This window comes from Luteococcus japonicus (assembly GCF_003752415.1).
GTDB lineage: Bacteria > Actinomycetota > Actinomycetes > Propionibacteriales > Propionibacteriaceae > Luteococcus > Luteococcus japonicus.
Genome location: NZ_RKHG01000001.1, coordinates 168,659 through 226,329 on the forward strand (window position 1 = coordinate 168,659; position 57,671 = coordinate 226,329).

The following is a 57,671-nucleotide window of genomic DNA, read 5'->3' on the forward strand; positions in this document are numbered from 1 at the left end:
GCCGTCGACCGGATCGAGGGGATCCGGCCCACCTGGACCGAAGCCCGCGTGAGTGGTCCGTGGCGTGGGCTGGCCCAGGTGCGTGCGCACGGCGAGGCGATGCCCGCCACCATCACCAGCACCGATGAGGAGAGCCTCCTGGTGGAGCTGGACTCCCCGGCCACCGGCATCGCGCCGGGCCAGGCCGTCGTCGTCTATGACGCAGACCGGGTGGTCGGCAGCGCCACCATCAGCGCCGCACGATCCACCGATCGGGGGGTCGCCTGATGTACGCGACGGGGATCGGGTCCCTGCCCGGGCCGGACATGCCGGGCGCACTGCGCCATGTCCTGGGCTCCTTCGAGCAGGCCTGGCTGCCGGAGCTACCGGGGCGCGGCGTCGGCGCGGACATGGTGGGCCGCACGCTGGCGATGACCGAGGGGCTGGGCTTCGACCTGCAACCGCAGGGCTGGCGCCTCCTGGAGCGTTCCGGCGTCGACCATGGCCGCGCGCGAGGCCTGCTGCGTCGGGACCTCGACGAGCTGGAGGAGGCTGCCCAAGGATTCACCGGGACGGTGACCCTGACCATGGCCGGGCCCTGGACGCTGGCCGCCCTGGTGGAGCGGAGTCGCGGTGACAAGGTGCTGGCCGACCACGGTGCCCGTCGTGAGCTGGCCGAGAGCCTCGCCGCCGGTGCCTCCGCGCTGCTGGCTGAGATGGGCCGTCGGCTCCCCGAGGTGCGCTGGCGGGTCCGTCTGGACGAGCCGCTGCTGCCCGCCGTGGTCTCCGGGGGCGTGGCGACGGCGTCGGGCTTCTCCCGGCTGCGCGCCGTCGACCGTCCCCAGGCCAGCGCCTTGCTGTCCGTGCTCTCCGAGGCCCTGGGAGAGCAGGTCGTCCGGGTGGGTGTGCACTGTTGTGCGCCCGGGCTGGACCTGGACCTGTTGGCTCGCAGTGGCATCGCGCAGGCGGCCCTGGACGTCGGGACGCTGGGCCTGCGTGACCTGGACGCAGTCGCCTCTTGGCTCGAGGCGGGGCACGAGCTCCTGATCGGGCTGGCTCCCACCCAGCGGCCCGACGTGGTCAGCACGCCCGACGAGATCGTGCGGCGCGGGCTGGACCTGTTGCGGCCCCTCGCACTGGATCCTGACCTGTTGCAGCGATCGCTGGCCGTCTCGACGGGCTGTGGCCTTGCGGGGTGGACTTTGCGTCCGGCGATGCGCCAGTTGGATGCCCTGCTGGAGGCAGTCCCGCTGCTGGCGGAACAGCTGGCTCGGTAGGGCCGGCGTGTCGGCGGCCGCGGGTAGGGTGGGCGCATGCGTGGCTTCTCCGACCTCAACCTCAACGGTGACGCGCCTGCCCGGGTCCAGCCCAAGGTGGGTGAGTGGGGCCCCGAGCGTGTCCCGACCACGCAGGCCAAGAAGCGGCTACGGATCTGGGTGAGCCTGGCCTTCATCGCGGCACTGACCGCCCTGTGCCTGCTGGGCTGGTTCTTCTACAAGAAGATGAATCCGGGGGCCTGAACCCCTCGACAGGCTCGGCTTCAGGCGAGGGCTGCCAGGTGCGAGAGGCGTCGCAGCTCGGAGTCCAGGAAGTCCGGGCCGCCGGCTCGCCCGAGGACCAGGGCCTGGTTCTCGTCGACGGGGCAGATGGCCACCGTCGTGTCCGACCAGTGGGGCAACCAGCCCGCCGCGAGGTCCAGCCGCGTCAGCTCGTCCAGCGGGCCAAGACCGTCGGCCTGACCTGGGGTGAAGTCCGGGGCCAGCTCGGTTCCCACCAGACGGCTCCCGTCGCGGCGGTCCAGCAGTGCCGCCCATTGGCAGTGGAAGACCTGCGGGGCCGCGAGGGTGAGGATCTCGACGGCGCGTTCCCGCTCGGCGACCATGCGTTCCAGCACGGCGATATCGGCCTCCAGGCCCCAGCCCTCCGGGTGGCGCGAGATCCACAGGACCCGCACCCCGTCAAGGGCATTGCACGTGCTCACCAGGTCATCGATCCAGACTCCCTCGCGCTTGGGCATGGTGAGCATGAAGTCGTCGATGACCCAGCCGTCGCCCTTCTCGACGATCTCCATCGCGGTGATGTCGGCGCCGCACAGGCCCATGGCACTGGCCACCACGCCCAGGGAACCGGGGCGGTCGGGGAGCTGGACGCGGAGCAGGTGCACGGCGCAAGTCTTGCAAACCCAGCCGGTCAGCCTCAACACCTTCCACAGGGCGGGAGCGCCGCGCCATGGTCCGGGCCTGCGGTGGGGCCACTAGAGTGGTCGCCCGTAGGACCCATCCGAACAGGAGAAAACGTGGCACTCACCAAGGACGACGTGGCGCGCCTCGCGGCGCTGGCACGCATCGACCTCACCGACACGGAGCTCGAGCACCTGGCACCGCAGATCGACCTGATCCTCGAATCGGTGGCAAGCGTCACCGAGGCGGCGGGCGACGATGTGCCGGCCACCAGCCATCCCATCCCGCTGAGCAATGTCTTTCGTGCCGACGAGGCGCGTCCCAGCTTCCCCGCAGAGGCGATGCTGGCCGGCGCCCCGGCCGTCGAGGACGACAAGTTCCGCGTGCCCCGCATCCTGGACGAGGAGTGAGCGCCATGAGTGAGACCACGGATCTGATCCTGCACGCCACGGCCCGCCAGCTCGCCGCATGGGTCCGCAGCGGTGAACACACCTCGGTGGAGGTCACCGAGGCCTTCCTGGACCGCATCGACGAGGTGGACTCCACCGTCAATGCCTTCATCAGCACGAACAGGGAAGCCGCCCTGGCCGCTGCCCGGCGCGTGGACGAGCGCGTGGCGGCAGGCGAGGAGCTGGGCCCCCTGGCCGGCGTCCCGATTGCCGTGAAGGACCTGCTGTGCTGGAACGAATCGCCCACCACGGCGGGTTCCCGGATCCTTGAAGGCTGGGTGCCCCCCTACGACGCGACCATCGTGCAGCGGCTGCTGGATGCCGGGCTGGTGATCATCGGCAAGACCAATCTTGACGAGTTCGCGATGGGGTCGACCGGTGAGAACTCCGCCTATGGCGCCACCCGCAACCCGTGGGACAGCTCCCGCATCCCCGGCGGTTCCGGGTCCGGCTCGGCAGCCGCCCTGGCAGCCTTCGAGGCACCCCTGACCATCGGCACCGACACCGGCGGATCCATCCGGCAGCCCGCTGCCCTCACCGGCACGGTGGGCGTGAAGCCCACCTATGGCGGGACCAGCCGCTTCGGGGTCATCGCCATGGCCTCCTCGTTGGACCAGCCCGGACCCTGTGCCCGCAATGTGGGGGATGCCGCGCTGCTGCACGAGGTCATCTGCGGACACGACCCAGCCGACTCCACCTCCCTCGACGCGCCCGTCCCGGCGGTCGTGGAGGCGGCAGAGCTTGCCGACGTCGCGGGCATGCGTATCGGTATCGTGCGCGAGCTCAGCGGTGAGGGCTTCAGCGCCGATGTGCGCCAGCGCTTCGAGGAGTCCGTCGAGCTGCTGAAGGCCGCCGGTGCCGAGGTGGTCGAGGTCAGCTGCCCGAACTTCGGCTACGCACTGGGCGCCTACTACCTGATCATGCCCGCTGAGGTCAGCTCCAACCTGTCCCGCTATGACGCGATGCGTTACGGCCTGCGCGTTGGGGACGACGGCAGCAATGGTGTCGAGCAGGTGATGCGGGCGAGCCGCGCCGCCGGCTTCGGCGACGAGGTCAAGCGTCGCATCATCCTGGGCACCTACGCCCTGTCCTCGGGCTACTACGACGCCTACTACGGTTCCGCGCAGAAGGTCCGCACGCTGGTGCAACGCGACTTCGAGGCGGCCTTTGCCGAGTGCGACGTGCTCGTCTCACCCGTCACCACGACCACCGCCTACCCGCTGGGGGAGAAGGTGGACGATCCGGTGGCGATGTATGCCGGGGACCTGGCCACCATCCCCAGCAACCTGGCCGGCATCCCTGCCGGCAGCGTGCCCTGCGGCCTGGGCGCCTCGGACGGCCTGCCCGTCGGCTTCCACATCATGGCCCCGGCCATGGCCGATGATCGCGTCTACCGCGTCGGTGCCGCCCTGGAGAAGGCACTCGAGGCGCGGTGGGGCATGCCCCTGCTCGCCATGATCCACGATTCCGACGCCGCCCAGGAGGCCCGCGCATGAGCGACGAACTGCTCGACTACGACGACGTGATGGACCGTTATGACTCGGTTCTGGGCCTGGAGGTCCACGTCGAGCTCAACACCGCCTCCAAGATGTGGTGCGGTTGCGCGACCACGCCCGGTGCCGCACCCAATACACAGACCTGTCCGGTCTGCCTCGGCCTGCCGGGATCACTGCCCGTGGTCAACGGCAAGGCCGTCGAGTCCGCCATCCGCATCGGTCTGGCCCTGAACTGCCAGATTGCCGAATGGTGCCGTTTTGCGCGCAAGAACTACTTCTACCCGGACATGGCCAAGGACTACCAGATCAGCCAGTCCGACGAGCCGATCTGCTTCGACGGCCACGTCGACCTCGAGGTGGAGGGCAAGACCTACCGCATCGAGATCGAGCGCGTGCACATGGAGGAGGATGCCGGCAAGCTCACCCACCAGGGCGGAGCCGGACGCATCCAGGGTGCCGACTACTCCTTGGTCGACTACAACCGTGCCGGGATGCCGTTGATGGAGATCGTCACCAGGCCCATCCAGGGCCTGGGCGACAAGGCGCCCGAGGTGGGACGCGCCTACATGTCCCATCTGCGTGACCTGATGCGGGCCCTGGGTGTCTCCGAGGCCAAGATGGAGCAGGGCAACATGCGCTGCGACGCGAATGTCTCGCTGATGCCCAAGGGTTCCACGGAACTGGGCACCCGCACCGAGACCAAGAATGTGAACTCGCTCAAGTCGGTGGAGGGTGCACTGCGCTTCGAGATCCGCCGCCAGGGAGCAGTCCTGGAGGCCGGGGGCAAGGTCAAGCAGGAGACGCGCCACTGGCGGGAGACGGACCAGACCACCTCGAGCGGACGCTCCAAGGAGCAGGCCGAGGACTACCGCTACTTCCCCGAGCCGGACCTGGTGCCGGTGGCCCCGAGCCGCGAGTGGGTGGAGGAATTGCGGGCCACCTTGCCCGAGCCGCCGGCCGAGCGTCGAGCACGGCTGCAGCAGGCCTGGGGCTTCACCGGCCTGGAGATGCGCGACATCTTCGGCAGCGAGGGAGCCCTGGACCTGATCGACGCCACGGTGGCCGCCGGCAGCAGTGCCGCCGCCGCCAAGAAGTGGTGGATCGGTGAGCTGGCCCGCCGCGCCAACGAGGCCGGGGTGGCACTGGATGAATTGTCCATCACCCCCGCGCAGGTGGCCGCCGTGCAGCAGCTCGTCGAGGCGAAGACCATCACGGACAAGCTGGCCCGCGAGGTCTTCGAGGGGGTGCTCGCCGGAGAAGGTGAGCCCGCCGAGGTCGTCGAGAAGCGCGGTCTGGCCATGGTGCAGGACGACGGCGCGCTGTCCACCGCCGTCGATGCGGTGATCGAGGCCAATCCAGACGTGGCGCAGAAGATCCGCGACGGCAAGGTGCAGGCCGCCGGTGCGCTGATCGGCCAGGTCATGAAGGCCATGAAGGGCAAGGCCGACGCAGCCCGGGTGCGCGAGCTGCTGCTGGAGAAGCTCTCCTGAGTTGGTTCAGTGACTGACAGGGGGTACCCCGCGGTGGCGCGGGGTACCCCCTGCTTGGTTGGATGGTCCGCTGTGGGTTTTGTTGGCCCACCCGAGTTCTCCCACACCTCGTCAAAAGGAATCCAGTGAGCAGCGCGCCCGTGACCATCCCGTCGATCCGACCCGAGGACGAGCGGCTGCCCGTCGGCAAGGCCTTCCTGTACGGCTTCCAGCACATCCTGAGCATGTACGGGGGCGTGATCGCGGTGCCCCCGATCCTGGGCACCGCCGCCAAGCTGCCGCCCGACCAGGTGGGGATGCTGGTGGCCTCCGCGCTGTTCGTCTCCGGCCTCGCCACGCTGCTGCAGTCCTTGGGGCTGCCCTTCCTGGGCTCCAAGCTGCCCTTGGTCAACGGCACCACCTTCGGCGCCGTCTCCACGATGTTGGCCATCCTGGCCAGCGGCGGTGGGATGCCCGTCATCTTTGGCTCGGTGATCGTGGCCGGCGTGATCGGCTTCCTGCTGGCCCCGCTGTTCAGCAAGATCCAGCGATTCTTCCCGCCTGTGGTCACCGGCACCATCATCACGGCCATGGGCATCTCCCTGTTGCCCGTCGCAGCCGGCTGGATCACCGGGCAGGACCCGCAGGGAGCATCCCTGAGCAACCTCGGCCTGGCCGGATTCACACTGGCGGTCGTGCTGGTGTGTACCCGCATCCCGCAGCTGGCCAGGGTGGCGATCCTGGTGGGCATCCTGGTGGGCACCGTTCTGGCGGCCGTGCTGGGTCAGGCCGACTTCAGCCATGTGCTGGAAGGATCCGTCTTCGCCTTCCCAAAGCCCTTCTTCTTCGGCGCCCCGCGGTTCGAGACCGGCGCGATCATCTCCATGACCATCGTGATCATCGTGACGCTGATGGAGATCATGGCGGACCTGTTCGCCGTCGCGAAGGTGGTGGGCACCGACGTGGACGAGAGGCGGATTGCCGACGGCCTGCGGGCAGACATGCTGGCCACCATCGTCGCGCCCGTCTTCAACTCCACCCCGCCCACCGCCTTTGCCCAGAATGTCGGCCTGGTGGCCGTCACGAAGGTGAAGTCCCGCTACACGGTGGCCGCTGGCGCACTGCTGCTGATCCTGCTGGGCATGTTCCCCCTGCTGGGCCGTGTGGTGGCCTGTGTGCCCTCGGCGGTGCTGGGCGGTGCCGGTGTGGTGCTCTTCGGTTCTGTGGCGGCGGCCGGCATCCAGACCCTGCAACAGGCGGACTTCGAACGAGGCAACAACATCTTCGTCGTGGCCACCTCGCTGGCACTGGTGATGTTCCCGATCGCGGCGCCCACCTTCTACGACAACGTGCCGACCTGGCTCGGCATGATCCTGGGCTCCGGCATCTCTGCCGCCGCCCTGTCCGCGGTGCTGCTGAACCTGCTCCTCAACGGGCGCCACGCCACCCGGGGCAACCTGGGCGACGAGATGGAGGCTGTTCCGGCCCCGGAACCCTTCGAGGGGTGAGCCGGTCACCCGTCGATCGGGACTTGCCAGTTCTCCAGGGCCGTGAGCGCCCGGAGGTAGGCGTCCCGGTCGATCGTGAACTCCAGGCACAGGTCTTCCGGCGGGTTGACCGCACCATTGCCCACCGCCAGACCGGTCCACTGCACCCGATGTTCGGTCAGCTCGATCCGGGCCAGCAGGGGATTGCAGCCGGAGCAGGTGCAGGAGCACACCGAGACCTCGGTCCGGCCGTCGTACTCGGGCTGCTCACCCCGGAGCAGATCCGGAAGGCCGTCGCCGTCGTGGAGTCCGTACCAGGTGCCAGCGGAGTGGCCGGTGAGGAATTCCACCCAGTCCTCCAGCCGGCGGCCGTCCAGGAAGACCCGGACCAGAGTCTCCTTCACCGACGGACTGTGGGGAAGGGCGACCAGTTCACGGCGTAGATCCACCCGGCTGATGCCGACGGTGGTCATCAGATGCCGAAACTGGCATCGCGGAGTTGCTGGACGGCAGCCTCGTCACCACGGAGTTCCACCTGGGCATGGGCGCCCCGGCCGAAGGCGAACAGCAGGAGCTCCGACGGCTTGCCGTGCAGTTCGACGACGGGTGTTCCGGCCTTGAGCAGCAGGGACTCCGAAGGGCCGTCGGTGCGTTCCGCCCTGACACCCACGGGAGCCTTGCGGAGCATGGCCCGCCCCATCGATGCGAGCCGCTTGGCGCACAGCGCCTCCACATCGTCGCCCAGATCACGGGGGAGTGCGCCGCCGGACTGCGCACGGCGCACGTCCTCGTGGTGCACGAAGTACTCGGCGGCATTGGCCGCCTCGTCCATCCCGGGCAGCGCGAAGAGCGAGACGCGGGCGGGTCCCTTGCGCACCCGTGCCACCAGTTCTCGGTAGGTCAGGCGCTCCTTGGCCTGCGTCATCCGACGCTCCGTGAGCCCGGCCAGCGGCTCGACCAGGATGCCCGGGGCTGCCAGCGGATCCGCCTCGCGCACCCACAGGTGGGCGGCCAGATCATGCGTGGTCCATCCCTCGCACAGGGTGGGGGCATCGGGTCCGAGGTCGTCGAACAGCTCGCACAGCGCCAGGCGCTCACTTCGGGAGAAGGACATGCATTGATGTTAGGCGGCGGTGCCGCACCGTCAAGGGGTGCGGCACCACCGTGCGCTGTGTGACATTGTCAGGCGAAACGCGACAGCAGGTCCGTCGCAGCCGCCATGGCCTGTTCCGTGGCACGAGCCGTCAGGTCGTCCCAGGCTGAAGCACCGGCGCCGTCGGCAAGGAGAATGTCGACCTCCTCGAGCCAGCCGGCCTGCAGCGAATCCAGCACCTCACGCACGGGCTGGCGCTCGGCGTACATGGTGCCCAACTCGTCCCCAGTAGGGCCGTCGAGGATCGGAGACCGCCAACACCGAAGAGGCGGTGTTGCCCCAGGTGAAGCGTCCCGGGCCCAGGTGCATGCACAGGGACAGGAAGTCCGGGCGAGCAGCATTGAGGCCGGACCGTCGATGAATGTTCCCTCGTAGTGATCGGCCAGCACGGCACGCGCCTGACGCCAGGAGACAGGGCCGACGTCGATGGCTTCACGCAGCAGTTGCCGGGAGCGCATCAGGCGCAGGTGCGACAGCTGGTAGGGGGTTGCCGGGTCCACGAGGGCCTGGGCGTAGTCCGGTTCGGTCACCGGCGCCCCAACCTCCCGCATGTGTTCCACCAAGCCCTCGGATGCGCGGGTCCATTCAGTGCGGATCGTGGGTTCGTTGGATATGGATGCGGAGGCCTCTGTCACCCGTCGGGCGGCCCAGTGTCGCCCCGAGGTCTCAAGCACCCACATCTCGTGACGGTCCGTGATGAAGAAGGAGTTGTCGTAGCCGCCGTGGCAAGCGGCTTTACCCACGCCGCCGGAGGAGTACTGGCCGTGTCGTACGATCAGCTGGGTGATGACGTCGACGGCTCGCTCTGCGGTGGCGCCTCGTTCGAGACCCAGACGCAATAGCTCCATGCCCTCCAGTCCCGGTGTGGGACCGTTGCCCGCGCGGTCGTCCGCCGCGGCCCGCATGAAGTCCCGGGTGAACTGCGCCTCGTTGCCGATGGCCACGACTGCCTCGTTGATGCCCTCCTCATGGCCCCAGCACCAGTAGGGGGACGATCCCAAGTGGGCCAGCGACGGGGCGTCATCGATCTCGAGGTAGGCGAGGCGCAGGGTGCCGCCCCGTCACGGGAAGCAATCCGGTGAATCGGTTGGCATTCCCGCGCGGGGCGGTCGCTGTTCTTGCCCAGCACCGGACTTCCCGTCCAGGTGTGGTTTGCGTTGATGCCGTAGCTGTCACAACTCCATGAATGTTGGAACATGGTCCTGACTCCACCTGAAGTCCGGCACGCCGACGCCTCTGTCGGGTGCTTGAGGTCCACGCTAGGCGGGGTGGCGCGTGTTGGTATGTGGTCCGCGTGGACGTGATGGATTCCTCTACCCGGAGCTTGGACAGATGCACGAATGGTCGGCGTCGAGAACTGTCAGTGGGATCCGCCACAATGGGGCGCATGGCTCTCACCCCCGAACTCACCGCCCGTCTCAAGCGAAATCCCGACGGCCTGGTACCCGCAGTCGTCGCCGACGCGACGAGCGGTGCCGTGCTGATGATGGCCTGGATGGACGACGAGGCCTTGGACCGCACGCTGACCACGCGCAAGGCGACCTACTGGTCTCGCAGCCGCAATGAGTACTGGGTCAAGGGCGAGACCTCCGGCCACACCCAGCATGTGCGAGAGGTGCGCCTGGACTGCGACGGCGACACCCTGTTGCTGAAGGTGGACCAGACCGGCGGCGCCTGCCACACCGGCGACGCGACCTGCTTCGACGCCGACCTGCTCCTGGGCGAGGAGGATGCGTGATCACCCCGGACCTCGAGGGATTCCGCGCCCAGGCCGAGGCCGGGCGCCGGGTGATCAGCGTGCACACCCGCCTGCTGGCCGACGACCTCACCCCGATCGGGCTGTACCAGCAACTGTGCGAAGGCCGCGAGCTGACCTACCTCTTCGAGTCCGCCGATGCCGGGGTCTGGTCGCGGTGGAGCTTCGTCGGGGTCAATGCCGCCGCCACCCTGACCGAGACCGACGGCAAGGCCGAGTGGTTGGGCCGTGAGCTGGCCGGCCTGTCCACCGACGCCGACCCGTTGACGGCGCTGCGGCAGACCCTCGACGTGCTGCACACGGACCGCGATCCCGAGCTGCCGCCCTTCAGCTCCGGGATGGTGGGTTACCTCGGCTACGACGTGGTCCGACGCCTCGAGAGCCTGCCGGACACCTGCGTCGATGACCTGGAGCTACCGGAACTGGTGATGATGCTGGCCAGTGACGTGGCCGTGCTCGACCACCACAAGGGCGAGGTGTGGCTGATCGCCAATGCCGTGAACTTCGACGACTCCCCGGACGGCCTGGAGAGTGCGCACGCAGATGCCGTGGCCCGGGTGACGGCCATGGCGGAGCAGCTGGCGCGGCCTCGTCCGTCGCTTGTCTCCCGCCAGGCACCCTCCACCACCCCGGTGCCGGTGCGCCAGCGCAGCGACGAGGAGTTCTGTGCCATGGTCGAGGCCGCCAAGGAGCACGTGCGGGCCGGTGACATCTTCCAGGTGGTCCCCAGCCAGCGCTTCGACCTGACCACGAGCGCCGACGACCTGTCCATCTACCGGGAGCTGCGCAACACCAACCCCAGCCCCTACCTGTACCTGATGCGCCTGCCCGGATTCAGCATCATCGGCTCCAGCCCGGAGGCCCTGGTCACGGTCTCCGACGGCACCGCCACCACTCATCCGATCGCCGGCACCCGGCCGCGCGGCGCCACGCCCGCCGAGGACCGTCAGCACGAACTGGACCTGCTCGCCGACGATAAGGAACGGGCCGAGCACCTGATGCTGGTGGACCTGGGCCGCAATGACCTGGGGCGCGTCTGTGAGCCCGGCAGCATCGAGGTGACCGAGTTCATGCAGGTGCGCCGCTACAGCCACGTGATGCACCTGGAGGCTTCGGTCGTCGGAAGGGTGGCACAGGGTCGCACCGGTCTGGACGTCATGTTGGCCTGCTTCCCGGCCGGGACCCTGTCCGGAGCGCCCAAGGTCCGTGCGATGCAGATCATCGACGAACTGGAAGCCACTCGACGGGGTACCTATGGGGGCGTGGTGGGCTACTTCGACTTCGCCGGCAATGCCGATGCCGCCATCGCCATCCGCACGGCGCTGCTCAAGGACGGCGTCGCCCATGTGCAGGCCGGCGCAGGGATCGTCGACGACTCCGTGCCGTCCAGCGAGAACGTCGAATGCCAGAACAAGGCCCGCGCGGTGCTCAATGCCGTGGCCCGTGCCGAGGCGCTGCACCGGATGGGGAAGGACGCATGACCCCGGCACGCACGCGGCTGACGAGCTGGTTGGCACTGCTGGCGGGCGCGGTGCTCGCGCTGGTCTTCGCCAAGGACTCCGGAGAACACGCCGATGCCGCGAGGGCTATTGGCTGGGCCCTGCTGGCGGCGCTGGGGGTGAGTCTCCTGCTGGCAGTCTGGGGGCGGCGCCTGGTGGCCGTCCTCGAGCTTGCCCTGGCCGTCGGTCTGGGCCTGCTGGTGCTGTTCGGCGAAGGGGACCGCAAGCTCCTGCTGGGTGTCGCGCTGGCGATTGTCGGCGCCGTGCTGCAGCTCGTCATGGCCCATCGGTGGCCCACGCGAGCGGACCGTTTCCAACGCCAAGGTTCCGCAGTGCAGCACCCCACCAGCGATCTCGACGTCTGGAAGGCGCTCGACGCCGGACTTGACCCCACCAGCGATGACTTTGACGGTAGTCTCGCTGGGCGAGAGACTTCTCCCAACAAGACTCAGCCGCGCCCCGTCGTAGGGGCCGACCAGGAGGATCAGCAATGAGCTACGCGGGCATGCAGACCGTGAAGAATGTCAAGCGCGAGCAGCAGCTCCGTTACGAGGAGGGCAAGTCGCCTGCCGCGTGGGCCGGATCCTGGATCGCGCTGATCGGCTTCGTCATCCTCACCTACACCACCACCTTCGGCTTCGAGAAGTTCGGTTGGATGGGCGTCTACATCTCGGGAGCGATGGTGCTGATTGGTGGGCTCGTCACCCTCGTGATGAAGGTCCAGGGCTACGGCACCCCGCCCAGGAACCTGTGAGCGGCAGCCACATGGAGGCCACGGTCCTCGACCAGATCATTGTCGGGGTCCGTGCCGACCTCGCAGAGCGCAAGGCTGTCCACAGCCTGGCGGACCTCGAGGCCCGGATCGCGACGCGTCAGGCACCGCTGGACGTCCTGACTCGTCTTCGCACGCCCGGGCTGAGCGTGATCAGCGAGGTCAAGCGGTCCAGCCCCAGCAAGGGAGCCTTGGCCACCATCGAGGACCCGGCCGCCCTGGCCACACGCTATGAGTTGGGTGGAGCACATGCCATCAGCGTCCTGACGGAGAAGCACCGCTTCAACGGCAGCCTTGCCGACCTCGACGCGGTGCGAGTCGCCGTCCAGATCCCCGTGCTGCGCAAGGACTTCGTCGTCGACGACTACCAGGTCTGGGAGGCCCGTGCCCATGGGGCCGATCTGGTCCTGCTGATCGTCGCCGCCCTGGACGACGCGGACCTGCAGCGGCTGCACCAGCTGGTGCTGGACTTGGGCATGACCCCCCTGGTGGAGGTCCATACCCCGGACGAGACCCGCCGCGCCGTGGACCTGGGAGCACGCCTGATCGGCGTCAACAACCGCAATCTCAAGACGCTGGACGTGGACCTGGCACAGTTCGGCCGTCTGGTAGACCTGATTGACAACGACGCGGTGAAGGTGGCCGAGTCCGGCATCCTCACTCCCGACGATGCCGCGCTGGTGCACCGCCAAGGAGCCGACGTCGTGCTCGTCGGCGAGGCACTGGTGCGCCACGGCGATCCGACCTCGGCGATCCGCGCCATGGTCGAGGCCGCCGGCACCCGCTGATCCCGTCGCCGGGAAGCCCCCCCGTTCCACCACTGTCTGGAGACACGATGAGCCTGCCCGACGCACACGGACATTTCGACGACTTCGGGGGTCGTTTCGTCCCCGAGGCCCTGCAGGCGGCGCTGGACGAGCTCCAGGCCGCCTTCGCCGTGGCCCAGGACGATCCGGACTTCCACGCCGAGCTGACACGCCTGCGCCGTGACTACGCCGGCCGCCCCACGCCGATCTGGCAGGCCGACCGCTTCGCCGAGCACTGCGCCGCGGAGGGTTCGCAGGGCGCCACCATCGTGCTGAAGCGCGAGGACCTCAACCACACCGGCAGCCACAAGGTGAACAATGTGCTCGGCCAGGCGCTGCTCACCAAGCGGATGGGCAAGACCCGCGTCATCGCGGAGACCGGCGCTGGCCAGCACGGCGTCGCCACAGCCACCGCCGCCGCCCTGATGGGGCTGGAGTGCCGGATCTACATGGGCAAGGTGGACACCGAACGTCAGGCGCTGAATGTGGCGCGGATGCAGATGCTGGGTGCCGAGGTGGTCGCCGTCGAGGCCGGTTCGATGACCCTCAAGGACGCCATGAACGAGGCGATGCGGGACTGGGTCACCAATGTGGACCGCACGCACTACCTGATCGGCACCGTCGCTGGTCCCGCTCCCTTCCCGCAGTTGGTGCGCGAGTACCAGCGGATCATCTCCACTGAAACTCGCGCGCAGGTGCTGGAGCGTTATGGCCGCCTGCCCGATGCCGTCACGGCCTGCGTGGGTGGTGGTTCGAATGCGATGGGCATCTTCGCGGACTTCATCCCCGACGAGGAAGTCGGTCTCTACGGTTTCGAGGCGGCCGGCGACGGCGTCGAGACCGGCCGTCATGCCGCCACCATCACTGCTGGCCGGATGGGCGTGCTGCACGGCATGCGCACCTATGTCCTGATGGACGAGGACGGCCAGACCATCGAGTCCCATTCCATCTCCGCAGGCCTCGACTACCCGGGCGTCGGGCCGGAACACGCATGGTTGGCCAAGACCGGCCGCGCCAGCTACCTGCCCGTCACCGACGAGGAGGCGATGCAGGCGCTGAAGCTGCTCACCCAGACCGAGGGCATCATGCCGGCCATCGAGAGCGCGCATGCCGTCGCGGGCGCCCGTCGGCTGGCCCTCGAACTCACCGCGAAGAATCCCGACGTGAAGCCGCTGATCGTGATCAACATCTCGGGCCGTGGTGACAAGGACGTGGACACCGCGATCAAGTACTTCGGCATCGACGGCAGCGTCGACGACGTGGCCGGACGAATGGAGCGGAGCGACGTGGCCGACAAGATGGAGCGGAGCGACGTGGCCGACAAGATGGAGCAGAAGTGACCAGCTACCCCAACACCCCCTTCGGAGACGAGGCTCGCCTGGGTCGCTCCGGGCATGCCTATGCCGCCGCCCGCAACGAGGGGCGCGCGGCGCTGGTCGGTTACCTTCCCGTCGGCTACCCGGATGTGCCCGGTTCCATCGAGGCCATGACGGCGCTGTGCGAGGGAAGCGACGGAGTGGGCGTCGACATCGTCGAGGTAGGCATGCCCTATTCGGACCCGGTGATGGACGGTCTGGTCATCCAGCACGCCACCACCAAGGCGCTCGCCAATGGCGTGCGGACCCGCGACGTCCTCACCGCCGTCGAGGCCGTCGCGAAGGCCGGCAAGCAGGCCACTGCGATGATCTACTGGAACCTGGTGGAGACCTACGGCGTCGACGCCTTTGCCCGCGACTTCGCCGCTGCCGGTGGTGCCGGCCTGATCACCCCGGACCTCACCCCGGACGAGGCCGATGCCTGGCTGGCGGCCTCCGACGAGCATGGGCTGGACCGGATCTTCCTGGTGGCGCCATCGTCCACCCACGAGCGGCTCCGCTCCACCCTGGAGGCCTGCCGGGGCTGGGTCTACGCAACCAGTGTGATGGGCGTGACCGGAACCCGCACCAGCACCAGCTCCGCGGCTCCCGCCCTGGTGGCCAGGGTTCGCGAGGCTCAGCCCGCACTGCCTGTCGGCGTCGGGCTGGGCGTCTCCAATGGTGCCCAGGCGAAGGAACTCGCACAGGTGTCCGATGGCGTGATCGTCGGATCGGCGCTGGTCAAGCACCTGATGGCGAACGAGGAGTCCGGCTCCCGGGATCTGTCCGCCTTGCGCCACCTGGTCGACGACCTGGCCCGCGGCGTGCGTGGCGAGGCCTGAGGTCCACGACGTGTTGCTGCTTCCCCAGTCGATCCCCAGCCCTGGTTGGTCCGCCTTCCACTTGGGACCGCTGACCATCCATGCCTACGCCCTGTGCATCCTGGCCGGCATCGTCGCCGGCTGGTCGTTGGCGGTGCGACGTTTCACGGCCCGTGGGGGAGACCGCGACCACTTCGAGGAGATCATCGGGGCCTCGGTGCTGGCCGGTATCGTCGGAGCACGCCTGTACCACGTCATCACCGATCACCAGCTTTACTTCGGCGCGGGTCGACGGCCCATCGAGGCGCTCTACATCTGGAATGGCGGGTTGGGCATCTGGGGCGGCGTCGCGCTCGGCGGCATCACGGCATGGCTGCTGTGCCGCCGCAAGGGCGTCGACTTCTCCGTGCTGGCCGATGCCGGTGCTCCCGGTCTGATCCTGGCCCAGGCCATCGGGCGGCTGGGCAACTGGTTCAACCAGGAGCTCTTCGGCCGCCCCACCACCCGTCCTTGGGGCCTGGAGATCGACGCGGTGCACCGCCCCGACGGCTTCGAGCAGTTCGCCACCTTCCATCCAACCTTCGCCTACGAGATGCTGTGGAACCTGGCCGGGGTCGCCTTCCTGCTCTGGGCCGAGCGCCGTTTCCGCCTCGCCCACGGACGCGTCTTCGCCCTCTACGTGGCCTACTACTGCGCAGGGCGGTTGTGGATCGAGCACCTGCGGATCGATCCGGTCAATACCGCGGCGGGCTTCCGGCTGAACGAGTACACCTCGGTGATCGTCCTGCTGTGTGCGGTGATCGTCTTCATGCTGTTGTCCCGACGGCATGAGAACGACGAGGCCAGCGGCTTGCCACAGGCGTGAGCGTCACTGGCCGTAGGAGAAGCGCCGGTCCGCGAACAGCAGGTGGTTGAGCCGCTTTCGCATGTGTCCCAGCCTGCTTGCGTCGGGGCTTTCGTCCGGTGTGGAGAGGATGAAGCGGAGGATGCTGCCACCGTCCTTGGGGCTGATCTCGAAGTCGAGGACATCGTTCGGTCTGGAGGGCCACAGCGAACTCCACCGGACGTGATGGCTCTCCTCGGCCTGCAGCACGATGGGTGGCCTCTCGTCCTCCAAGAGCACCAACCAAGGACTGGTCCCGGGCGCCTTTGGTTCGGCGAGGGACTGGAACACGATGCGCGGCGGCGCCGGCAATGGCCGTGCTCGATATCCCAGGATCTCCAGGCACCGGAAGTATAGGGAGGTGGAGCGCCCGTAGGGCCCGCGCGGACGCACCAGACACGTCCACGAATTGGACCCGAAACATTCCCGAAACACAGCGGCCCTAGCGTTTTGCCACGATCGGTGCCATGAGGCCTGCTGTGGTCAGGGTGCCGATCTCCCTGTCGGGCAACCGGCACTGTCAGATCGGAGAATCGCATGGCTCGTGAAGTCTTCACGCACCGTCCCCAGCAGGGTCTCTATGACCCATCCTTCGAGCACGATGCCTGTGGCGTCGCCTTCGTCGCACGCCTGACCGGCGTCGCCGACCACGACATCGTCGAACAGGGCCTGGAGGCCCTGCGCAATCTTGACCACCGCGGTGCCACCGGTGCCGACGAGGCCGCCGGTGACGGGGCGGGCATCCTGATCCAGGTGCCCGACGCCTTCCTGCGCGAGGCCTGCGACTTCGACTTGCCCGAGGCCGGCGCCTACGCCGTGGGCTTGGCCTTCCTGCCCGTCGACGAGGCCGACCGCGACATGGCCCGCATCACCATCGAGAAGATCGCCGTCGAGGAGCGCCTCGAGGTGCTCGGCTGGCGCGAGGTCCCCGTCCGGACCGATTCGCTGAGCCCCATCTCGCTGGGGGCCATGCCGCACATGGCCCAGCTGCTGGTCTCCAGCCGCGGTGGCGAGACCGGTCTGGACCTGGACCGCCTGGTCTACGTGCTGCGCAAGCGCGCCCAGAACGAGGCGGGCGTCTACTTCTCCTCGCTGAGCGCACGGACCCTTGTCTACAAGGGCATGCTGACCACCGACCAGCTGGAGGAGGTCTACCCCGAGCTGCACGACGAGCGGATGACCTCGGCGCTGGCGCTGGTGCACTCCCGCTTCAGCACCAACACCTTCCCCGCCTGGGAGCTCAGCCACCCCTTCCGGATGATCGCCCACAACGGCGAGATCAACACCGTCAAGGGAAACCGCAACTGGATGCGCGCCCGTGAGGCCCTGTTGCGCTCCGACGTGATCCCCGGAGACCTGGAGCGACTGTTCCCGATCTGCACGCCGTCGGGCTCCGACTCGGCCAGCTTCGACGAGGTGCTCGAACTGCTGCACCTGGGTGGCCGCAAGCTGCCGCAGGCTGTGCTGATGATGATTCCCGAGGCCTGGCAGAACAACACCGAGATGAGTCCGGCCCGCCGCGCCTTCTACGAATTCCATTCCAATGTGATGGAGCCCTGGGACGGCCCCGCCTGCGTGACCTTCACCGATGGCACCCAGATCGGCGGCGTGCTGGACCGCAATGGTCTGCGCCCCGCCCGCTACTGGGTGACCACCGACGACCGCGTGATCTTCGCCTCCGAGGCGGGTGTGCTGCCCGTCGCGCCTGCCGACGTCATCCAGAAGGGTCGTCTGCAGCCGGGCCGGATGTTCCTGGTGGACCTCGATGAGCACCGCATCGTGGAGGACGACGAGATCAAGGACGCCCTGGCCGCAGAGCACCCCTACGCCGAGTGGCTGGAAGAGGGCCAGCTGAACCTCGACGAGCTGCCGGAGCGCACCCACATCGTGCACTCGCACGCGTCGGTCACCCGCCGCCAGCAGCTCTTCGGCTACACCCATGAGGAGCTGCGCCTGGTCGTCGCCCCAATGGCCAACACCGGCGCGGAGACCATCGGCTCGATGGGCACCGACACGCCGCTGGCCGCGCTGAGCGACCGGCCGAAGATGATCTTCGACTACTTCACCCAGCTCTTCGCGCAGGTCACCAACCCGCCGCTGGACGCCATTCGGGAGGAGCTGGTCACCAGCCTGGCCGGATCCATCGGCCCCGAGGCGAACCTGCTGACCCCTGGCCCGGAGTCCTGCCGCCAGATGGTGATCCCGTACCCGATCCTGGACTCCGACCAGCTGGCCAAGATCATCCGGATCAACTCCGACGGCGAGCACCCGGACTACCAGACGCACGTCGTGCGTGGCCTCTACGAGGTCGACGGCGGGGGAGAGGCCCTGCGCGCCAAGCTCGACGAGATCCGTGCCGAGGTCAGCCAGGCCATCGCCGACGGCGCCCGCACCATCGTGCTCAGCGACCGGCACGCCAACCGTGAACTGGCGCCGATCCCGTCGCTCTTGCTCACCAGCGCCATCCACCACCACCTGGTCCGGGAGAAGACCCGCACCCAGGTGGGGCTGGTCGTCGAGGCCGGCGACGTGCGCGAGGTGCACCACGTGGCCCTGCTGGTCGGCTTCGGTGCTGCCGCCGTGAACCCATACCTGGTCTTCGAGTCCGCCGAGGACATGGCCCGCCATGAGCTCTACGTGCAGACCGAGCCCGAGAAGGCCATCAAGAACGTCTACAAGTCCCTCGGCAAGGGCGTGCTCAAGGTGATGAGCAAGATGGGCGTCTCCACCATCCAGAGCTACACCGGTGCCCAGATCTTCGAGGCCATCGGACTGAAGAGCGACTTCGTGGAGGAGTTCTTCACCGGCACCCCGAGCCGGATCGAGGGCATTGGTCTGGACGAGGTGGCCCGCGAGGTGCAGCTGCGTCACGAGCGCGCCTACCCGATCACCTCGGTCACCCCGCACCGCACCCTCGACGTCGGCGGCGAGTACCAGTGGCGACGTGAGGGAGAGGAGCACCTGTTCAACCCCGAGACGGTCTTCCGCCTGCAGCACGCCACCCAGACGGGACGCTATGACGTCTTCAAGCGGTACACGGACCTGGTCAACGAGAACTCCCGCCGCCTGATGACGCTGCGTTCCCTGTTGGAGTTCAACTCTGACCATGAGGCGGTCAGCGTCGACGAGGTGGAGCCGGTCAGCGAGATCGTCAAGCGTTTCTCCACCGGCGCGATGAGTTACGGCTCGATCAGCAAGGAGGCGCACGAGACGCTGGCGATCGCCATGAACCGGATCGGCGGCAAGTCCAACACCGGTGAGGGCGGCGAGGACTCCGAACGCCTGCACGACCCGGCGCGCTGCTCCGCGATCAAGCAGGTGGCCTCCGGCCGCTTCGGTGTCACCAGCGAGTACCTGTCCTACGCCACCGACATCCAGATCAAGATGGCCCAGGGCGCCAAGCCCGGCGAGGGCGGTCAGCTGCCCGGCCCGAAGGTCTACCCGTGGGTGGCCAGCACCCGTCACTCCACGCCCGGCGTCGGGCTCATCTCCCCGCCACCGCACCACGACATCTACTCGATCGAGGACCTCAAGCAGTTGATCCACGACCTCAAGTGCGCGAACCCGAAGGCACGGGTGCATGTGAAGCTGGTGGCCGAGGTCGGCGTCGGCACGGTTGCGGCCGGTGTGGCCAAGGCGAAGGCCGACGTGGTCCTGATCAGTGGCCACGACGGCGGCACCGGTGCGGCGCCGCTCACGTCGCTGAAGCACGCCGGCGGGCCCTGGGAGCTCGGCCTGGCCGAGGCCCAGCAGACCCTGCTTGTCAACGGCCTGCGTGACCGGGTGGTGGTGCAGTGCGACGGCCAGCTCAAGACCGGCCGCGACGTCGTGATTGCCGCCCTGCTGGGAGCCGAGGAGTTCGGCTTCGCCACCACCGCCCTGGTGGTCAGCGGCTGCATCATGATGCGCGTCTGCCACAAGGACACCTGCCCGGTGGGCATCGCCACCCAGAACCCGGCGCTGCGCGAGCACTACCACGGGCAGGCCGAGCACGTCGTGAACTTCATGGAGTTCATCGCGCAGGAGGTGCGGGAGATCCTGGCCCAGCTGGGCTTCCGCAGCATCCAGGAGGCCGTCGGCCACGTCGAGGTGCTCAATGCGCGCACCGCGGTGGACCACTGGAAGGCGCAGGGGCTGGACCTGTCCCCGGTGCTGCAGCAGATCGAGGTGCCCGAAGGCACCGCGCTGCACTCCACCACCAGCCAGGACCACGGCCTGCAGGCCAAGCTCGACGCGGAACTGGTCACCCTGGCCCGTCCGGCGCTGGAGCACGGCGAGAAGGTGGCGCACAGCCTGGCCATCCGCAATGTGGACCGCACGGTGGGCACCATCCTGGGTCACGAGGTCACCATGGCCACCACCGGCAAGGGGCTGGACGATGACACCATCGCGTTCACCTTCACCGGAACCGCCGGCCAGTCCTTCGGCGCCTTCGTGCCGCGCGGCATCACGCTGCGTCTGGTGGGCGACTCGAACGACTACGTCGGCAAGGGACTGTGCGGCGGCAGGATCGTCGTGACTCCGGGTGAGGACGTGACCTTCGACCCGGCGACGCAGATCGTGGCCGGCAATGTGATCGGCTACGGCGCCACCAGTGGACAGATCTTCCTGCGAGGCATCGTCGGCGAGCGCTTCTGCGTCCGCAATTCCGGGGCCACCGCGGTGGTCGAGGGCGTGGGAGACCATGCGCTGGAGTACATGACCGGTGGCGAGGCCCTGATCCTGGGCGTCACGGGCCGCAATGTGGCCGCGGGCATGAGCGGCGGTTCCGCGTGGGTGCTGGACCTCGACGAGGCCCGACTCAACACCGAGTTGGTCGATGCGCACCGCCCTTCCCAGAAGGACATCGCCCGGATCCGGGAACTGCTCCAGATGCACCGCAGCCAGACGGGTTCCACCGTCGCCGACGCCCTGCTGGGCCACGACGATTCCTGGCTGGGTGAGCACTTCACCAGCATCGTCCCGCGCGACTACGCCCGGGTGATCAAGGCCCGCGAGGACGCCATCCTCGCCGGCATCAAGGAAGACGAAATGACCGATCTCATGATGGAGGCAGCTCATGGCTGATCCGCGCGGATTCATCACCAAGCAGCGCCAGCTGGCCGAGCGTCGTCCCGTCGACGAGCGCCTGACCGACTGGCAGGAGGTCTACCCGGGCACGCCCGGCCGCTCGCTGCTGCCGATCATCACCGAGCAGGCAAGCCGGTGCATGGACTGCGGCATTCCCTTCTGCCACACCGGATGCCCGCTGGGAAACCTGATCCCGGAGTGGAATGACCTGATCTGGCGCGACGAGTGGACCAGTGCGCTGGAGCGGCTGCACGCCACCAACAACTTCCCGGAGTTCACCGGGCGGTTGTGCCCGGCGCCGTGCGAGACGGCCTGCGTGGTGGGCATCAGCCGCGAGCCGGTGACCATCAAGAACATCGAGGTCTCCATCATCGACAAGGCCTGGGATGACCGACGGGTGGTGCCGCAGCAGCCGCAGTGGCACTCGCTGAAGACCGTCGCTGTCGTCGGGTCCGGGCCGGCCGGCCTGGCCGTCGCCCAGCAGCTCACCCGGGCCGGGCACACGGTGGTCGTCTACGAGCGGGCCGACGCGATCGGTGGTCTGCTGCGTTACGGCATCCCCGAGTTCAAGATGGAGAAGGCGGTGGTGGACCGTCGGCTGAAGCAGATGCGGCTGGAGGGGACGGTCTTCAAGACCAATACACCCATCGGTCCCGGTGCGGACAGCGAGGGCGGCATCTCCGGGGAGCAGCTGCGGGAACGTTTCGACGCGGTGGTGCTGACCATCGGTTCCACCGTGCCGCGCGCCCTGCAGGTGCCGGGCAGTGACCTGGACGGTATCCATCAGGCGATGGACTACCTGACCCAGGCGACCCAGCGCCTCGCGACGGCCGAGCCTGTCGAGGCCCGCGAGCCTGCCGAGGGCCAGATCCACGCCAAGGGCAAGCACGTCGTGGTGATCGGCGGTGGCGACACCTCCAATGATTGCCTGGGCACTGCGCTTCGTCAGGGCGCGGCGTCGGTGACGCAGTTGGAGATCATGCCGCAGCCGCCCGAGACCAGGCCGGAGAACCAGCCGTGGCCCACCTACCCGATGATCTACCGGATCGCGTCGGCCAATGAGGAGGGTGGCGAGCGGATGTATGCCGTCAACACCTCCGAGTTCGTCGGGGAAGACGGACACGTCACCGGGCTGCGCCTGTCCGAGGTGACGTTCGAGGGCGGCAAGCTGGTCACCGTCGAGGGCACCGAGCGGGAGCTGAAGGCGGACCTGGTGCTGCAGGCCATGGGCTTCCTGCACCCGGAGGGCGACGGAATCGTCGCGGAACTGGGGCTGGAAGTGGACGAGCGGGGCAACATCCGCCGTGGCGACGACTACCAGACCAATGTTCCCGGTGTCTTCGCCGCGGGTGACTGCGGCCGGGGGCAGTCGCTGATCGTCTGGGCCATCGCGGAGGGACGGGCGTGCGCCAATGGCATCGACGCCTTCCTGGCCGGGGCGCCCAGCAAGCTGCCGCGCCCCATCGGTCCCGAGGTGCGCCAGCTGATGGCCTGAGCCTGAAAGCCCGGCTACGACTCCCATTCGATGGAGTGGTAGCCGGGTGCGGCATCGGTCAGTGCGCAATGGAGCGTGGATTCACCACTCAGCACCGGACGGTCCAGCCGGTGACCAGCGCCGTCGCGCGGGAATGCATGGCATCGGAAGTAGTTGCGGGGGGTCTTGTCGACGAAGTCGACGGTGAGGGAGAAGTACTTGGCCGGCATGCCCAACCCGTAGCCGACGGACGTGACGGGCGCGGTGTCGGCAGCGAAGTTCACTTCGTGTTGCGCCATCACGATCGTGTCCCGCTTGACGGGCTGGTCCAAGCCGAATTCCAGCACCGAGAGATCTGGCGAGACCCGGATCTGTCGGCGTAGGGGAGCAATGCCGTCTCCGCGGGCCTCCACGTCGGCCTCGCCGGCCCTGTCCACTGCAATGGCCCAACCCTGGGCCCCCGAGACGACGGCGCGGAAGCCGATCCGGGTGGTGATCGAGCGTTGCCGTCCAGTGCTGTCCACCGTGGCGTGGTGGAAGACCAGCTCGGGACGCCACATCCCCAAGGGGGGAAGGTCGAAGCGCTGCTGCAGGTCCGCGACGAGCGGGTCCTGTTCCAGTCGTGAGACCAGATCCTGCTGCTCCGGTTGGGTGCGGATGGCGGACGTCAGGTGGTTGCGCGGTACCTGGAGCACCGTCTCCAGCGCGTGGACGACGTCGAGGGAGCGGGCCCGGGTGGGCAGTGAACGCCCTGAGCACCAGTAGCTGAGGGTGGCAATGGAGACGGGCTGGCCCAAAGCTGCCAGATGGGCCTTGACCCGGGCCAGGGAGAGGCCGCGCTCGGTGATGGCATTCGTCAGCAGCGTGCTGAACTGCGCATCTTCCACCGAGCCGTCGGGGATGGGTTCCATGCAGGGATTTCCTTCAGCCGCAGGGTTTGGCACGTCTGCCCGAGGTTACCCGATCCAGTAGGCGCGAGCCCGCGCAGGGCTTGGCCGGGGCCGATGCGGCGGTTCGGCCCCGGCGCTCGGCCTCAGCGGCGCGGCGGCGTGCCCTCGGCATTGGCGACGACGGCGTCCATCATCACCCTGACTCCCTTGGCCAGCGCGGGCACCTGCACCACGCGTCGGGCCGGGACACCACCGGGGAAGTACTCCGCATAGGCGGCCTGCAGCTCGTCGAGCTCGCCCAGGTCTGCCACGAAGACGTTCACCTTGACCACGTCGGCCAGGCTGTGTCCGATGCTCTCCACGATGGCCTTGAGGTTGGCCAGGCACTGGCCAGCCTGCTCCTTGGCGCCACCGGCAACCAGTGCACCGGTGGCGTCGAAGGGCAGGAGTGCGGAGACGTTGTTGTAGTGGGAGAAGGCGACGCTCTGGGTGCTCATGGCATCGCGTGGGGCCTGGTCGGTGTTCGCGGCCCAGATGACCAGCCCGTGGCGGTCCTCGACGGCCTGGGGCGGGGTGCCGTCGCCATGGGAGAGCACGGCCTCCACCTGCACTCGGGCGCCCTCCGGGAGCCCGGTGACGGCAACGATGCTGCGGGCCGGCAGGTATCCCGCCGTGCGCGCGATGGCCGAATCGGGGAAGAAGGTGGAGTACACCTCGTCGACGGCGGGCACATCGGCCAGATCGAGCAGGTGGATGGTGATCTTCACGATGTCGTCGAAGGGGGCGTCGATGCCCTCCATGATCGCCTTGATGTTGGCGAGGCACCGGGTGGTCTGTTCCGCGATGCCGCCGGCGACCAGCGTGCCGGTCTCCGGGTCGATCGGCAGCTGCGCCGAGAGGTTGTTGTAGTGCGAGAAGGCGACGCTCTGGGTGGAGCAGGCGTTGCTGGGGGCCTGCGCCACATTGCGCGCGACCTTGACCAGGTCGCCGGGCTGCGGGGCATCGGGGATGGTGCCCACGCCGTTGGAGACGACGGCCTCGATCTGCACCGCTGCCCCCAGCGGCAGGGCCGTCACGGCCAGGTTGGTGCGGGTGGGCAGGTAGTCGCCGTAGAACTCGCCGCAGACCTCGTCGACCGCAGCCAGGTCGGCAATGTCGGTGAGCATCACGGTGAGGCGGATGACGTCGTCGAGGGTGTGGTCGATTCCCTCGATGACGGTCTTGAGGTTGGTGAGGCACTGCCTGGCCTGCTCGGTGATGCCGCCGGCCACGAGCTCCCCGGTGGCGGCCGCGACGGGCAGCTGGGCAGAAAGGTGGTTGTAGTGCGAGAAGGCGACCGTCTGCGAGGAATGTCCCTCGTCGAGGGGAGCCAGGGAGGTGTTGCGCGCGAGCACTGCATTGCTGGGTGCCATGGTGTGCACTCCTTCTTCGTTGGTGTGACGTCTTGCTCCGGGCTGGAGCCGTCGTCGGCATGTACACACCCAAATTCCGCCGACAACACTGGCCGTACGGCAACGCTGCCGTACGGCTCGGCCCGGGAGATCGGGCCTGTCCCAGAATGATACACGCGTACCAGATGATGTGAAGGGGATGTCCCCATGTTCCTGCACGCACGCCCCCGCCCGCTCGGGGTAGATTGGCTGCTCCGCAACGCTGAGAAAGAGGGCGCACCCACCCCATGGTTGACAACTTCGTCCACCTGCACACGCACACCGAGTACTCGATGCTCGACGGTGCCGCGAAGAACTCCAAGCTCTTCGCCGAGGTTGCCCGTCAGGGCATGCCGGCCATCGCCATGACCGACCACGGCAACATGTTCGGTGCCTACGAGTTCCACAAGCTCGGCAAGGACTACGAGGGCGTCAAGGCGATCATCGGCATCGAGGCCTATGTCGCCCCGTCGTCGCGTCACTCACGGTCGCAGGAGTACTGGGCCACCGGCCGGCATGACAGCGGTGACGCCTCGGTGGAGGGCGGCAAGGACGTTTCCGGCGGTGGCCGCTACACCCACATGACCATGTGGGCGCAGAATGCGACGGGTCTTCGCAACCTCTTCCGGTTGAGCTCGCTGGCCAGCTTCGAGGGCTACTACATGAAGCCCCGCATGGACCGGGAGATCATCAGCGAGTGGTCCGAGGGCATCATCGCCACCACCGGCTGCCCGTCCGGCGAGGTGCAGACGCGGCTGCGGCTGGGGCAGTTCGACGAGGCCGTCGCGGCAGCCGCCGCCTACCAGGAGATCTTCGGGCGTGAGAACTACTTCCTGGAGCTGATGGACCACGGCATCGACATCGAGCGCAATGTGCGAGAAGACCTGCTGCGCGTCGCCAAGAAGCTGAACATCCCGCTGCTGGCCACCAACGACTCCCACTACGTCACCGAGGACCAGGCCGACAGCCACGACGACCTGCTGTGCGTGGGCGTGGGCCGCAACAAGGACGACCCCAACCGCTTCCGCTTCAACGGCTCCGGCTACTACATCAAGAGCTCCGAGGAGATGCGCAAGCTCTTCAGTGAGCTGCCGGAGGCGTGCGACAACACCCTCGCGATCGCCGAGCGGATCGAGAGCTACGACGACGTCTTCAAGCACGTCGACCGGATGCCGCAGTTCGACGTCCCCGAGGGGGAGACCCAGAACTCGTGGCTGCGCAAGAAGGTTGCCGAGGGAATCACCGTGCGTTACGGGGAGAACCCCTCGCAGGAGGTGCTGGAGCGCGTCGAGACGGAGCTCAAGGTCATCGAGCCGCTGGGCTTCAGCTCCTACTTCCTGGTGGTCTCCGACATCTGCAATGCCGCCCGGGACATGGGCGTGGCCGTCGGACCGGGGCGAGGATCCGCCGCCGGCTCGATGATCGCCTACCTGACCGGCATCATCCAGGTGGACCCCCTGGAACACGGCCTGCTCTTCGAGCGCTTCCTCAACCCCGAGCGGATCAGCCCGCCCGACATCGACCTCGACTTCGACGACCGCAAGCGTGACAAGGTCATCGACTACGTCACGAACAAGTACGGCGAGGCCTACACCAGCCAGGTCAACACCTTCGGCACCATCAAGGCGAAGGCCGCCGTCAAGGACGCCAACCGCATCCTGGGCTATCCCTTCGGTCTGGGCGACAAGATCACCAAGGCGATGCCCGCCGACGTGATGGGCAAGGGCGTCCCGCTCAAGGACCTGTTCAACGAGAAGCACCCCCGCTATGCGGAGGGCATGGAGATCCGGGAGCTCTACAACACCCAGGCCGACGTCAAGAAGGTCATCGACACGGGCCTGGGCCTGGAGGGCCTGATCCGTGGCACCGGCGTGCACGCCTGCGCCTTCATCCTGTCCAGCGAGAAGCTGCTCGACGTGATCCCGATGCACAAGCGGGACAAGGACGGCATGATCATCGCCGGCTTCGCCTATCCTCAGCTCGAGGAAATGGGCCTGATGAAGATGGACTTCCTGGGCCTGCGCAACCTGGGCATCATGGACCACGCCGTCAAGATCATCAAGCGCAACCAGGGCGTCGACGTCGACGTCTCCACGCTCGCACTGGACGACGAGAAGACCTACCAGCTGCTGGCTCGTGGTGACACGCTGGGCGTCTTCCAGCTCGACGGTGGCGCGATGCGCTCGCTGCTGCGCCAGATGGGGCCGACCGGCTTCGACGACATCACCGCCGTGCTGGCGCTCTACCGTCCCGGGCCGATGGGTGCCAATGCCCACATCGCCTATGCCGAGCGCAAGAACGGGCGCCAGGAGATCATCCCGATCCACCCGGAGCTCAAGGAGGCCCTGGACCCGCTGATCGGTGACACCTTCCACCTGATCGTGTACCAGGAGCAGATCATGGCCATCGCGCGTGCCCTGGCCGGGTACACGCTGGGTGGCGCCGACCTGCTGCGCCGTGCCATGGGCAAGAAGAAGCCCGAGATCCTGGCCAAGGAGTTCGGCCACTTCCAGGAGGGCATGCGCGGCAACGGCTACTCCGACGACGCCATCCAGACCCTGTGGGACGTCATGGTCCCCTTCGCCGGCTACGCCTTCAACAAGTCGCACGCCGCCGGCTACGCCCTGGTCTCCTACTGGACTGCCTGGCTGAAGGCCAACTACCCGGCCGAGTACGGCGCCGCGCTGCTCACCAGCGTGGGCGACGACAAGGACAAGATGGCGATGTACCTGGGCGACATGCGCGCCCAGCGGATCAAGGTGCTGCCGCCCGACGTGAACTCCTCGGAGCTGGAGTTCACCGCCGTCGGCGAGGACATCCGCTTCGGTCTGGGCGCCATCCGCAATGTTGGTGAGCACGTCGTCGAGGGCATCGTCACGGCTCGTGGGGAGCACGGGGCCTACACCGACTTCTACGACTTCCTGGACAAGGTGCCGTTGCAGGTCTGCAACAAGCGGATGATCGAGTCGCTGATCAAGGCCGGAGCCTTCGACGCGCTGGGGCATTCCCGCCGTGCGTTGATGAGCATCTTCGAGGCGGCGGTGGACCAGGTGCTGGACCTCAAGCGCAACCAGGCCAACGGTCAGGATGACCTCTTCGGTGACTTCGGGCTGGCCGCCGACGAGCCGGAGGCGCAACAGCACCACGAGACGGTGCCGGACATGGAGGACTGGGACAAGCGCACCAAGCTCGCCTTCGAACGCGAGATGCTTGGCCTCTATGTTTCCGACCATCCGCTGCAGGGCCTGGAGCACATCCTGGAGTCCGAGCGTGACATCTCCATCGGCAACCTCGTCGCGCCCGACGGGCCGAAGGAGGGGATGATGAGCATCGCCGGGATGATCACCTCCATCCAGCGCAAGCAGACCAAGGCGGGTGCCATCTGGGCGATCCTGCAGGTGGAGGACCTGGAGGCGTCGGTGAACGTGATGTGCTTCCCGAAGGTCTACGAACAGGTACAGATGTACCTGGCGACGGACCAGGTGGTGCGGGTCAAGGGACGGATCCGGGAGAAGGAGGACGCCGTCGAACTGCACTGTCAGGAGCTGTCGGTGCCGGACATCTCCGACGGTCCCACCGGTCCGGTGGTGATCCAGCTGCCCGCCGGCCGCTGCACCCCGCCGGTGGTGGACCAGCTCAAGGAGGTCCTGCACAGCCACCCGGGCATGACGGAGGTTCGGGTGCGTCTGGTCACCCAACAGAGCAGCACCACCTTGTACCGGCTCGACGACACGCTGCGCGTGACCGCATCGCAACCGCTGATGGCGGACCTCAAGGCCTTGCTGGGCCCGTCGTGTCTGGCCAGCTAGTCTTGGCTGGTCAACGTGAGCACGGTGCAGGGGAGGAGGACCGATGAGGGAAGACCAGGTGGGCGCGACGGCGCCGCCGGAACTGCCTCCGACGACCACGGACCTCCTGGCCTCGGCGTCGTCGGCATCCTCGGCGCCTGCGCTGGCCGTGACCGCTTCTCCCGCCACCCCCACCCCGGTGCTCACCGCGCCCTCGGGCACGGACCCGGAGGAGGTGCTTGAGGGCGGGGCCTATCCCGCCACTCCGCGCCTGCCGGTCTTGCTGCACCGGGCCGTCGTCCGCGGGATGCTCGTCTTCCTGCTGATCGCCATGATGCTCGGATGTCTGGCGGGCGCGCTGTGGAACCTGGTGGTGGACCTGCCGGCCTACCACGTGGACTCCGCCGGGAATGCGACCACCTCGGAGCGCGGGCTGACGGCGGTCTTCGCCAGCGATGCCTGGTTCTCGATCTTCGGGCTGGCGCTGGGTCTCACCCTGGGAATCCTTGCCTGGCACTGGTTCCGGCGGATCGGCTGGCCAGTGGTCCTGCTGGCCATGGGTACCGCCACGGTGGCCGGGCTGATGTGCTGGTGGGTCGGGGTCCTGATGGGGCCGCACAACTTCAGTCGGCGCATCGCCCAGGCCTCGCCGGGGGACCTGGTCCCCATCGACTTCAAGCTGCACGCGTGGTCGGCCTTGCTGGTCTGGCCCTTCTTCGCCACCATCCCCGTGCTGCTGCGCGCTTCGCTGGGTGCCGACGAGCAGGTGGCCACACGCCGATGCCGGTCCCGCAAGACCGTGAAGGCGGCCAAGCTCCCAGAGCCGTCGGTGACCGAGGAAGAACCTTCCACCCCGGTACCTCCCCCCGCTGCCTGAACCCTGTTCCCCGAGTCTGTCGAGGGTCAGCGCGTGCGCGCGACGAGGCGACGCATCCGCTGCCCCTGGAGCAGCAGACTGGCCGCCAGACATCCGCCCACGCCCTCTCCGCTGCGCAGCCGCATGGCCAGCAGCGGTTCCAACCCCAGCTCGGTGAGGACAGCGGCATGTGCCGTCTCGCGGCTCTGCTGCCCCGCGATGAGATAGCCCTGCACCGCTGGCTCCATGCGCACGGCCAGAAGCGCGGCGACGCTGGTGGCCAGCCCGTCGAGGACGACGACGGCTCCTGCCCCCGCGGCGCCGAGCACGACGCCCGACAGCACCGCGAACTCACCCCCGCCGAGGGCGGCGAGCAGTTGCATGGGATCGTCGGAGTGCTTGGCGAGCCACCGCTCGCGCGCGCCGGTGACCAGCACGCGCTTTCGGGCCACCATGTCCGCATCGGCGGCGGTGCCCAGGCCCACCGACTGGTCTGCGTCGAGGTCCAACAGGGCGCTGGCCAGGGCAGAGGCGACGGTGGTGTTGCCGATGCCCACTTCCCCGAGGACGACCATGCCCTGTGCGGCTGCCTCGCAGCCCAGCTGCTTCCCATGCTGGATCAGGGCCTCCGCGTCATCGCTCGACAGCGCGTCGGTGGCCAGCAGGTCTCCGCGAGGATCCAGTGGCCGGGCCCCGCGCGCGCCGGCCACGGGTGCCTCGACGCCGGCATCCACGACGAGGGAGGAGAGACCGGCACCAGCGGCGGCCACGGCGCCCATGCCCTGCCCGGCGACATTGGCTCGCATCACGTCGGCGGTGACATGGGTCTCGAAGGAACTGATCCGGTGCGAGGTGACGGGGTGGTCGGCAGCGGCCAGCACCAGGCAGCCTCCGTCGACGCCCTGGGGCCGCACGGCCTCGACGCGGTTGAGGGCGCGGTCCAGGACGCCGAGGGATCCGGGCGTGGTCAGGAGGTCGTCGGCGTCGTCGGTGGCGTGCACGACGCGATCCTGGGCGGGGGCGCGCAGGTGGCTGGTGGGCTTGACGAGACTGTCGTCGGCGGGCCAACGGTCACGCAGCACCACGTCGTCGACGGGGAGCTTCGTGGACCAGGCCAGGCGCTGCAGGCCGGGGGCGGGCGGCCGCTCGTCGGGCCAGCCCAGGCAGAGCCAGCCGAGGGTCTCAACGCCTTCGGGCAGGCCCAGCAGCTCGGCGAGTTCTTCGGGCTGGAAGAGGGTGACCCAGCCCATGCCGAGGCCATGGGCGCGGGCGGTGAGCCACATGTTCTCGATGGCGGCGGCACAGGACCACATGTCGGCGTCGGTGAAGGTGGCCCGGCCCAGCACCCCGACGGCGGGAGCACGGCGATCACAGGCGACGACGAGCCCGAGCGGCGCCTCCCGCAGGCCCTCCAGCTTCAGGTCCAGGAGCTGCTGCCCACGTTCGGGCGCCATCCGGGCGGCCTGCCACAGACGCGACTTGTCCGCCATCGCCGCGGCCCGGTCCCGCAGGGCGGCGTCCTCCACGACGATGAAGCGCCACGGTTGGGAGTGGCCCACCGAGGGCCCAGCGTGCCCGGCCTCGATCACCGCGCGGACCAGCTCCTCCGGCACCGGATCCGGCCGGAAGCGACGGATGTCGCGGCGCGCGGTGAGCACGCTGTCCAGTGCCCGGATGGTCTGCTCGTCGAAGGCCCAGCCCCGTGGGTCCGCCGCCCGTTCGTGGGCGGCGGAGGTGTCCCCGACAGTGGGGACCGGACGGGGGAAACTGGTGGGCTCGGGCATGGCTCCACTCTAGGGAGAAGCCTCTCGGATCCTTGACCTGGGTCAAGGCCTTCGCCAGGCGGGCGTCGTTGACTGGACGTGTGGCCGGGAGATGCCCGGCGAAACGATCCCAGGAGGACGACATGACCGAGCAGACCATCACCCAGACCACCACCACGTCGAGCGACGAGCGGGACCTGCAGGAGGCCGAACACATCCGCAGGCACCATGCCCACCTGGTGGCCGAGCTCGACGGGCTGACCCGTGCCTTCCACGAGGCCCATGATGCGGACACCGATCGGGCCAGGGCTGCGGTGGCCGCCTTCCTGGACGACTCCCTGCTGCCGCATGCACGGGGTGAGGAGGAAACCATCTACCGGGCCGCGGCCGGATTGGAGTCCGGTGCGCCGCTGGTCGACGCGCTGGTGCGGGAGCACCGGTTGATCCAGCAGATGGTGAGCGCCTTCGGCTCTTCGTCTCCCGCCGACGCCCGGGTGTGGGGTCTGGCGATCAGCGAGACCTTCCGCAGCCACCAGGCGAAGGAAGACGAGGTGGTGGTGCCGCTCCTGCTGGCTGCGCCGGGGGTGTCACTGGTCGAGGCGCACGCGGGGCACTGAGCGTCAGGGCTTGTCGGGGACGTTCTCCAGCCTGTCATGGTCCAGGAGGACGATGCGCCCATCCGGCAGGTGACGCACCAGGCCGGTGTCCTGGAAGCTGCCCAGGCGCCGGCTGAGCGTCTCCGGGGTGGTGCCTAGCCAGGCGGCCAGGTCTCGTTTGGTGGAGGGCAGGGTGATGCTGTCTGTACCCTGCTCCTCACTGAGCTGCAGGAGCCGGTCCGCGAGGCGACGGGCCACCGACGTGGTGGAGCTCGCGCCCAGGCGGGACTCCGCGGCCTGCAGGCGGCACGCGAGCGTGGTGGCGAGCTGGAGACCCAGGGCTGGGTTGCCCGAGACGAGGGTGCGGACGTCGTGGGCGGCGAGGCGGCAGATCTCGGCGTCCTGCATCGCGGTGGCCAGGTGCTCCGGTGGCGCGTCGGTCAGCACGGCCGTCTCGCCGAGGAAGTCCCCGCCGTCGAGGATGCGCAGCACGTGTTCCGACCCGGAGGAGGCCAGGCGGGTGACCCGGACGCGCCCGCGATGCATCACGAACAGCGCCGCGTCGTCGCCGGGGCCTTGGATGCGCTCGCCCCGTTGGAAGCGACGGCTGGTGGCCAGGTCCGCGACCTGGGCCAGCGTCTGGGCGTCGAGTCCGCTGAACAGGGGCACCCGGGAGACGCAGGCGCGTCGATGGTCGGTGTCTATGGCTCCACCGTAGGTGGTGTGGTCGTCCGGTGGGGCCGACGGCGTGTCTCGTCGCGTCGAGTATGAGCCCCACCGGGATACCACGGTGGACCCGTTGGCGTCAGGGTACGCGGGGTGTGACGGGGTTGTGGATCATCCAGGAGCGTGAGGGCGTGACCAAGTAGGCGAAACCGTCGGGGGAACGCCAGAAGAACATGCCCGGAGCCAGCTGTCTCAACAACCAGCCGCCGTGGGTCTTGGCCCGGTGCACGGTTCGGGACAGCGGACCGAGGTTGTCCGGCCGGGTCGCTGGGGGTTCGGCCGCCGGGGCTGGGGGTGGTGGATGCCAGGGTTCGGTGTGGTCCAGATCGCATGTCTGGGCCGGCTTCTTCGAGCCGGGGAAGACCTCATACGGATTCCGGGACGTGACGACCTGCCGCATCCGCGCACTGACCTCGTAGGAGTCCGACGGGGTGATGTTCGTGGCATCCACCACGGGCCTCACCGTGATCCGGGTGTTCTGCAGCAGGTCGGCCATCCACTCCGCCAGGACGGGACCACAGCGCTCCACCCGCGCCACACCATCCATCTCCGCGACGGTGTTCTCCTCCACATGCACCACCACCGTGGCCTTCGGAAGCAGCAACTCGGGGTCTACGGTGACAGCACCACAGGTGTGACCACGCAGACCTGCTGCAGGGCAGGAATCCGCGCCCTGGTCCTCGGACACCGCGTCATCGAACGGCAGCTCGGGATCATCCGCGGCATCCAGCAGGCTGGCCTGCAACAACTGCAAGGCCCGCGCCGGAGTGGCCAAGATCCCCAACGCGGTCGAGCGCCGCACATCACGGGAATCGGTCGACCCGCCCTGGGCGAGGATCCCCGCCACCCGGTCCAACTGCGCATCCAGGAAGATCCCATCCGCAGCATTCACCACCCCCGCCACATCGCTCACGCCGAAACCGGACTGACCGATCCACACCCCACGCGACGCCTGCGCCCGCTCATAGTCGTCCTGCGCCTGCTCGGCGGGAGTGAGCTCAAGCACGAGACCCTCAGCGGTCGCGATCAACCTGTACGCCGAGACACCCTCCACCAACGACGCCAACTCCCGATCCAGCTGCAACGCCTGCTGCAGGGGCAGGCTGGCGGTCTTCGCGACGATTGCCCGGGCGACGCCCACCCGCAGGAACCCGTCCCGCATCTTCTGCCACACCTTCGGCAACCGGTGCCGCAAGGACAACGCATCCCCGATCAGACAGTCCGCCGCCTCCCGGGTGATGTTCAACGCCGCCGCAATCTCCAACGACGCGAACTCCGCCACCTCCGGCGTCCCGTCATGACCTGGCCGCACCGACTTCTCCCCGAACAACACCACAGCCGAACCGGCCGGCTGCTGTTGCTGCTCGACGGCCTCTCCGGGATGCAGGTCCGCGAAGTGAGCGGCCAACTCGAACTCCTCGGCCTCGGCCATCCACGCCCGACGACGCGCGGACAGCATCGCATCGACCGTCTGTGCCGAGGTCAGATCCTGCATCACGCACCTCCCCCGAGAGCGTCGAAACCATTTCGAATGATGTTTCTATTCTATGGTTCGCGAACAAAATATGACAAGCAGTTTCATGTGGATTCGTGGGAACTTCCACAGCGCCGGGGACCATCTTGTTCAGGAGCCTGGCGTCGCCGCTCGGTGCAACAAGAGTCGCCCGGTGCACGACCAGACGTGCCCCGCCCTCGAGGGGAGCGGGGACCAGGTGAGGGTGGCCGGACGCGGCAGGGCCTCAGGCGCCCCACAGCGCCATGGCGATGAACCAGTACAGGGGGAGTGCGAGCAGTCCCACCACGAGGCTCGTGGTGGCCCAGCCCACTCGCGATGCTCCGTCCAGGCGACGGTCAACGGCGGCCAGCAGGGCGCCCAGCGCCCCCAGGAGGACTGGCCCGAAGGCCAGCAGCCCCATAGCCATCTCGAGCTCGACGATCTTCCAGACCACCACGAGCCCCGGGAACCACCCGAGGGCGGCCACCAGACAGCCCACGGTTCCCCACGGAACTGCGCGGCGGGCAGGAGCGGGGCTGGTCATGTGGGAGAGCCTATGCTCCGCTGCGTGTCAGGCCATGGATCACCGGGCGATGGCGACGAAGCTCGCGCGGGTGACACGCGCCAGGTCGGCGGGGGAGAGCTCCACCTGCAGGCCCCGCTTGCCGGCCGAGACCATCATTGTGGCGAATGCCTGCGCGGAGGCGTCGATGAAGGTGGGCAGGGACTTCCTCTGACCCAGCGGGGAGATCCCGCCCACCACATAGCCCGTCGTGCGTTCCGCCACGGCGTGGTCGGCCAGCGCCGCCCTCTTCGCCCCGGCCTCGGAGGCCAGGGCCTTGAGGTCCAGCTGCTGGGCCACCGGGACGACGGCCACCACCAGCGGTGACGGGCCGCCGGTGCATGCCACCACGAGGGTCTTGAAGACCTGATGCGGATCCTGCCCCAAGGCCAGGACCGCCTCGTCACCGAAGTGCACATTGGCCGGGTCGTGCTCGTAGGGCAGCAAGGTGTGCGGCACCTTGGCGCGGTCGAGTGCCTTGGTGGCAGGAGTTCCCGTGGACATGGGCCGAGGTCCTTTCAGGAGGCGAGCTGGACGAACCAGACGAACAGGGGAGCGCAGACCAGCGCGGGCAACATGTCTGCGACGCGCATCGGCTTGAGGCCCATCAGTCGGATGGACAAGGCCATCAGCACGACACCGCCGGCAACCGTCAGGGCGTCGATCTGTGCGGCGGGCAGCACATCACCCAGCAAGGCCCCGACCAGCGTCAACGTTCCCTGGTACAGGGCGACGGCGACGGCCGAGAGCATCACCCCGACGCCCAGTGAGGAGGCGAAGGCCACCGCGGCGAAGCCGTCCAGCACTCCCTTGACCAGCAGCTGTTCAGAGCCGCGCCCCAGCCCGTCGGACAGGGCCCCGAGGATGGCCAAGGGTCCGACGCAGAAGACAAGCGTGGCGGTGACGAAACCGTCGATGAAGTGGTGGTCACCCTCGGCGCCCACCCGGGAGCGGACCCAGCGTCCGAGGTCATCCATCCGCTCCTCCAGCCGGAGCACCGAACCGATCAGGGATCCGATCACCAGGGCCAGCAGGATCACCACCAGGGCGGCTCCATTGCCCACGGCAGCGTTGAGGGGTTCCTGCACCAGCGGCCGGATGGACAAGGCGCCGATCACCAGCACGACCAGAGAGAGCACATCGGTGACGGTGGCGGCGGTGCGCTGGCTCAGCCGCCCGCCCAGGGCCAGGCCCGCCAGAGAACCGAGGATGATGAGCACCACGTTGACCGCGGTGCCCATCCCGATGAAGCCGTGCTGCAGGAAGTTCACCGATGCATCCCACCACAAGGTCGCCGTCGAAGAATGCCAGTCCCGCTCACTAGACTCGGCCGCGTGCCTGACAACTACCTTCTGCGAACCATCGACCTGACCGGCTCCGGACAGGGCTCCGAGCCCTTCGACTACCGCGCCGCCGTCCCGCGCGCCGCCTTCGACGTGGAGCACGCCGTGGAGAAGGTCCGCCCGATCTGCGACACGGTCGCCTCTGAGGGCGCTGCCGCGCTCGTGCGCTTCGCAGAGCAGTTCGACAAGGTGACACCGAAGCACTTGCGCGTCCCGGCAGAGGTGCTGGCGCAGTGCGCCGAGCAGCTCGATCCCAAGCTGCGCGCGGCCTTCGAGGAGTCCATCACGCGCCGCCGCCAGGTGTGCGAGCTGGCGGAGAAGGAGACCTCCTCACCCAGCGTGACGGTCGCGCAGGGGGCCATGGTCACCCAGCGCATCATCCCCGTCCATCGCGTCGGGCTCTACGTGCCGGGTGGTCTGGCTCCGCTGGCCAGCTCCGTGATCATGAACGTGGTGCCGGCCCAGGTGGCCGGAGTGTCCTCCATCGCCGTGACCAGCCCGCCACAGGCAGAGTTCGACGGGCTGCCACACCCCAACATCCTGGCCCTGTGTCACATCCTGGGCGTCGACGAGGTCTATGCCGTGGGCGGTGCCCAGGCCATCGCGATGTTCGCGCACGGGGTTCCCGGGTTGTGCGAGCGGGTGGACATGGTCACCGGCCCGGGCAACATCTACGTCGTCGCCGCCAAGCGGCTGATGCGCGGCACGGTGGGCATCGACTCCGAGGCCGGGCCGACGGAGATCATGATCCTGGCCGACGAGACCGCCAATCCCGAGCACGTCGCGGCAGACCTGATCAGCCAGGCAGAGCACGACCCGATGGCGGGCTCCGTGCTGGTCACCGATTCGGCCGCGCTGGCCGACGCCGTGCAGCGCGCCACCGCCACTCAAGCGGCCGCCACCCGGCACGCCGAGCGCGTGCACACCGCCCTGACCGGCGAGCAGTCCGGCATCGTGCTGGTGCGCGACCTCCAGCAGGGCCTGCTGGTCTGCGACGCGTACGCCGCCGAGCACCTCGAGGTGCAGACCCGGGATGCGGAGCAGTGGGCCGCCCGGGTGCGCAATGCCGGCGCCATCTTCGTCGGAGGTTGGTCTCCCGTCTCGTTGGGTGACTACTCCGCCGGCTCCACCCACGTGCTGCCCACCGCCGGCTGCGCCTGCCACAGCTCCGGACTGAGCGTGCGCAGCTTCATGAAGGCCGTGCACGTCATCAACTACAACCAGGAAGCCCTGATGGAGCTCGCCGACAGCGTGGAGACCTTCGCGCTGGCCGAGAACCTGCCCGGCCACGCCAACGCCATCACCGTGCGTCGCCCCAAGACGTCGCAGGACCAGGACCAGGAGGCCCAGGCATGAGCGAGAAGTTCACCCCGATCACCCTCGACGAACTGCCCCTGAGGCCCGAGCTGGTCGGGGAGGAGCCCTATGGCGCCCCCCAGCTGGACGTCCCGGTCTGCCTGAACGTCAACGAGAACCCCTACCCGCCCAGCGACGCGGTCCGGGAGCAGATGGGCAAGGCCATCGCCGAGTCGGCCCGCACCGTCAACCGTTACCCGGACCGGGAGGCCATTGAGCTGCGCACCGCCCTGGCCACCTATCTGGGCTTCGGGCTGGGGACGGACAACATCTGGGCGGCCAATGGCTCGAATGAGGTGATGACGCACCTGCTGCAGGCCTTCGGTGGTCCCGGCCGCACCGTGCTGGGCTTCAGCCCCACCTACTCGATGTATCCCGAGTACGCTCGCAACACACTCACGAACTACGTGGCCGTGCCGCGCAGCGAGGACTTCCGGATCGAGGCCGACGCCGTGCTGGCCGCCGTCGAGGAGCACCGGGCCGACATCATCCTGATCACCACGCCCAACAACCCGACCGGCACCACGACTCCCGTGAGCGTCATCGACGAGATCTGCACCCGGCTGGCCGAGGTCAGGCCCGACTGCATCGTCGTGGTCGACGAGGCCTACCAGGAGTTCACGGAGTTCCCGGAGGACTCGGCGCTGGCACTGCTGCCACGGCACCAACACCTGGTGGTGAGCCGCACCATGAGCAAGGCCTTCGCCTACGCCGGCGGACGCCTGGGCTACCTGGCCGCCACGCCCGCCATTGTGGACGCCTGCCGCATCGTGCGCCTTCCCTACCACCTGTCGGGCGCCTCCCAGGCGATCGCCCTGGTGGCGCTGGCGAACTCCCGGGAGATGCTGCACCGGGTCGACGCGCTGCGCGAGCAGTGCCAGCTCCTGCAGCAATGGCTTCGCGAGCAGGGCTACGACGTGGTCCCCAGCCAGGCCAACTTCTGCCTCTTCGGCCGCTTCGAGGACCGGCACGAGGTGTGGCAGAAGTTGCTGGACCGGGGCGTGCTGATCCGTGAGACCGGGCCGGACGGATTTCTGCGCGTCTCGGCCGGGACGCCCCGGGAGATGAAGGCCTTCCGTGAAGCCCTGACCGCCATCGCCCCGACCATCACCAAGGAGACCCGATGAGCCGCACCGCCACCGTGGAGCGCACCACCAGCGAGTCCACCATCAAGGTCTCGATCGACCTGGACGGCACCGGTGCCAGCACCATCAGCACCGGCGTCGGCTTCTACGACCACATGCTCACTGCACTGAGCAAGCACTCCGGCATCGACATGGAGGTCAGCTGCACCGGCGACGTGCACATCGACGGCCACCACAGCGTCGAGGACACGGCCATCGCGCTCGGGCAGGCCCTGCGACAGGCACTGGGGGACAAGGACGGCATCACGCGCTACGGCGATGCGATGGTCCCGCTCGACGAGGCCCTGGCCCAGTGCGTCGTCGACGTCGCCGGCCGTCCCTACTGCGTGTGCACCGGCGAACCCGAGGGACAGGTCTACGCCCTGATCGGCGGCTCCGGCGTGCCCTATGCCGGCTCGATGACCTACCACGTCTTCGAGTCCTTCGCCCTCAACGCCGGCCTGTGCATCCACATGCGCCTGCTGGCGGGCCGCGATCCGCACCACATCGTCGAGGCGGAGTTCAAGGCACTGGCCCGGGCGCTGCGTACTGCCATCCGGCTGGATCCCAGCGTAAAGGGCATCCCCAGCACCAAGGGCACGCTGTGAGGGTAGGCGTCCTGGACTACGGCTCGGGAAACCTCCACTCCGCCTGTCGCGCCCTGGAATCCGCCGGGGCCACCGTCGTGCTGAGCAGTGACCATGCGGCCCTGCGGGCCTGTGGGCGGCTGCTGGTGCCGGGCGTCGGTGCCTTCGCGGCGTGCATGCAGGGGCTGCTGGCCGTGGGCGGCGACGACCTGGTGGCGCAGTGGGTGGCCGACGAGAAGCCGCTGCTGGGCATCTGCGTCGGACATCAGATCCTGTTCCGTGAGGGCACCGAGCACGGAACGCGGAGCGACGGTCTGGCGATCTTCGGAGGCACCGTCGAGCCATTGCGTTCCACCCGTCTGCCGCACATGGGGTGGAACGGGATCGAGGCACCGCAGGGTACGACGCTCTTCGACGGTCTGGGGAACGAACGCTTCTACTTCGTCCACTCCTACGGTGTGCACGAGGCCCCCGCAGATTGCCTTGTCACGTGGGCAGAGCACGGGGGAGACCGGTTCGTCGCCGCGGTGGAGCGCGGAGCGGTCAGCTCCACCCAGTTCCACCCGGAGAAGTCCGGTCAGGCAGGCGCTCGGTTGCTGCGCAACTGGCTGACCACGGCACGCTGAGGGCCGGGTTCCTGTGCAGGCATGGGCTAGGGTTCAGTCGTGAATTCTCTTGTTCTGCTTCCCGCTGTCGATGTCCAGAATGGCCAGGCCGTGCAGCTCGTCCAGGGCGTGGCCGGTTCCGAGAAGGTCTTCGGTGACCCGCTCGAGGCTGCCCGCCGATGGCAGAGTGAAGGGGCCGAGTGGATCCACCTGGTGGACCTTGACGCCGCCTTCGGCCGGGGCAGCAATGCCGAGACCCTGGCCCGCATCGTGAACGAGCTCCACATCAACGTGGAGATGTCCGGTGGCATCCGCGACGACGAGAGTCTCGAGCGGGCGCTGGAGGCCGGCGCGCGTCGCGTGAACATCGGTACCGCGGCCCTGGAGAACCCCGAGTGGTGCGAGAAGATCATCGCCGAGCACAGTGACCAGGTGGCCATCGGCCTGGACGTGAAGGGCACCCGGCTGGCCGCACGCGGCTGGACGGAGGAGGGCGGCGACCTCTTCGAGACGGTGCAGCGCCTCAACGATGCCGGCTGCCAGCGCTATGTCGTCACTGACGTGGCCAGCGACGGCATGCTCACCGGCCCCAACTTCGAGCTGCTGGGGCAGGTGTGCGCCCGGACCGAGGCGGCCGTGGTGGCCAGCGGCGGCATCTCCACGCTGGAGGACCTGCGCCAGCTACGCGGCCTGATCCCGATCGGCGTCGAGGGCGCGATCGTCGGAACAGCCCTCTACGTCGGCAACTTCACCCTGCCCGAGGCGCTCGAGGTCGCGAAGGCCGAGGTCGCGCGATGAACGCGGCCTTCGCGCAGGGCGCCCCCACCCACGTCCCGCCGCTGCTCGACGGCCGGCTGAAGGACCTCTTGGCGGGCAAGAAGATCGTGATGACCGGTGTCACCGGGTTCATCGGCGAGCAGATCCTGTGGAAGATCCTCACCGAACTGCCGGACACGCGTGCCGTGGTGCTGGTGCGTCCCAAGGGTTCGGTGAGCGCCGAACAACGCGTCGTGAGCCTGTTGAAGAAGCCCATCTTCAAGGAATTGGCTTCTGCTGTCGGTGGTGCGCAGGAACTGCTGGACCAGCGCGTCGACGTCCTTTCCGGTGACCTGCCGAATGTTCCCGAGCTCCCGCGAGACCTCGACGTGGTCATCCACTGCGCCGGTGACGTCAGCTTCGACCCGCCTATCGACTCCGCCTTCAAGACCAACGTGTTGGGCACCCAGGCGCTGATGGAGGCCATCCGCGTCGCGTGCAGCGACGGGCAGGGCACGCTGGTGCGCGTCCCGCACTATGTCCACATCTCCACCGCCTACACCGCGGGGCGGCGTCGCGGTGCCATCCCGGAGGCCGCGCACGAGCACGATGTTGACTACCGCGTGGAGACCGAACAGGCTCTGGCGATGGGCAAGCTGGTGGAGGAGCAGAGCCGCACCGCGGAGATGCTGGCCACTCTGCGCAAGCAGGCGGAGCGCGAGCACCGGCAGGCCGGCTTCCTGACCACTGCCCACGACACGGAGCGTCGCCGCCAGGAATGGGTGAAGGCGAAGCTGGTGGAGGCTGGCACCGAGCGCGCGCGTTCCCTGGGCTGGACCGACGTCTACACCTTCGCCAAGGCGATGGGTGAGCGCGTGGTCGTTGACCTGGGCAAGGACTTCAAGGTCTCCATCGTGCGCCCCGCCATCGTGGAGTCCAGCCTGGTCCACCCCTACCCGGGATGGATCGAGGGCTTCAAGATGGCCGACCCGATCATCCTGGCCTACGGCAAGGGGCAGCTGAAGGAGTTCCCCGCCTCGCCGGATGCCGCGCTCGACATCGTGCCCTGTGACCATGTCGTCAACGCCATCATCGCGGCCTGCGCGACCGAACCGACCATCGGCGAGCCGGAGTTCTACCACTGCTCCACCGGTGCCCGTAACCCGATGACCTTCCGGGAGATCTACGAGTACATCCGCGAGTACTTCGCGCAGCACCCCTACACCCGCTCCGACGGCACGGTGGCCCCGCTGGCGACGTGGAAGTTCCCCGGCGAACAGCCGGTGCAGCGCTTCCTGGACGTCGCCGGGAAGGCACATGGGGTGGGGGACCGCCTGGTCAGCTGGGCACCCCGAGGCAAGTACACCCGTCAAGCCGCCCTCGCCCTGGACAAGCAGGGCAAGCAGCTGGACTTCCTGCGTCGCTACCTGAGCCTCTACGGCGAGTACCTGCAGTCCCAGTTGCACTTCGTCGACGACTGCACGATGGCGCTGCACAACTCGCTGCACCCCGAGGACCGGGAGGCCTTTGCCTTCGACACCTCCGCGGTGGACTGGCGCACGTACATGATGGAGATCCACACGCCCTCGATCACGGATCCGGTGCGTCGCCTGGAGGCGCTGCGCAATCGTCGCGGCAAGCGATCGAGCACCTTCAAGGAGCTGAAGCCCGCCGAGCCCGGCACGGTGCTGGCGGTCTTCGACCTGGACGGCACCGTGATGGACACCAATGTCGTCGAGACCTACCTGTGGGCCCGGCTGCCCGGCCTCTCCCCGGTGGGACGGGTGCGGGAGCTGGCCGAGGTGGCCGCGGCGCTCCCGGGCTACCTGGGCGCGGACCGCCGCGACCGCGCCAGCTTCCTGCGGTCCATGTACCGCCGGTACGCGGGCATGGAGATGAGCCGCCTGGAGTCCTATGTCGACGAGCAGATGGCCCCCTTCGTCAAGGACCGTCTCTCGCCGGAGGCCCTGGCGCGGATCGAGGAGCACCGGGCCGCCGGACACACCACCGTCCTGCTGACAGGCGTGATCCGCCCCCTGACCCGTCCGCTGGAAGACCTCTTCGACGTGATTGTCGCCGCGGAGCTGGCCACCGATGCCCATGGCGTGTGCACGGGCTTCCTGACCTCGCCTCCCATGGTGGGCGAGTCGCGCAGCGCCTGGTTGCGGCACTATGCGGAGCTGCACGGCATCGACCTGTCGAAGTCCTTCGCCTATGCCGACAGCCACGTGGACCTGCCGATGCTGACCACCGTCGGGAATCCGGTGGCGGTCCAGCCAGATGTGGGCCTGCTGCGCGCCGCCCGCAAGAACGGCTGGAGCGTGGTGGACTGGCATGCCGACCGTTCCATCCACCGCTGGAAGCTGCCGCGACGCGCCGAACAGACAGCCCGTTGACCCGGCGGATCCACGCGGCCCCATGATGGGTAGGGTGGAAGTCCCCCCATCTGAGGAGCAGCGTGGATCCGTTCGTTGAGGGCAGTCTCGAGTGGTCCAGTCTGGAGGATTCGGACCTGGGGCAACTCGCCGAACTGCGCATGGCCTTGGAGTACTTCGACGACCCTGTCCAAAGACTGGGTCTGCCGGAACTGCGTGAGCACTTCCACGCGCCGGGCGCCAACCCGGGAATGGACGCCGTGGTGGGACGGGACAAGGGCGGCACCATCGTCGCCTATGGCTGGAACCACCTGCACGGCTCTGACGTGGGGGAGCCCCAGATCTGGCTCGACGGGGGAGTGCACCCGGCATGGCGCCACCAGCACATCGGCCGAGGCATCGTCGAGTGGCAGGTCGCTCGCGGGCAGGAATGGCTCGACGAGGCCCACGCCCAGGACCCGGCCGTGTGCCATGTGATGCTGAGCCGCTATGTGGACGAGAAGTTCGACGGGTATGCGCGGATGATCGAGGGCGTGGGCTTCACACCCAGACGGTGGTACTTCGACATGCACGCCCAGTTCAGCGATGAGTGGGGCCACTCGCAGCTGCCCCCGGTGCCACCGACCGACGGGATCCAGCTGCAGCCCTTCCACCCGGAGCTCAGCGAGGCGGTGCGCCGAGCCCACAACGAGGCCTTCGCGGAGGTACCGGGCGTGCACGCCGTCTCCCGGGCCGCCTGGGAGCACTCGATGCGGCGCCATGCCGCCCGGCCGCAGTGGTCCTGGGTGGCCACCATGGCCGGCGAGGTGGTGGGTTATGCGATGAACTGCGCCAATGTGCAGGACTGGGACTCCTTGGGCTACCAGGAGGGGTGGACCGACCGGCTGGGTGTCCGGCCCGCGTGGCGCGGCCACAACCTGGGGCCCGCACTGCTGATCGCCTCCATGCGTTCCTTCCTGGACGCAGGGCTGGGCGGAGCTGGTCTGGGCGTGGACACCATCAACCCGGAGGGTGCACTGGACCTGTTCGAGTCCGTGGGCTACGAATCGGAGGAGATGGTGGTCCTCTACGGACGCGAGTTACGGGTGGACGGGGCAAGCGGCTAGCATTGGCCGGCAGGAATTTCCACGAGAGGTGAGGTTGACGCATGAGCGGTCACTCCAAATGGGCCACGACGAAGCACAAGAAGGCCGTCATCGATGCCAAGCGCGGCAAGCTGTTCGCCAAGCTGATCAAGAACATCGAGGTTGCGGCGCGCGTTGGCGGCGGTGACCCCGGCGGAAACCCCACCCTCTACGACGCGATCCAGAAGGCCAAGAAGACCTCGGTTCCCAATGACAACATCGATCGCGCCGTCAAGCGTGGTTCGGGTGTCGGCGCCGATGCCGTCAACTACGAGACGATCATGTACGAGGCGTACGGCCAGGCCGGCGTCGCGATCCTGATCGAGTGCCTCACGGACAACCGCAACCGCGCCGTCTCCGAGGTCCGTGTGGCCGTCACCCGCAATGGTGGCACCATCGCCGACGGCGGTTCGGTGCAGCGCCTGTTCGAGCGCAAGGGCGTCGTCACCGTTGCCAAGACCATGGAGATCCCGGGAGAGGGCCGCAAAACCGAGACCCGTGAGATCACCGAGGACGAGCTGCTCGAGGCCACCATCGAGGCCAATGTCGAGGATGTCAACGACAATGGCGACGAGTTCGAGCTGGTCTGCGACCCCAACGACATGGTCGAGGTCCGCAAGGCCGTCCAGGCCGCCGGCATCGACTACAACTCCGCCGATGTCGCCTTCGTGCCCACCTTCGGGCAGGTCGTCTCCGAGCGCGAGGTCGTCGAGAAGATCGAGAAGCTCGTCGACGCCTTGGAAGAGTCCGACGACGTGCAGAATGTCTACACCAATGTCGAGCTCAGCCCCGAGCTGCAGGCCGAGATGGACGCCGAGGACTGATCCACCGACTTTGCCTGAGCGGCCCCCTTTTGACGTGCTCCTGAGCCCGTCGAGGGGGCCGTTCATTCGCGTTCGGGGCGCCGCGGGGTCGGTGACTTCCAGTTGAACTTCACCGCGGCGATCCGCAGGGCGCAGACAAGGGCCACCAGGAGCCACTGCGTGAGCGGTCCGCCAAGCCCGAGCCGCTGCGTGACATCCACCAGCACGGACCCCAGCAGGGCAGGCAGCGCGTAGAGCTCGGGGGAGAAGACGCTGGGCACCTGTCCGGCCAGCACGTCGCGGATGGCCCCACCTCCGGCAGCGGTGATCACTCCCACCAGGATGGCCTCCATCCCGGGGTGTCCGGCGTTGATGGCGGTCAACGTGCCGGTGACGCAGAAGGCGGCCAGCCCGACGGCGTCGGCCACCAGCACCAGGCGTCGCAGTCTCTCGACGGTGCCCTCGAAGAAGAAGGTGAACAGGCCGGCCCCCAGCGCCAGCACCACCAGGGGAAGGTTCGTGATGTTGCGTGGGGGTGTGATGCCCAACAGCAGGTCCCGGACGATGCCGCCACCGAGGGCGGTGACAACGGCCAGGGTCAGGATCCCGAAGATGTCGAAATGGCGGCGCACGCCCACCAGTCCGCCGGACAGGGCGAAGGCGAACACACCGATGACATCAAGCAATTCCACCCCTCGACCCTACTGGAGTAGGATTCCGAACATCTGTTCGAGAGTTGCTGTGGCCGGGAGGTTGGTGTGCGAGTTCTGGGTGTGGATCCCGGCCTGACCCGGTGTGGCATCGGGATCGTGGACGGCGTTCCCGGACGGCAGCTGGATCTGGTGGGTGTCGGTGTGGTGCGCACCCCGCACGACCTGGACCACGCCCAGCGCCTGCTGCGGATCCACGACGGCATCGAGGAATGGGTGGTCAGCCACCGGCCCGATGCGATCGCGGTGGAGCGGGTCTTCGCCCAGCACAACCTTCAGTCGGTCACCGGGACCAGTCAGGCCGCGGGCATCGCGATGATGATCGCGGCCCGGCACTCCATCCCCGTCGCCCTGCACACGCCCAGTGAGGTCAAGGCGGCCATCACCGGCTCCGGGCGGGCCGACAAGGCCCAGGTGGGCGCGATGGTCGCCCGAATCCTGAAGCTGGCTGAACCCCCGAAACCCGCGGATGCCGCCGATGCGGTGGGTCTGGCCATCTGCCATGTCTGGCGCGGAGCCGCCACCAACCGCTATGCCGAGGCCGTTGAGAGGGCCCGTGCCACACCCCGTCGCAGTTATAGGAGCCATGCATGATCAGTCACCTCACTGGTACCGTCGCCGCCATCGGCGCCACCTACGTGGTGCTGGACGTCAACGGCTTCGGGATGCGGACCCTGTGCACCCCGGCCACCGCAGCCTCGGTGCGGCTGGACGCCACCAGCACCCTGCACACGTCGATGGTGGTCCGTGAGGACTCGATGACACTCTACGGCTTCGCCTCGGCCGACGAGCGTGACCTGTTCGAGCTGGTGCAGTCCGCCAGCGGCATCGGGCCCAAGATCGCCCAGGCCGTGGTCAGCGTGATGAGCCCAGACGACTTCCGGGCCGCGATCGCTTCGGAGAACCTCGTCGCGCTGTGCAAGGTACCCGGCATCGGACGCAAGGGCGCGCAGAAGATGGTGATCGAGCTCAAGGACAAGGTCAACGCCCTGGGGGCCGTGACCGCGCCCACGCCGAGCGGTGCCGGTGCCGCGCAATGGCGGGAGCAGGTTTCCGACGGGCTGCAGGGGCTGGGCTGGTCCGCGAAGGACGCCGAGGCTGCCTGCGACAATGTCGCCCACCTGGTGGACGAGGACCCGGGCGTCGGCATCGCGGTGCTGATGCGCCAGGCCCTGGTCTCCCTGGCGCGCAAGTAGGGTTGAGCACGTGGAACATTCACCCGTCGACCCGCACGCCGAACCGGAGGAACGCGCCGTCGAGGCCGCCCTGCGCCCCTCACGCCTCGCGGACTTCGAGGGCCAGCCCCGGGTCAGCGACCAGCTGGGGCTGGTGCTCGAGGCGGCACGGCATCGCGGCTCGACGCCGGACCACGTGCTGCTCTCCGGCCCACCGGGCCTGGGCAAGACGACGCTGGCCATGATCATCGCGGCAGAGATGGGGACGCAGCTGCGCATCAGCTCCGGCCCGGCGATCCAGCATGCGGGAGACCTGGCGGCGATCCTGTCCGGCCTGACGGAGGGGGAGGTCTTCTTCCTCGACGAGATCCACCGGATGAGCCGCCCTGCGGAGGAGATGCTCTACCTGGCGATGGAGGACTTCCGGGTGGACGTCGTGGTGGGCAAGGGGCCTGGGGCGACGGCGATCCCGATCGACATCCCACCCTTCACGCTGGTGGGGGCCACCACTCGTTCCGGCATGCTGCCCGGCCCACTGCGTGACCGTTTCGGCTTCACCGCGAACCTGGACTTCTACGATGCCAACGCGTTGCAGCACATCGTGATGCGCTCGGCCGACGTGCTGGGCGTGGCCCTGGATGCCGCCTCCGGCATGGAGATCGCCTCCCGGTCGCGCGGCACGCCCCGCATTGCGAATCGGCTGCTGCGTCGGGTGCGGGACTACGCCGAGGTCAAACACGCGGGCCGGGTGGATCCGCGCATCACGTCGGAGGCGCTGGAGCTCTACGAGGTCGACCCGCTGGGGCTGGACCGGCTGGACCGTGCGGTGCTGGAGAGCATCTGCACCAAGTTCGGCGGTGGTCCGGTGGGCCTGTCGACGCTGGCGATCAGTGTGGGCGAGGAGACCGAGACCGTCGAGGAGGTCGCCGAACCCTTCCTGGTCCGGCTCGGCTTCCTGATGCGTACCCCGCGCGGCCGGGTGGCCACCGTCAGGGCCTGGCAGCACCTGGGGCTGACGCCCCCGGCACAGCAGGACCTGTTCGGCGCCTGAGATGCTTCGCGGCACCGAGTGGCCTGTTGAATCGTGCCTGCACGGAGTCAGTGGGTACGCTGTCCGATGGGCCGTGCCGAGTTCCGCGCGCAGCCGGCCCGTGACGACTTCGTCCTCGACGGAAGGCAACCCCTTGATGACTCCGATGTTCGCTGGTGGCAGCATGCTGCTGTGGATGGTGGTTGGCCTGCTGGTCTTCACCTTTCTCATGCAGCGGCCGATGAAGAAGCAGGCCGAGGCCCAGCGCAAGGTGCGTGAGTCGATCACCGACGGCAGCCGGGTGCTGCTCACCAGCCAGTTCTTCGGCACCGTGACGCACGTGGGTGACGAGCAGCTGATCGTCGAGATCGCTCCGGGCGTGGAGGTCACCGCCATGAAGCAGGCCGTGATCCGCGTGGTGGAGCCCCAGGAGGAGGAGTTCGAGTTCGCGGACGAGCTCCCCTGGACAAGCTCGGGCACTGAGCCGACAGGTTCGGAGTACGCGGCGGATGCGGCGGCCGAGCCCGTCGAGGCCGCCGACGGCACTCCTGACACCCGCCAGATCTGAACCGCCCCGCGGACCCCCTGACAAGGACAACAACTGTGGCAACGAGCACGGGCCGGTCACATCCCGGCCGCACGCTGATCATCTTCACCCTCATCGCGGCGGCTCTCTACGGGCTGATGGCACTGGCCAACACCTGGAAGCCGCGGCTGGGCCTCGACCTCGCCGGTGGTTCGACCATCACCCTGACGGCGTCGAACACCAATGGCCAGGGCTCCATCTCGCCGGAGAACCTCGAGCAGGCGCGGATGATCATCCAGCAGCGCGTCGACGGACTGGGCGTCGGGGAATCCTCCGTGGCCACCCAGGGCGGCAGCCACATCGTGGTGAGCGTGCCCAATGTCGGCAGCGACGACCTGACAAAGATGGTCGGGCAGACGGCCCAGCTGATGTTCCGCAATGTCTACCAGATGGCACCCGTCACGCCGTATGCCCAGCCGTCGGCCACCCCGGGAGCCTCGGCGACACCCACCGCGCCCGGCCTGCCCACGGCTCCGGCGAAGGCGCGTGGCAAGTCGACCGGTGAGCTGCTGGACCTGAAGACGGCAATGGCCTTCCAGCCAACCGCTGAGGATGCTGCCGACTTCGAGAAGTTCGACTGCAAGCAGGAATACCCGGACAATCCGGACCAGCCGCTGATGACCTGTGACCGTGAGGGCACCGCCAAGTACCTGCTCGGCCCGGTGGTGATCGAGGGCAAGCACGTCAAGGAGGCCAGTTCCGGCGTTCCTCAGGGTGACCTGCAGACGGTGGTGAACCTGACCTTCGACGACAAGGGCAAGAAGGACTTCGGCACCGTCACGACGGCGCTGGTCAACAAGCAGCAGCCGCTGAACCAGAACGCCATCGTGCTGGACTCCAAGGTCGTCTCCGCACCCGCCATCCAGTCCGCCATCCTCAACGGGCAGGCGCGGATCTCCGGCAGCTTCACCCAGAAGACCGGTCAGGACCTCGCCAATGTGCTGAACTACGGTGCCCTGCCCCTGAAGTTCGACGTGTCCGAGGTCCAGACCGTCAGCCCGACGCTGGGCGGCGAGCAGCTGCGTGCCGGCATCATCGCGGGTCTGGTGGGCCTGGCCCTCGTCGTGGCCTACTCCTTCCTGTATTACCGAGGACTGGGCATCATCGTGGTGGGTTCGCTGGTCATCGCGACGGTCATCACCTGGGCCACCATGACCCTGCTCGGCACCTCGATGGGCTTCGCCCTGAACCTGCCCGGCATCGCGGGCGCGATCATGGCCATCGGTGTCACGGCGGACTCCTTCATCATCTACTTCGAACGCATCCGTGACGAGATCCGCGACGGCCGTAGTCTGCGCACCGCCATCGAGACCGGCTGGAAGAAGGCCCGAGGCACCATCGTGATCGCCGACGGTGTCTCCCTGCTGAGTGCCGTGGTGCTCTTCGTCCTGGCTGTCGGCGCCGTCAAGGGCTTTGCCTTCACCCTGGGCCTCACGACCCTGATCGACATGGCCATCGTCTTCTGGTTCACCAAGCCGCTGATGAGCCTGCTGGGCCGCACCAAGTTCTTCGGTGAGGGCCACAAGTGGTCCGGCCTGGACGCCGAACACATGGGAGTCAGCCGCAACTCGCTGCTGGGAATCCGTACCCGTACCCCGCGCACCAGCGACGGGCGTCGCACCCGCACCCGTCGTGGCCAGGTGGCCACCAGCACCGAGGAGGCCTGATGAGCATGCAGTACGTCCCCAGTGACGAGCAGCTCTCCGGCGAGACCCCCAAGAATGTGGATTCGCACGGCAAGAAGCTGGGCCTGGCGCACCGGCTCTACATCGGCGACATCTCGTGGGACTTCATCGGCCACCGCAAGCTCTTCTTCGCGATCTCCGCGGCCATGCTGGGCATCGCGCTGGGTGCCCTGGTCCTGATGGGTCTCAAGCTGGGCATCGAGTTCAAGGGCGGTGCGGACTTCTCGGCTCCGATGGCCGTCAACGCCCAGACCGTCGACACGGTGCGTGACGCCGTGCAGGGCACCAAACTGGCAGACCTGGACTCCACCCAGGTGCTCACGGTGGGCTCGAACGAGGTCAAGGTGCAGACCCGCACCCTGACCCCGGACGAGGTGACCAAGGTGCGCGCGGCCATCGCCAAGACGGCCGGCACCACCAATGACAAGGTCACCTACTCGCTGATCGGCGCCTCGTGGGGCAAGCAGATCACCGCGAAGGGCGTCCAGGCCCTCGGTGTCTTCATGGTCCTGGTCAGCCTGCTCATCTGGGCCTATTTCCGGGACTGGAAGATGTCGATCGCGGCCATCGTGGCGCTGGTCCACGACCTGATCCTCACCGTCGGTATCTACGCCCTGGTCGGCTTCACCGTCACGCCGGCGACCCTCATTGGTGTGCTGACCATCCTGGGCTACTCGCTGTACGACACGGTGGTGGTCTTCGACAAGGTCAAGGAGAATGTCCAGGGCCTGACCGGTCAGCGGCGAACCTACTCCGAGGCCGCCAACATGGCCGTGAACCAGGTGCTGGTGCGTTCCCTGAACACCACCATCATCGGCGTGCTGCCCGTGGCGGCCCTGCTCTTCGCCGGTGTGGCCGTGCTGGGGTCAGGTCCGCTGATGGACCTGGGCCTGGCCCTGTTCGTCGGCATGATCGCCGGCGCCTACTCCTCGATCTTCATCGCCACCCCGCTGCTGGCCTGGCTGAAGGAGAAGGAGCCGGCCATGAAGGAGCACCGCGCCAAGCTGGAGCGTAGCTCCCAGCGCAGTGCTTCCCGGAACACGGAAGCCGCTGCCGCCACCGTCGGTGCCCAGGCCGCAAGCCTGACAGATGCCGGCCGGACCCAACGTACCCGCACCACGCGTGCGACGCGCAAGAACAAGTGAGAGAACGAAGGTAGAAGCCATGACCGATGATCGCGCCCTGATCAAGTCGCTGATCGCAGACGTCCAGGACTTCCCCAAGCCCGGGGTCACGTTCAAGGACATCACACCGCTGCTGGCCTCACCGCAGGGCTTCAAGGCCGCCGTCGACCAGCTGGTGGCCAGCGCTCCCGGGGAGATCGACGTCGTGGTGGGCATGGAGGCCCGTGGCTTCATCTTCGCCGCCCCGGTGGCCGTGGCCCTGGGCGCCGGCTTCGTCCCGGTCCGCAAGCCGGGCAAGCTGCCCCGCCCCGTGTACGAGGAGGCCTTCGCACTGGAGTACGGCACGGAGACGCTGACCATGCACCGGGACGCGATCAAGCCGGGTGCCCGAGTGATGGTCGTCGACGATGTGCTGGCAACTGGCGGTACGATCGGCGCCACGGCAAAGCTGCTGAGGAAGCTCGACGTCAACCTGGTCCACGTGGCCGTGGTGATGGAACTGAGCTTCCTCAACGGCCACGCCGCGTTGGACGAGACCGGTATCGACTCGTACAGCGCCATCCTGACCGTCTGAGCCCCAGGCTCACTGAGAACACCCGGGAGGCCCCCTGTGAGCTCCGACGGCGTCTACGGACCCTACTCGCAGGGGGCGTCCAGCCCCTCGTCAGCGACGCAGGACCGCTTCACCACCGGCCCCGAAGCACCGCGGATGCGGATGCGCCAGCGCCTGGCCCGGCTGGGAGCCAGCAAGTCCGCCACCTCGGCGGTGCTGGACCCGCTGTTCAAGGTGGTGCGGGCCAACCATCCCAAGGCTGACCTGGCGCTGCTGGAGCGGGCCTACAACACCGCCGAGCACTACCACCGCGGCCAGACCCGCAAGTCCGGCGATCCGTACATCACCCACCCGCTGGCGGTCACCACGATCCTGGCGGAACTGGGCATGACCGAACCCACCCTCGTCGCGGCCCTGCTGCACGACACGGTGGAGGACACCTCCTACACGATGGAGCAGCTCACCGCCGACTTCGGTGGGGAGGTGGCGCTGCTCGTCGACGGCGTCACGAAGCTGGACAAGGTGACCTACGGCGAGTCCGCCAAGGCCGAGACGCTTCGCAAGATGGTCATCGCGATGAGCCGCGACATCCGCGTGCTGGTGATCAAGCTGGCGGACCGGCTGCACAACATGCGCACGCTGAGCTTCCTGCGGCCGGACAAGCAGTACCGGATTGCCAACGAGACGCTGGAGATCTTTGCCCCGCTGGCCCACCGCCTCGGCATGAATGCCGTCAAATGGGAGCTGGAGGACCTCTCGTTCGCGGCCATGCACCCGAAGGTCTATGACGAGATCGTCCAGCTGGTCGCGGACCAGGCGCCGCAGCGGGAACGCCAGCTGCGTGAGGTGATCAAGCAGGTGGAGCTGGACCTGGCGGCTGCGAACATCCGCGCCACCGTCTATGGGCGTCCGAAGCACTACTACTCGATCTACCAGAAGATGGTGGTGCGCGGGCGCGAGTTCAAGGACATCTACGACCTGGTGGGCCTGCGGATACTGGTGGACACCCCGCGCGACTGCTATGCCGCGCTGGGCGTGATGCACGTGCGCTGGAACCCCCTGCCGGGGCGGTTCAAGGATTACATCGCGATGCCGAAGTACAACATGTACCAGAGCCTGCACACCACGGTGCTGGGCCCCGGCGCGAAGCCCGTCGAGCTGCAGATCCGCACCTACGAGATGCACCGTCGCGCCGAATACGGCGTGGCGGCCCACTGGAAGTACAAGGAGGCGCTGCGCAATCCCGTGGCGGGCAGCACCTCCGAGGCCGAGGGCACGGACCTGACGTGGGTGCACAACCTCAACCAGTGGAGCAAGGAGACCGAGGACCCGGGCGAATTCCTCGACTCGCTGCGCTTCGAGATCAACTCCACCGAGGTCTATGTCTTCACGCCCAAGGGTGACGTGCAGGCGCTGCCCGCCGGCGCCACTCCGGTCGACTTTGCCTACGCCGTTCACACCCAGGTGGGTGCCCGCTGCATCGGCGCACGGGTCAATGGCCGGCTCATCCCGTTGGAGTCCAAGCTCAACAACGGCGACGTCGTGGAGATCCTGACCAGCAAGGACGAGAATGCCGGCCCGTCGCGGGACTGGTTGAACTTCGTCACCAGCCCCCGGGCACGGAGCAAGATCAAGGCGCACTTCAGCAAGGAACGACGCGAGGAGGCCATCGAGCGGGGCAAGGAGGACCTTGCGCGCCAGATGCGCAAGTCCGGTCTGCCCCTGCAGCGGATCCTCACGGCCGAACACCTCACGAGCGTCTCTGACGGGATGAAGCTGGGGGACATCCCCAGTCTCTACGCGGCGATCGGGGAGGGGTCCGTCAGCGCCCAGGCCGTCATGCACCGGTTGATCTCGCTGGCTGGTGGAGCAGAGGCTGCGGCGGAGGAGTCGCTGGAGGAGGCGCCGGTCGGTGGTCGTCGTCGGCGCGGGCGCAGCTCGCGCTCGGAGACGGGTGTGGTGGTGGCGGGAGACGCGTCGCTCTACGTCAAGTTGGCCAAGTGCTGTACCCCGATGCCGGGTGACGAGATCCTGGGATTCGTGACACGTGGTGAGGGCGTCAGCGTGCACCGTCGGGACTGCACCAATGCCGGCAACCTGCTGAACAATCCCGAGCGGATCGTGCAGGTCAGTTGGGACACCACCGGCGCGACGGGCTACTTGGTGAACATCCAGATCGAGGGTCTGGACCGGCAGGGCGCCTTCGCAGACATCAGCCGCGTGATGGCCGAGCATCACCTCAACATCACCCAGGCGACGATGAACACCACCCGAGGCCAGTTGTACAAGATGCGGGTGAGCTTCGAGTCCCCGGACCCCTCGCACCTGGACCACGTGCTGGGCCAATTGCGGCGCGTCCCCGGCGTCTACGACGTCTACCGCGTGCGTTCCTGAGGTTCCCCACTGGCACTGAAGGGGTGATTCGAGTGTTCGACCATTCGCGAGGCACTTATGCGGTGGTGGAGAATGCGGATGTTCAGACGGCGCAGATGGAGCACATCAGCTTCATGGGGGACGGGTGTTGTGAGATCGCGGCGCGTGTGTCGATCGTCGTCCAGACAGCTACTCCAGTCGAGGCCTTGCTTACTGGGTGAATGCCGGTCAACCAACAGGTTTCCGTGTCCTCGACTTCACGACGGTTCGGGCGGTGCATGCGGCGGACTTAGCCGACTACCTGATTCTTGAGGGGGACACAAGAGTGGCGCTGGTGGACCGTGACGGTTGCCTCCGGTGGCGAACTGGCCATCTGGTGTCTGATGGTTTCGACGAGGTCAGGGTGACTTCGTCTGTCGTCGTGCTCCGGGGATACTCCGCGCCTCAGGCTGCAGAGCTGGAGTTCGTGCTTGATCCGGGGTGAAGGCCCAAGCACGAGACGACAGCAGCCCCACGACCATCACGGTCGTGGGGCTGCTGCGTTGACGGGATGCGTCAGGCCTTGAACTCGTCGAGTGCCTTCTGTGCCTGGTCCAGCAGGGACTGGTTGAAGGCGATGGACTCGCGGGCCTCCTTGGCCTTCTTGTCCTTGCCCTCGGCCTCGAGCTTGTCCGCCTGCTTGGTCAGCTTCTCGATCTGCGAGGTGAACATCGCGACGGTGTCGGTGGCGCGCTGACGGGCCTCGGGATCGGTGCGACGCCATTCTTCGGCCTCGGCGTCCTTGACGGCATTCTCCAGCTTGCGGACGCGGGCATCCAGCGGGCGGATCGCGTCGCGCGGCACCTTGCCGTACTCGTTGAACCTCGTCAGGAAGTCACGGAACTGGGTGCGGGCGGTGGCCAGGTCGGTGACCGGGAGGATGGTCTTCTCGGCCTCGTCGAGCAGCGCCTCCTTGGCCTGCTGGTTGCCCACGAACTCCTGGTCCTGCTCGGCCATGGCGGCGTCACGGGCGGCGAAGAACTCGTCCTGGATGCCACGGAAGGTGGCCCACAGCTTGTCATCCTCGGCGCGCGGGGCGGAGCCGGCGGCCTTCCAGCGGGTCATCAGGTCACGGAAGGCGGCCGCGGTGGGGCCCCACTCGGTGGAGGTGGCCAGCGGACGGGCCTCCTCGATGATCCGCTCCTTGAGCTGCTTGGCGCCCTCACGCTTGGCATTCTGCTCGGCGAACTGGGCCTTGCGACGGCGGGTGTAGGTGGTGCGGGCGCTCGAGAAACGGTGCCATAGGGCATCGTCGGTGGTGCGGTCGATGCGGGGGAGCGCCTTCCACTCCTCCAGCAGTGCGCGGAAGCGGTTCACACCGCCGCGCCAGTCATTGCCTTGGGCGAGCTTCTCGGCCTCGGCGACCATCCGCTCCTTCTCCGCCTTCGCGGCCTGGGCGGCCTGCGCCTTCTCTGCCTTCTTGGCCTCGGCGGCCGCCTCCAGCGTGGGAGCCAGCGCGTCCAACCGGGCCAGCAGACTGGCCAGGTCGCCCACGGCATTGGCATCGGTGATGCTCTTGCGGTGGGCGTTGACGGACTTGCGCGCCTCCTCGACGCCGACGGTGCCGGACTTCACGCGGGATTCGAGCAGACCCACCTCGGTCTCGAGGGTCTGGAAACGTCGCACGTAGAAGGCGAGGGCTTCGGAGGGATCGACATCGGGGACCTGGCCAACGCGGCGCTCACCCTCGGGGGTGATCACGTACACCGTGCCATCGTCTTCAACGCGACCGAACGGATTCGGACCTGCAGTTTCGCTCATGGTTCCATCTTGCCCGATATGGTGCCCTTTGTGCTCATTGCCTCATTTCCCGCTGGCCCCTGGCAGGCGAACTGTTATCTCCTCGCGCAGGCCGAGGGCGGCCCGTGCGTCGTGGTCGATCCCGGAGTCGATGCCGCACATGGTGTTCGACAAGGGTTGAAGCAGTATGGCCTGTCTGTTGACGCGGTCCTGCTGAGCCACGGCCACGTCGACCACGTTGCCGCGGCACGCGAGATCGCCGATGAGGCGGAAGTCCCCGTCTGGGTCCACGAGGCGGACGTCGACCTGCTCAGCGAACCGATGTTGGCCCTCAGCGAGGATGCCCGCGGCATCCTCGAGATGATGTACGGCAGCACCACCTTCACCCCGCCGAAGGACGTGCGGCACTATGAGGGCGACGTGACGGTGGCCGGCATCCGCTTCGCCACGCGGCACGCTCCCGGTCACACGCCCGGATGCACGCTCCTGCTGCCCGAACTGGACCAGCACCAGCTGGTCTTCACTGGGGACGTCATCTTCGCCGGCTCCATCGGGCGCACGGACCTGCCGCGCGGCGACGCCTTCGCCATGGCCGCCAGCCTCGCCACCCAGGTGTTGTCGCTCCCGGACGAGGCGAACCTGCTGCCCGGCCACGGTCCCACCACCACGATGGCGCAGGAGCGCAGCGCCAACCAGTGGCTCCACCCCCAGAACCTGATGGCGATGCAGGCCCAGGCCTCCGCCACCAACCGCACCGACAATGATGGAAGTGATCTGTGATGGCTCGTCCCAAGCCACTGTCCGGTTTCCCGGAATTCCTGCCCTCTGGCCGGATCGTCGAGCAGCGCGCGCTGGACATCCTGCGTGAGACCTTCGAACTGCACGGCTTCGGCAACATCGAGACCCGCGCCGTGGAGACCATGGAGACCCTGACCCGCAAGGGTGAGATCACCAAGGAGGTCTACGTGGTGCGTCGCCTGCACGCCGACCCTGACGAGAGGGCCGGCGCGAACGACGACCTGGGCCTGCACTTCGACCTCACGGTGCCCTTCGCGCGCTATGTGCTGGAGAATGCCGGGCACCTTGCCTTCCCCTTCCGCCGCTACCAGATCCAGAAGGTGTGGCGGGGCGAGCGCCCGCAGGAGGGTCGCTACCGCGAATTCCTGCAGGCCGACATCGACATCGTCGGGCAGGACACGCTGGCGAGCCACTTCGACGTCGAGGCGCCGCTGGTGATGCTGCAGGCCCTGGAGCGGATGCACGTGGAGCTGGGGCTGCCCGAGGCCCGGATGCACGTGAACAACCGCAAGCTGGCCGAGGGCTTCTACCGGGGCCTGGGCATCACCGAGACGCTTGAGGTGCTGCAGCGCGTCGACAAGTTCGACAAGATCGGTGGCGAAGCCGTGGCCGAACTGCTCGTCGACGAACTGGGCCTGTCTGCGGAGGTTGCCGCCAAGTGCGTCGCCCTGGCAGGCATCTGCACCCCCGACGACTCCTTCGTGGAGCAGGTGCGCGCGCTGGGTGTTGAGCACGAGATGCTCGACGAGGGGCTGGAGGCCCTGCGAGCCGTCGTGAATGCCGCCAACAAGCGGGTGCCCGGGCGGATCGTCGCCGACATGAAGATTGCCCGCGGCCTGGACTACTACACGGGCACCGTCTACGAGACCGAACTGGTGGGGCACGAGAAGTTGGGTTCGATCAGCTCCGGAGGCCGTTACGACTCGCTGGCCAGCGACGGCAAGGTGACCTTCCCCGGCGTCGGCATCTCCCTGGGTGTCACCCGCCTGCTCGGCCCGATGATCACCAAGGGCAGGATCACCGCGAACCG

General features: G+C 68.0%; 52 protein-coding genes and 1 pseudogene (2 of these 53 running past the window's edge). 38 read left to right on the forward strand and 15 right to left on the reverse strand.

Annotation, left to right across the window (positions count from 1 at the left end; translation table 11 throughout):
- The 3 genes in view from mnmA to EDD41_RS00775 are tightly spaced (at most 36 nt apart) and all read left to right on the forward strand, a layout consistent with a single transcriptional unit that may run on beyond the window.
- Positions 1–267, forward strand: partial view of a tRNA 2-thiouridine(34) synthase MnmA gene (gene mnmA, locus EDD41_RS00765; RefSeq protein ID WP_123574641.1) — the 3' end only. Its footprint begins 828 nt before the window's first position; 267 of the gene's 1,095 nt are visible here — the last part of the coding sequence; its start codon lies off the left edge, out of view; its stop codon occupies positions 265–267.
- Positions 267–1,256: a uroporphyrinogen decarboxylase/cobalamine-independent methonine synthase family protein gene (locus EDD41_RS00770; protein WP_123574642.1), complete on the forward strand. Its 990-nt coding sequence runs from the start codon at positions 267–269 to the stop codon at positions 1,254–1,256. Before mnmA ends, EDD41_RS00770 begins: the two co-directional genes overlap by 1 nt.
- A gap of 36 nt (positions 1,257–1,292) precedes the next feature.
- Positions 1,293–1,499: a hypothetical protein gene (locus tag EDD41_RS00775; RefSeq protein WP_094764676.1), complete on the forward strand. Its 207-nt coding sequence runs from the start codon at positions 1,293–1,295 to the stop codon at positions 1,497–1,499.
- 20 nt (positions 1,500–1,519) lie between these two features.
- Here EDD41_RS00775 and EDD41_RS00780 read toward each other — a convergent pair whose 3' ends face one another.
- Positions 1,520–2,137: an ACT domain-containing protein gene (locus EDD41_RS00780; RefSeq protein ID WP_123576741.1), complete on the reverse strand. Its 618-nt coding sequence runs from the start codon at positions 2,135–2,137 to the stop codon at positions 1,520–1,522.
- A 138-nt stretch (positions 2,138–2,275) separates the two neighbouring features.
- On the opposite strand from EDD41_RS00780, the gene gatC reads away from it, so the two are divergent.
- The 4 genes from gatC (at position 2,276) to EDD41_RS00800 (ending at position 7,081) form a co-directional block, all read left to right on the forward strand.
- Positions 2,276–2,569: an Asp-tRNA(Asn)/Glu-tRNA(Gln) amidotransferase subunit GatC gene (gene gatC, locus EDD41_RS00785; RefSeq protein ID WP_123574643.1), complete on the forward strand. Its 294-nt coding sequence runs from the start codon at positions 2,276–2,278 to the stop codon at positions 2,567–2,569.
- A 5-nt stretch (positions 2,570–2,574) separates the two neighbouring features.
- Positions 2,575–4,104, forward strand: coding sequence for an Asp-tRNA(Asn)/Glu-tRNA(Gln) amidotransferase subunit GatA (gene gatA, locus EDD41_RS00790; RefSeq protein ID WP_094764674.1), 1,530 nt, complete (start codon positions 2,575–2,577; stop codon positions 4,102–4,104).
- Positions 4,101–5,594, forward strand: a complete 1,494-nt coding sequence (gene gatB / locus EDD41_RS00795) for an Asp-tRNA(Asn)/Glu-tRNA(Gln) amidotransferase subunit GatB (protein ID WP_123574644.1) — start codon at positions 4,101–4,103, stop codon at positions 5,592–5,594. The genes gatA and gatB overlap by 4 nt, the downstream gene beginning before the upstream one ends.
- Before the next feature lie 125 nt (positions 5,595–5,719).
- Positions 5,720–7,081: a nucleobase:cation symporter-2 family protein gene (locus tag EDD41_RS00800; protein WP_170165176.1), complete on the forward strand. Its 1,362-nt coding sequence runs from the start codon at positions 5,720–5,722 to the stop codon at positions 7,079–7,081.
- A gap of 5 nt (positions 7,082–7,086) precedes the next feature.
- Here EDD41_RS00800 and EDD41_RS00805 read toward each other — a convergent pair whose 3' ends face one another.
- The 3 genes from EDD41_RS00805 to EDD41_RS00815 all read right to left on the reverse strand — a co-directional run bounded on the left by EDD41_RS00805 (position 7,087) and on the right by EDD41_RS00815 (position 9,214).
- On the reverse strand, positions 7,087–7,533 hold the full coding sequence (locus tag EDD41_RS00805; protein WP_094764671.1) for a hypothetical protein: 447 nt from the start codon (positions 7,531–7,533) through the stop codon (positions 7,087–7,089).
- Positions 7,533–8,174, reverse strand: coding sequence for a TIGR03085 family metal-binding protein (locus EDD41_RS00810; RefSeq protein ID WP_094764670.1), 642 nt, complete (start codon positions 8,172–8,174; stop codon positions 7,533–7,535). Before EDD41_RS00810 ends, EDD41_RS00805 begins: the two co-directional genes overlap by 1 nt.
- Before the next feature lie 68 nt (positions 8,175–8,242).
- Positions 8,243–9,214, reverse strand: a complete 972-nt coding sequence (locus EDD41_RS00815; RefSeq protein WP_170165177.1) for a C69 family dipeptidase — start codon at positions 9,212–9,214, stop codon at positions 8,243–8,245.
- Between the two features lie 386 nt (positions 9,215–9,600).
- Between EDD41_RS00815 and hisI the strand changes: the two genes are divergently transcribed.
- From hisI to lgt, 8 genes and pseudogenes are all read left to right on the forward strand, one after another.
- Positions 9,601–9,951 (forward strand): phosphoribosyl-AMP cyclohydrolase, encoded by a 351-nt coding sequence (gene hisI, locus EDD41_RS00820; protein WP_094764667.1) that lies wholly within the window; start codon positions 9,601–9,603, stop codon positions 9,949–9,951.
- A complete protein-coding gene (locus tag EDD41_RS00825) occupies positions 9,948–11,450 on the forward strand; it encodes an anthranilate synthase component I (protein WP_123574647.1) in 1,503 nt (500 codons plus the stop codon). Before hisI ends, EDD41_RS00825 begins: the two co-directional genes overlap by 4 nt.
- Complete coding sequence (locus tag EDD41_RS00830; protein ID WP_170165178.1) at positions 11,447–11,962, forward strand: Trp biosynthesis-associated membrane protein; 516 nt, start codon at positions 11,447–11,449, stop codon at positions 11,960–11,962. The genes EDD41_RS00825 and EDD41_RS00830 overlap by 4 nt, the downstream gene beginning before the upstream one ends.
- On the forward strand, positions 11,959–12,222 hold the full coding sequence (locus EDD41_RS00835; RefSeq protein WP_123574649.1) for an HGxxPAAW family protein: 264 nt from the start codon (positions 11,959–11,961) through the stop codon (positions 12,220–12,222). Before EDD41_RS00830 ends, EDD41_RS00835 begins: the two co-directional genes overlap by 4 nt.
- 11 nt (positions 12,223–12,233) lie before the next feature.
- The gene (gene trpC / locus EDD41_RS00840) at positions 12,234–13,028 is read left to right on the forward strand and encodes an indole-3-glycerol phosphate synthase TrpC (protein ID WP_123576743.1); all 795 of its coding nucleotides are present in this window, start codon (positions 12,234–12,236) and stop codon (positions 13,026–13,028) included.
- A 47-nt stretch (positions 13,029–13,075) separates the two neighbouring features.
- Positions 13,076–14,323: pseudogene (trpB, locus tag EDD41_RS00845) on the forward strand (tryptophan synthase subunit beta); the annotation flags it as partial.
- Positions 14,324–14,424: 101 nt separating this feature from the next.
- Entirely contained in the window at positions 14,425–15,243 is an 819-nt protein-coding gene (gene trpA / locus EDD41_RS00850) for a tryptophan synthase subunit alpha (protein WP_094764767.1), read from the forward strand.
- Positions 15,244–15,259: 16 nt separating this feature from the next.
- A complete protein-coding gene (gene lgt / locus EDD41_RS00855) occupies positions 15,260–16,087 on the forward strand; it encodes a prolipoprotein diacylglyceryl transferase (protein ID WP_123576744.1) in 828 nt (275 codons plus the stop codon).
- Between the two features lie 3 nt (positions 16,088–16,090).
- On the opposite strand, the gene EDD41_RS17035 is transcribed toward lgt, so the two are convergent.
- Positions 16,091–16,315 (reverse strand): hypothetical protein, encoded by a 225-nt coding sequence (locus EDD41_RS17035; RefSeq protein ID WP_211336540.1) that lies wholly within the window; start codon positions 16,313–16,315, stop codon positions 16,091–16,093.
- A gap of 327 nt (positions 16,316–16,642) precedes the next feature.
- On the opposite strand from EDD41_RS17035, the gene gltB reads away from it, so the two are divergent.
- Positions 16,643–21,172, forward strand: coding sequence for a glutamate synthase large subunit (gltB, locus tag EDD41_RS00865; RefSeq protein WP_123574651.1), 4,530 nt, complete (start codon positions 16,643–16,645; stop codon positions 21,170–21,172).
- A complete protein-coding gene (locus tag EDD41_RS00870; protein ID WP_123574652.1) occupies positions 21,165–22,670 on the forward strand; it encodes a glutamate synthase subunit beta in 1,506 nt (501 codons plus the stop codon). The genes gltB and EDD41_RS00870 overlap by 8 nt, the downstream gene beginning before the upstream one ends.
- A gap of 14 nt (positions 22,671–22,684) precedes the next feature.
- On the opposite strand, the gene EDD41_RS00875 is transcribed toward EDD41_RS00870, so the two are convergent.
- Both EDD41_RS00875 and EDD41_RS00880 read right to left on the reverse strand, forming a co-directional pair.
- Positions 22,685–23,560 (reverse strand): hypothetical protein, encoded by an 876-nt coding sequence (locus tag EDD41_RS00875; protein WP_123574653.1) that lies wholly within the window; start codon positions 23,558–23,560, stop codon positions 22,685–22,687.
- A gap of 122 nt (positions 23,561–23,682) precedes the next feature.
- Positions 23,683–24,951: a RidA family protein gene (locus EDD41_RS00880; RefSeq protein WP_123576749.1), complete on the reverse strand. Its 1,269-nt coding sequence runs from the start codon at positions 24,949–24,951 to the stop codon at positions 23,683–23,685.
- Between the two features lie 266 nt (positions 24,952–25,217).
- Between EDD41_RS00880 and dnaE the strand changes: the two genes are divergently transcribed.
- Positions 25,218–28,778, forward strand: coding sequence for a DNA polymerase III subunit alpha (dnaE, locus tag EDD41_RS00885; RefSeq protein WP_123574654.1), 3,561 nt, complete (start codon positions 25,218–25,220; stop codon positions 28,776–28,778).
- Between the two features lie 43 nt (positions 28,779–28,821).
- On the forward strand, positions 28,822–29,634 hold the full coding sequence (locus EDD41_RS00890; protein WP_123574655.1) for a hypothetical protein: 813 nt from the start codon (positions 28,822–28,824) through the stop codon (positions 29,632–29,634).
- Positions 29,635–29,660: 26 nt separating this feature from the next.
- Here EDD41_RS00890 and bluB read toward each other — a convergent pair whose 3' ends face one another.
- Positions 29,661–31,397 carry a 5,6-dimethylbenzimidazole synthase gene (bluB, locus tag EDD41_RS00895; RefSeq protein ID WP_123574656.1) on the reverse strand — a complete coding sequence of 579 codons (1,737 nt, stop codon included), beginning with the start codon at positions 31,395–31,397 and terminating at the stop codon, positions 29,661–29,663.
- A 122-nt stretch (positions 31,398–31,519) separates the two neighbouring features.
- Between bluB and EDD41_RS00900 the strand changes: the two genes are divergently transcribed.
- Positions 31,520–31,993, forward strand: a complete 474-nt coding sequence (locus tag EDD41_RS00900) for a hemerythrin domain-containing protein (protein ID WP_123574657.1) — start codon at positions 31,520–31,522, stop codon at positions 31,991–31,993.
- Between the two features lie 3 nt (positions 31,994–31,996).
- Here EDD41_RS00900 and EDD41_RS00905 read toward each other — a convergent pair whose 3' ends face one another.
- From EDD41_RS00905 to EDD41_RS00925, 5 genes are all read right to left on the reverse strand, one after another.
- The gene (locus tag EDD41_RS00905) at positions 31,997–32,641 is read right to left on the reverse strand and encodes a Crp/Fnr family transcriptional regulator (RefSeq protein ID WP_170165179.1); all 645 of its coding nucleotides are present in this window, start codon (positions 32,639–32,641) and stop codon (positions 31,997–31,999) included.
- Positions 32,642–32,777: 136 nt separating this feature from the next.
- Positions 32,778–34,193, reverse strand: a complete 1,416-nt coding sequence (locus tag EDD41_RS00910; protein WP_123574659.1) for an HNH endonuclease signature motif containing protein — start codon at positions 34,191–34,193, stop codon at positions 32,778–32,780.
- Positions 34,194–34,437: 244 nt separating this feature from the next.
- Complete coding sequence (locus EDD41_RS00915; RefSeq protein ID WP_148060428.1) at positions 34,438–34,737, reverse strand: hypothetical protein; 300 nt, start codon at positions 34,735–34,737, stop codon at positions 34,438–34,440.
- A 39-nt stretch (positions 34,738–34,776) separates the two neighbouring features.
- Positions 34,777–35,259 carry a Cys-tRNA(Pro) deacylase gene (gene ybaK / locus EDD41_RS00920; protein WP_094764651.1) on the reverse strand — a complete coding sequence of 161 codons (483 nt, stop codon included), beginning with the start codon at positions 35,257–35,259 and terminating at the stop codon, positions 34,777–34,779.
- 14 nt (positions 35,260–35,273) lie between these two features.
- Positions 35,274–36,026 carry a DUF554 domain-containing protein gene (locus EDD41_RS00925; protein WP_245995482.1) on the reverse strand — a complete coding sequence of 251 codons (753 nt, stop codon included), beginning with the start codon at positions 36,024–36,026 and terminating at the stop codon, positions 35,274–35,276.
- 63 nt (positions 36,027–36,089) lie between these two features.
- On the opposite strand from EDD41_RS00925, the gene hisD reads away from it, so the two are divergent.
- The 8 genes from hisD to EDD41_RS00965 all read left to right on the forward strand — a co-directional run bounded on the left by hisD (position 36,090) and on the right by EDD41_RS00965 (position 44,849).
- Positions 36,090–37,454 carry a histidinol dehydrogenase gene (gene hisD / locus EDD41_RS00930; protein ID WP_370596997.1) on the forward strand — a complete coding sequence of 455 codons (1,365 nt, stop codon included), beginning with the start codon at positions 36,090–36,092 and terminating at the stop codon, positions 37,452–37,454.
- A complete protein-coding gene (locus EDD41_RS00935; protein WP_094764649.1) occupies positions 37,451–38,581 on the forward strand; it encodes a histidinol-phosphate transaminase in 1,131 nt (376 codons plus the stop codon). The genes hisD and EDD41_RS00935 overlap by 4 nt, the downstream gene beginning before the upstream one ends.
- Positions 38,578–39,186 carry an imidazoleglycerol-phosphate dehydratase HisB gene (gene hisB / locus EDD41_RS00940; protein ID WP_123574661.1) on the forward strand — a complete coding sequence of 203 codons (609 nt, stop codon included), beginning with the start codon at positions 38,578–38,580 and terminating at the stop codon, positions 39,184–39,186. Before EDD41_RS00935 ends, hisB begins: the two co-directional genes overlap by 4 nt.
- Positions 39,183–39,791, forward strand: coding sequence for an imidazole glycerol phosphate synthase subunit HisH (gene hisH, locus EDD41_RS00945; protein ID WP_123574662.1), 609 nt, complete (start codon positions 39,183–39,185; stop codon positions 39,789–39,791). The genes hisB and hisH overlap by 4 nt, the downstream gene beginning before the upstream one ends.
- A gap of 39 nt (positions 39,792–39,830) precedes the next feature.
- The gene (gene priA / locus EDD41_RS00950) at positions 39,831–40,568 is read left to right on the forward strand and encodes a bifunctional 1-(5-phosphoribosyl)-5-((5-phosphoribosylamino)methylideneamino)imidazole-4-carboxamide isomerase/phosphoribosylanthranilate isomerase PriA (protein ID WP_094764646.1); all 738 of its coding nucleotides are present in this window, start codon (positions 39,831–39,833) and stop codon (positions 40,566–40,568) included.
- Entirely contained in the window at positions 40,565–42,922 is a 2,358-nt protein-coding gene (locus EDD41_RS00955; RefSeq protein ID WP_123574663.1) for an HAD-IB family hydrolase, read from the forward strand. Before priA ends, EDD41_RS00955 begins: the two co-directional genes overlap by 4 nt.
- 62 nt (positions 42,923–42,984) lie before the next feature.
- Positions 42,985–44,007 carry a GNAT family N-acetyltransferase gene (locus EDD41_RS00960; RefSeq protein ID WP_123574664.1) on the forward strand — a complete coding sequence of 341 codons (1,023 nt, stop codon included), beginning with the start codon at positions 42,985–42,987 and terminating at the stop codon, positions 44,005–44,007.
- Positions 44,008–44,048: 41 nt separating this feature from the next.
- Complete coding sequence (locus EDD41_RS00965; protein ID WP_123574665.1) at positions 44,049–44,849, forward strand: YebC/PmpR family DNA-binding transcriptional regulator; 801 nt, start codon at positions 44,049–44,051, stop codon at positions 44,847–44,849.
- Between the two features lie 62 nt (positions 44,850–44,911).
- Here EDD41_RS00965 and EDD41_RS00970 read toward each other — a convergent pair whose 3' ends face one another.
- Positions 44,912–45,520, reverse strand: coding sequence for a trimeric intracellular cation channel family protein (locus tag EDD41_RS00970; RefSeq protein ID WP_123574666.1), 609 nt, complete (start codon positions 45,518–45,520; stop codon positions 44,912–44,914).
- Between the two features lie 75 nt (positions 45,521–45,595).
- Between EDD41_RS00970 and ruvC the strand changes: the two genes are divergently transcribed.
- From ruvC to EDD41_RS01010, 8 genes are all read left to right on the forward strand, one after another.
- Positions 45,596–46,132: a crossover junction endodeoxyribonuclease RuvC gene (gene ruvC, locus EDD41_RS00975; RefSeq protein WP_094764764.1), complete on the forward strand. Its 537-nt coding sequence runs from the start codon at positions 45,596–45,598 to the stop codon at positions 46,130–46,132.
- Positions 46,129–46,734, forward strand: coding sequence for a Holliday junction branch migration protein RuvA (ruvA, locus tag EDD41_RS00980; protein WP_123574667.1), 606 nt, complete (start codon positions 46,129–46,131; stop codon positions 46,732–46,734). The genes ruvC and ruvA overlap by 4 nt, the downstream gene beginning before the upstream one ends.
- Before the next feature lie 10 nt (positions 46,735–46,744).
- On the forward strand, positions 46,745–47,764 hold the full coding sequence (ruvB, locus tag EDD41_RS00985; RefSeq protein ID WP_094764640.1) for a Holliday junction branch migration DNA helicase RuvB: 1,020 nt from the start codon (positions 46,745–46,747) through the stop codon (positions 47,762–47,764).
- Positions 47,765–47,900: 136 nt separating this feature from the next.
- The gene (gene yajC, locus EDD41_RS00990) at positions 47,901–48,311 is read left to right on the forward strand and encodes a preprotein translocase subunit YajC (RefSeq protein ID WP_170165180.1); all 411 of its coding nucleotides are present in this window, start codon (positions 47,901–47,903) and stop codon (positions 48,309–48,311) included.
- 77 nt (positions 48,312–48,388) lie between these two features.
- On the forward strand, positions 48,389–49,996 hold the full coding sequence (secD, locus tag EDD41_RS00995; protein WP_123576753.1) for a protein translocase subunit SecD: 1,608 nt from the start codon (positions 48,389–48,391) through the stop codon (positions 49,994–49,996).
- A gap of 5 nt (positions 49,997–50,001) precedes the next feature.
- Complete coding sequence (secF, locus tag EDD41_RS01000; protein ID WP_094764762.1) at positions 50,002–51,159, forward strand: protein translocase subunit SecF; 1,158 nt, start codon at positions 50,002–50,004, stop codon at positions 51,157–51,159.
- 19 nt (positions 51,160–51,178) lie between these two features.
- Entirely contained in the window at positions 51,179–51,712 is a 534-nt protein-coding gene (locus tag EDD41_RS01005) for an adenine phosphoribosyltransferase (protein ID WP_094764638.1), read from the forward strand.
- 36 nt (positions 51,713–51,748) lie between these two features.
- Positions 51,749–54,085 carry a RelA/SpoT family protein gene (locus EDD41_RS01010; protein ID WP_245995483.1) on the forward strand — a complete coding sequence of 779 codons (2,337 nt, stop codon included), beginning with the start codon at positions 51,749–51,751 and terminating at the stop codon, positions 54,083–54,085.
- 534 nt (positions 54,086–54,619) lie between these two features.
- Here EDD41_RS01010 and EDD41_RS01020 read toward each other — a convergent pair.
- Entirely contained in the window at positions 54,620–55,864 is a 1,245-nt protein-coding gene (locus EDD41_RS01020) for a DUF349 domain-containing protein (RefSeq protein ID WP_123574668.1), read from the reverse strand.
- Between the two features lie 18 nt (positions 55,865–55,882).
- Between EDD41_RS01020 and EDD41_RS01025 the strand changes: the two genes are divergently transcribed.
- Complete coding sequence (locus EDD41_RS01025) at positions 55,883–56,623, forward strand: MBL fold metallo-hydrolase (protein WP_245995484.1); 741 nt, start codon at positions 55,883–55,885, stop codon at positions 56,621–56,623.
- Positions 56,623–57,671: the 5' portion of a histidine--tRNA ligase gene (gene hisS / locus EDD41_RS01030; protein ID WP_123576757.1), read on the forward strand. It continues 295 nt past the right edge of the window; the window shows 1,049 of its 1,344 coding nt (coding positions 1–1,049); it begins with the start codon at positions 56,623–56,625; its stop codon lies off the right edge, out of view. Before EDD41_RS01025 ends, hisS begins: the two co-directional genes overlap by 1 nt.

What these genes read in the sequence shown, in the direction of transcription:
- ruvA (WP_123574667.1), top strand. Translation starts at nt 46,129, where the DNA reads ATGATCAGTCACCTCACTGGTACCGTCGCCGCCATCGGCGCCACCTAC.
- secF (WP_094764762.1), top strand. Translation starts at nt 50,002, where the DNA reads ATGCAGTACGTCCCCAGTGACGAGCAGCTCTCCGGCGAGACCCCCAAG.
- trpC (WP_123576743.1), top strand. Translation starts at nt 12,234, where the DNA reads ATGGAGGCCACGGTCCTCGACCAGATCATTGTCGGGGTCCGTGCCGAC.
- bluB (WP_123574656.1), bottom strand. Translation starts at nt 31,397, where the DNA reads ATGCCCGAGCCCACCAGTTTCCCCCGTCCGGTCCCCACTGTCGGGGAC.
- EDD41_RS00770 (WP_123574642.1), top strand. Translation starts at nt 267, where the DNA reads ATGTACGCGACGGGGATCGGGTCCCTGCCCGGGCCGGACATGCCGGGC.
- yajC (WP_170165180.1), top strand. Translation starts at nt 47,901, where the DNA reads ATGACTCCGATGTTCGCTGGTGGCAGCATGCTGCTGTGGATGGTGGTT.
- EDD41_RS00900 (WP_123574657.1), top strand. Translation starts at nt 31,520, where the DNA reads ATGACCGAGCAGACCATCACCCAGACCACCACCACGTCGAGCGACGAG.
- EDD41_RS00810 (WP_094764670.1), bottom strand. Translation starts at nt 8,174, where the DNA reads ATGTCCTTCTCCCGAAGTGAGCGCCTGGCGCTGTGCGAGCTGTTCGAC.
- dnaE (WP_123574654.1), top strand. Translation starts at nt 25,218, where the DNA reads ATGGTTGACAACTTCGTCCACCTGCACACGCACACCGAGTACTCGATG.
- EDD41_RS01020 (WP_123574668.1), bottom strand. Translation starts at nt 55,864, where the DNA reads ATGAGCGAAACTGCAGGTCCGAATCCGTTCGGTCGCGTTGAAGACGAT.
- EDD41_RS00935 (WP_094764649.1), top strand. Translation starts at nt 37,451, where the DNA reads ATGAGCGAGAAGTTCACCCCGATCACCCTCGACGAACTGCCCCTGAGG.
- EDD41_RS00805 (WP_094764671.1), bottom strand. Translation starts at nt 7,533, where the DNA reads ATGACCACCGTCGGCATCAGCCGGGTGGATCTACGCCGTGAACTGGTC.
- EDD41_RS01025 (WP_245995484.1), top strand. Translation starts at nt 55,883, where the DNA reads ATGGTGCCCTTTGTGCTCATTGCCTCATTTCCCGCTGGCCCCTGGCAG.
- ybaK (WP_094764651.1), bottom strand. Translation starts at nt 35,259, where the DNA reads ATGTCCACGGGAACTCCTGCCACCAAGGCACTCGACCGCGCCAAGGTG.
- EDD41_RS01005 (WP_094764638.1), top strand. Translation starts at nt 51,179, where the DNA reads ATGACCGATGATCGCGCCCTGATCAAGTCGCTGATCGCAGACGTCCAG.
- EDD41_RS00880 (WP_123576749.1), bottom strand. Translation starts at nt 24,951, where the DNA reads ATGGCACCCAGCAATGCAGTGCTCGCGCGCAACACCTCCCTGGCTCCC.
- EDD41_RS00955 (WP_123574663.1), top strand. Translation starts at nt 40,565, where the DNA reads ATGAACGCGGCCTTCGCGCAGGGCGCCCCCACCCACGTCCCGCCGCTG.
- EDD41_RS00875 (WP_123574653.1), bottom strand. Translation starts at nt 23,560, where the DNA reads ATGGAACCCATCCCCGACGGCTCGGTGGAAGATGCGCAGTTCAGCACG.
- EDD41_RS00830 (WP_170165178.1), top strand. Translation starts at nt 11,447, where the DNA reads ATGACCCCGGCACGCACGCGGCTGACGAGCTGGTTGGCACTGCTGGCG.
- EDD41_RS00965 (WP_123574665.1), top strand. Translation starts at nt 44,049, where the DNA reads ATGAGCGGTCACTCCAAATGGGCCACGACGAAGCACAAGAAGGCCGTC.
- EDD41_RS00915 (WP_148060428.1), bottom strand. Translation starts at nt 34,737, where the DNA reads ATGACCAGCCCCGCTCCTGCCCGCCGCGCAGTTCCGTGGGGAACCGTG.
- EDD41_RS00870 (WP_123574652.1), top strand. Translation starts at nt 21,165, where the DNA reads ATGGCTGATCCGCGCGGATTCATCACCAAGCAGCGCCAGCTGGCCGAG.
- hisB (WP_123574661.1), top strand. Translation starts at nt 38,578, where the DNA reads ATGAGCCGCACCGCCACCGTGGAGCGCACCACCAGCGAGTCCACCATC.
- EDD41_RS00775 (WP_094764676.1), top strand. Translation starts at nt 1,293, where the DNA reads ATGCGTGGCTTCTCCGACCTCAACCTCAACGGTGACGCGCCTGCCCGG.
- gatA (WP_094764674.1), top strand. Translation starts at nt 2,575, where the DNA reads ATGAGTGAGACCACGGATCTGATCCTGCACGCCACGGCCCGCCAGCTC.
- gatB (WP_123574644.1), top strand. Translation starts at nt 4,101, where the DNA reads ATGAGCGACGAACTGCTCGACTACGACGACGTGATGGACCGTTATGAC.
- EDD41_RS00910 (WP_123574659.1), bottom strand. Translation starts at nt 34,193, where the DNA reads ATGCAGGATCTGACCTCGGCACAGACGGTCGATGCGATGCTGTCCGCG.
- gltB (WP_123574651.1), top strand. Translation starts at nt 16,643, where the DNA reads ATGGCTCGTGAAGTCTTCACGCACCGTCCCCAGCAGGGTCTCTATGAC.
- hisI (WP_094764667.1), top strand. Translation starts at nt 9,601, where the DNA reads ATGGCTCTCACCCCCGAACTCACCGCCCGTCTCAAGCGAAATCCCGAC.
- EDD41_RS00890 (WP_123574655.1), top strand. Translation starts at nt 28,822, where the DNA reads ATGAGGGAAGACCAGGTGGGCGCGACGGCGCCGCCGGAACTGCCTCCG.
- EDD41_RS00835 (WP_123574649.1), top strand. Translation starts at nt 11,959, where the DNA reads ATGAGCTACGCGGGCATGCAGACCGTGAAGAATGTCAAGCGCGAGCAG.